Raw genomic sequence first — 57671 nt, 5'->3', positions numbered from 1 at the left:
CCAGGCCGCCATCCATCGGCTGTTGATCCGCCGAATCGAGCGTTTCGTCTGCTCCCGGCGATTGCGCGCCGGAAGCATTGGCTGTGTTGACGTCGCCGGCGCCGGGGACGACTTCGATGGAGCTTTTCTTCTTGCCCCCCCCTTCCAGTTCCTGGAAGCGGAATTCGTTGTCTTCCTGCGCCTTGCGCAACTGTTCCTGCATCTGCAGCAGTTGGAAGCTCATTTCCTCAACGCGGCCGTTGAGCTGTCGAAGCTGTTCTTCCAGTTGCTGCACCCGCATTTCGGCGTCGCCCGCCTGCGCCAGGACAACGGCGCTTTTTTCCTGCCGCCGCGGCTGGCTGTCATCCGACCCGAACAGACTGAAGGCGCCGGCAGCGGAAACCCCCATCATCGAGACGGCAAGCGCCAGAACGCCGGCCATGACCCTATTTCTCATCGTGTCATCCTGTTTGGTGTGACATTGCGCGAAGCAGCGCAACATCGGGATGTTTTCCAACTTTGCGACCAAAAAGCAACGGAGTCAGGCCAAAGTAAGGAAAACAAAAAGGCGGCCCCGCAGGACCGCCCTTCAATTTTCAGATTTTGAACCGACCAGCGGTTTATCAGCCGCCGTTGAGCGCGGTGACGGCGCGGCGGTTCTGCGACCAGCAGGAAATGTCGTCGCAGACGGCGACCGGCTTTTCCTTGCCGTAGGAGATGGTGCGCAGGCGGCCGCCGTCGACGCCGCGCGAGGCGAGGTAGTCGCGGGTGGCTTCGGCGCGGCGGGCGCCGAGCGCAAGGTTATATTCGCGCGTGCCGCGTTCGTCGGCATGGCCTTCGACGGTGATCCGGTAGTTCGGATACTGGTTCAGCCACTGCGCCTGACGATCGAGCGTCTGGGCGGCGTCCGGGCGGATCGACGAGGAGTCGGTGTCGAAGAAGATGCGGTCGCCGACATTGACCGTGAAGTCCTGCGGCGAGCCCGGGGTGGCGGAATTGGCGCCGTTGAGGCCGAGATCGGAGGCGCTGTCCAGCTTGTTTTTCTTCGAGCAGCCGGCGAGCGCCAGACCGGCGACGAGCGCGATTGCGAAAGGATTGCGCGCGAGCTTCGCCAAGGCTCCCGGCTGGTAAGTTTGAATATGGCTCATCGGCCTGCTCCTGAATTCTTAATTCTTAGGGTTTCCAGACTGTAACCCGATGGGGTTAATCTCACTTCAACGCGTATGGTTAACAAACCGGAAATCGGCGCGGCTCAGAGCGAATTTTTTGCTCGCCCGCGCCGATTTTTCCGTGTTTCGTCACTCCAGAAGCGGCGACCAGGCCGGGTCCGATGCGAAAGCCGGGGTCGGGATCGGCTGTTCGTTGTAGCCGGAAATGTCGATCGAATAGAGCTTCGGGCCGCCCGAACCGGCGGGCTGGCGGAAGAACATGATGACGCGGCCGTTCGGCGCCCAGGTCGGGCCCTCATTGTGGAAGCCCGTGGTCAGGATGCGCTCGCCGGAGCCATCAGGCTTCATCACGCCGATCGAGAACTTGCCGCCGGACTGCTTGGTGAAGGCGATCAGATCGCCCTTGGGCGACCAGACCGGCGTCGAATAGGCGCCGTCGCCGAAGGAGATGCGCTGCTGGCCCGAGCCGTCGGCGCCCATCACGTAGAGCTGCTGGCGTCCGCCGCGGTCGCTTTCGAACACGATGCGCTGGCCGTCGGGCGAATAGGAGGGCGAGGTGTCGATCGCCGCCGTCGAGGTCAGACGCGTGGTCGTGCGCGAACGCAGGTCCATGGTGAAGATGTTGGCGTTGCCCTTTTCCTGCAGGCTCATAATCACCCGCTGGCCGTCAGGCGAAAAGCGCGGCGAGAATGTCATGCCGGGGAAATTGCCGACCACTTCGCGCTGTCCGGTCTCGAGCTGCAGCAGATAGACCCGCGGCTGCTCGCCCTCGAAGGACATATAGGTGATTTCCTGCTGGTTCGGCGAAAAACGCGGCGTCAGCACGATAGCGCGCGACTTGGTGAGGATGCGCATATTGGCGCCGTCCTGGTCCATGATCGCGAGCTGGCGCACGCGCTCGGTCTTCGGGCCGCTTTCGGACACGAACACCACACGGGTGTCGAAATAGCCGGTCTCGCCCGTCAGCTTCTGATAGATCTGGTCGGCGATGATATGGGCGACGCGGCGCCAGTTTTCCGGCTGGGTGAAGAACTGCTGGCCGATCAGCTGCGAGCCGGCATAGACGTCCCAGAGACGGAACTCGGCGCGGAGACGTCCGTCGCCTTCCTGGGTGACGCGGCCGGTCACCAGCGCCTGCGCATTGATCGTCTTCCAGTCGTCGAAGCGGGGAGCGGCGTCCGGATTGGAGATCTGCTGCACGAAGGCGCGCTGGTCGATCGGCGCAAACAGGCCCGAACGCTTGAGATCGGCGGCGATGACCTGGGTCACCTGGGCGCCGAGATCGCCGTTGGATTGCAGATTGGTGATTGCGATCGGCAAGGGTTCGACGTTGCCCTTGCGCAAGTCGATCGTGATTTCAGCCTGTGCGGCGCTCGCCGCAAGACACAGAAATCCGGCCATGATCGCCAGAAACTTGAGGTAAAGGTGTTTCATCGTCCTCTCTCAGCCTTTCAGCCTATTTGTTCTCGTTGGTTGCCGGCCCTTGACGCCCCTGTCCTGCGCGTCTCCGCCCGCCTCACATCATTTCGCTCGGATAGAAATTGACCGTCACCTTGCTCCAGGTGTCGTATTTGTCCTTCGGCAGCTTGTCGAACGGGGCGGACCGCATCACCGCGCGCACCGCGCCGCTTTCGAGCGCCGAGAGCGAGGAGCCGTCTCCCCCCGATCCCTTGACCTCGGGACGTCCGACAACCTCGCCGTTCTCGTCGAGTTCGAAGGTCACCGTGATCATGATGTCGCTCGAACTGACCTGACCCGGCATGATCGACCAGTTCTTCTCGATGATCCCCTTCAGAGCATCCAATTCGCTCTGCGACAGCTTGTTCCCGCCCGTCGCGATCTTCGCGCCCAGGGCCTTTTCGCTGTTCGAGCGCTTGGCGCCGCCGGGATTGTCCTCGGTCTTGTTGAGAAGCGAGGCGATCTCGTCGGCATTGAAGTCGGAGTCCTTCTTGGTCGTCGACTTCTTGGTCTTCTGATCCTTGTCGGACTTCTTGGCCTTCGAGTTCTGGTCCTTCTTCTTTTCGGTGACCTTGGCGTCCTTCTTCTCTTCCTTTTTCTTCTCTTCGGTCTTTTCCGGCTTCTTTTCTTCGGTCTTTTCGACCTTTTTCGGCTCTTCCTTCGGGCGCGTGGTCGGGATCGGCACGCTGTCCGGCAAGGGCTCTTCCTGCGCCGCCTCTTCCACCGGCGTCTCCTTGGCGGGTTCCGGGGTCGGCTCGGTCTTCAGTTCCGGCTTCGGCACTTCGGCGGAGGCCATTTCCTGCATGGCGGGCTCGACGGCCGTGTCCTCGGCAGCCTGACTGTCGGCCTCCTGCACGGTGTTGTCCTGCTGGGGATTGGGATCCTCGGTCTTTTCGGGGGCGCCGGCCTTGGAGAGATTGCTCGGCTTCTCGGTCGGCGTCGGCACCGACTTCAGATCGAAGTCGTTCTCGCCGGCGTTCATGGCGTCGGGCTGTTGGTCCTGCTTTTGCGTTTTGTCGAGCGCAGACTTCTCGGCCTTCGGGGCTTCCTTGTCGCCCTGCTGCAATTGCGCGACATCCTCGATCGGCACGAGATCGACGGGCATGGCCTCGGAAATGGCCATGTCCATCGGCTTGGGCGAAATGCCGATCAGCATCGCGCCCAAGAGAACAACGTGCAAAGCCACCGATGTGATGACGCTACCGCGCATGGATCAGCCTTAACCGCCTGTTTCCGGCTGGGTGACCAGTCCGATATTCTTATAGCCAGAGGCCTGAATGCGGCCCATCACGGCCATGATCTGCCCATATTCCGTGCCGGCGTCGCCGCGCACGAAAATGCGTTCTTCCGCCCCCGCCTTGGCCATGGCCTGCAGTTTCGGCACGACCTCGTCGATCGGTACGGCCACTTCCGTCTCGTCGCCGAAATAGATCTGCCCATCCTTGGCAATCGATACGGTGATCGGCTTGGTGTCCGAGTTCATCTCTTTCGCCTGCGTTTCCGGCAGATCGATCGGCACGCCCGTCGTCATCAACGGCGCCGCCACCATGAAGATGATCAGAAGCACGAGCATGACGTCGACGAGCGGCGTCACGTTGATTTCGCTGACCGGCGCCTTACGCCCGCCGCCGCGACGGCCGCCGCGGCGTCCGCCCGATCCTCCGGCCTGGGGCCCTGCTGACATACCCATCCTGGCGTCCCCCTGATGTTACTGCGCCGCCTGGCGCGGCTGCAGTCTCTCATCGATCTGGCGCGAGAGTATGGCGGAGAATTCGTCGGCGAAGCCTTCCATGCGAGCCACAAGCTTGCCGGCGTCGCCGGAGAACTTGTTGTAGGCGATGACGGCGGGAATAGCGGCGACGAGGCCGATAGCGGTCGCCAGCAGCGCTTCGGCGATGCCGGGCGCGACCACCGCAAGGTTGGTCGATTTCGAGGCGGCAATGCCCTGGAACGAGGTCATGATGCCGACCACGGTGCCGAACAGACCGACGAAGGGACCGGCCGAGCCGATGGTGGCGAGCGACGACAACCGCGCTTCCAGCGCTTCGGATTCCCGCGCGAGCGTCACGTCCATGGCGCGGTCAATGCGCATCTGCAGGCCGATCGGCGAACGGGCGCCGCGTTCGAAGCTCTTCTTCCATTCGCGCATGGCGCCGACGAAAATCGCCGCCATCCCCGAGACCTGCCGTTCCGACAGGGTGCGGTAGAGTTCCTCGAGCGACTGGCCTGACCAGAAAACCTGTTCAAAACTGTCGAGCTGGCGCTTGAACTTGTTGTAGCTGATCAGTTTGTCGACCACCATGGCCCATGTCCACACCGATGCGCCGAGCAAGCCGATCATGACGAGCTTGACGACCCATCCCGCCTGCATGAAGAGCGCCCAGAGCGACATGTCCGCATGGGCTGCCGCCAGATTTGCCGTTTCCATATCTTAAGTCCCCGAATCCAAACACCCGGCCTCGATCGCGATCCGAGCCGGGCGGCGTTCAATGTGGTGTCCGTCGCTAATCGGCCGCCGAGCAGCCTTTGGCCTTGACCGTTTACGCTCTGGACCGCCTTTTTTACGCCAAATTTGGTGAAACGAAGGCGTGCGGCGCACAAAACCCGAGCAGTCCGAGTAAGACCTCATTATCGTTAAAAATGGGTTACGACAATCCGGAGGTCGCGCGCTCCTTTCGCAATGCGGCATTCCGGCGATCGCAACAGCGAAGGCGACCTGCACCTTCAGGGATCTCGTCGGCGAGACGACTTTCTCGAAGGACTAAAATATAAATCGATTTTGTAAACCGAAACAACTATAAATTACTATATATCGATAATGATTAAAATCATTTAATACGAAACCAATCCAAAAATGTCAATATTTATTGTAAATAAACTCGCGGCATATACTATTGCGAGCAGGCAATGATTTGCCAGAATAGCGCGGGTCTTCCAGGTGGGACGGAGAGAGGCTGCGCAAAGCACCTTGGAGATCGAGGATGACAAGCGTATCCGCCGCCTCTGGCGGCATGGCGGCGATGCTCGCCAAACAACAGGAAATGTTCAACAAAACCGACACCGATCAAAACGGCGCGCTGAGCCAATCTGAATTCGTGTCCAGCCGACCTTCCAAAATGTCGGAAGACGTCGCGACCAAACTCTACGCCAAACTGGATCAGGAAGGCACAGGCGCGGTCACGTTCGACCAGCTTTCAGCCTCCATGCAGTCGCCGGAGTCCCGAATGGGCGGCGAGGCCATGGGCGCAATGATGGGACTGCGCCAACAGGGCGGCATGCCGCCCATGGCGGGCATGGGCGATCCGAGCAGCCTCTATAGCGATCTCGACGCCGATTCGGACGGAAAGCTGACCGAAACCGAATTCCTCGCCAAGGCTCCCGGCGGAGAAGACGACACGCATGCGCAGGAACTCTTCTCGAAGATCGATTCGGAAGGCCAAGGCTATGTCACCGAGGAGCAGTTCACGACTTTCGTGACCGAGAATGCTCCGAAGGGCCCGATGGGTCAGCCCCCGGGCGGAATGAGCATGCCGTCCGCCACCGAAGACGCCACCGCTTGACCGGGACCCGCGATCGGGCGCTTGTCACCCGATCGCGCTTCTGCCCTTCTTCGCCTTTCGACGACAACGCTCGGCTCTTCACCCCTGCATCAGAATATTGGCGGCCTTCACTGCCGCCGAGGCGCGATTTTCGACGCCGAGCTTCACATAGATCTGCTCGAGATGCTTGTTCACCGTTCGCGCCGACAGGCCCAGGATCTCGCCGATGTCGCGGTTGGACTTGCCCTTGGCGATCCAGGCCAGCACCTCGGCCTCTCGAATGGTCAACTGGAAATGCTGGCGCAGCCGCTCGTCGTCCTGCGCCTGGGTCTGGCTCGTCAGGCGGAACAGGTTTTCGTCCTGGCCGATCGCGCCGATGAAGGTCAGCGACAGCGACGCTTCTCGGCCGGTCTCGATGGTGATCGCCTGGGCGTCGTGACCGGGCGTCAGCCTGCGATCGCGAATCCACGCGCCGATCTTGTCGGCCACGAGATCGAGCCCGTCGTCGCGGCCGGTGGCGGCGTTGACGAGACGGGTCGCCTGCGGCGTCGACCAGAGGATTTTGCCGTCGTCCCGCGCCGCCAGAAGATGCCGACCGGCCGCGTCGAGCGCCACGCGCGCGCTCTGGGCCGAGCGGGCATTGGCGAGATGGACGCGGATGCGCGCGCGCAATTCCTCGACATTGATCGGCTTGGTCAGATAGTCGACCCCGCCCGCGCCCAGCGCGCGCACCACATGTTCCGTCTCGGTCAGCCCGGTCATGAAGATCACCGGCGCCTGCGCCACGCTGCCCATGCCCTTCAGCCGGGCGCAGGTCTCGAACCCGTCCATGCCCGGCATCATCGCATCGAGCAGGATGAGATCCGGCGTGATGCGCTCCGAGATCGACAGGGCCGCGGCGCCCGATGTGGCGATCAGCACCGAATAGCCGGACGCTTCCAGAGCGTCGGTGAGAAAACTGAGAGACTCGGGACTGTCGTCCACCAGAAGGATGATGTCGCGCGGCGCCTGCTGGCTGGTCATGACGAGGCGTCCTCGCGTTCGAGCTTTCGGAGATCGGCGAGCAGGGCGTCCATGTTGAAGGCGCGGATATGAGCGGTCATGACGTCGGTGAAGTGCCTGTTTTCCTCGGTTTTGGCAAGCTCGCTCAGCTTGCTCTCGATTCCCCTGACATAGCCGATCTCGCCGAGCCGGATGAGATCCTGAATATGGTCGGCGCCAGGGCTGCGCAATTCGACGGGCTGCGCCCCTGTCTCGGGAGCGGCGATCGCATAGACCCAGTCGACGCCGAGCCACGAAGCGAGCTTGTCCTGCAACTGGCGGACATTGACGGGCTTCGGCAGCGTGTCGTTGTGATCCCCTGTCGCAGCAGCCGGCGCGCCGTCGCCGATATTGGCAGACAGCATCACGATCGGCGCAGTCTGGCCAACATCGCGAAGTCGGGCGGCGAGCTGCCAGCCGCTCATGCCGGGCATGGAGATATCGACGAGGTAGATGTCGGGATTGGCGCCTTCAATCAGCATCAGGCATTCCGGTCCCGATTCGGCCGTCAGCACCACGAAATCGAGCGGCGCCAGCAGTTCGCGCATCATCTCGCGATGATCTTCGTTGTCGTCGACCACCATGATCGTGCGGCGCGGACCGGTATAGGTGAGAAGCTTCTGGTCGGCCTTGGGCTTCTCCGATCGCGCCAGTCCATAAAGCATCAGCCGGACACGGAAGGTCGTGCCCTCCCCCAGCCGGCTCTCGACGGTGATCTCGCCGCCCAGCGTCTGGGTCAGGAGCCGGGTGATGGTCAGTCCCAGCCCGAGACCGGGCGCGAGTTTCGACTGCGCGCCGGAGCCGCGCTGGAACGGCTCGAACACCACTTTGAGATCGTCCTCCGGCATGCCCGACCCCGTGTCGGTCACCGTGAACGTCGCCACCTGGTTGCGATACTGAACATCGAGCACGACCTTGCCGGCAGCCGTATATTTCACCGCGTTGGACAGGAGATTGACGAGGATCTGCCGGAGCCGCTTTTCGTCGGTGCGGACATATTGCGGCAGGGCCGGATCGCGCCTGAGCGTGAAGTCGAGCCCTTTGGCCTCGGCCTGCGGGGCCATCATGCTGACGATCTGGTCTAGGAAATCAAAGACATTGATTTCGTTCGAATAGACCTGCAATCGTCCCGCCTCGATGCGGGAAATGTCGAGCAGCCCGTCGATCAGCCCGGACAGATGGTCGGCGCTGCGCTTGATCACCCTAAGCGCCGAACGCTTGGCGTCCGGGATCGCCTCGTCGCGCTCCAGAAGTTGCGCATAGCCGAGCACGGCGTTGAGCGGCGTGCGCAATTCATGCGTCAGCCCCACCACATAACGGCTCTTGGCGCGGTTGGCGGCTTCCGCCGTTTCCTTGGCCTGTTGCAGCGCCGCGTCGGTCTTCTTGTGGGCGGAGATTTCCTTGAGCAACAGCGTGGTCTGGCGCGAGCTTTCCTCTTCGGCCACCACCCGGCTGTCATGGGCGAGCACGAAGAACCAGGCGGCGATGCCCGCGAGCATGGAAAACACCACGAAGACCAGCATGGCGGTGGCGTTCACCACCTGGGCGGTCTCCGGCGTTTGCGCTCCTGCATGCTGCGCGATCATCCACAGGGTTGCGCCGATGATGGTGAGCGCCGCAGCCAGGATCATGCCGTAGCGGCCGAGCCGCGTGCCCAGCGCCGCCATGGCTTTTTCCGGCAGGAACGTCGCCGCCACTTCCCGCGCCTGATATTCGAGCCGCGCCTTGGGCTTGCAGAGATCATGGCAGCGGCTGTCGAGCGAACAGCACAGCGAACAGATCGGCGCGGCGTAGGCCGGGCACCAGGCCATGTCCTCGGGCTCGAACGGATGTTCGCAGATGGAGCAGGTAATGGTCGAGAGGTTCTTCCACGACTGGCGCGGCTTGCGGGCGAGGTAATACTTCCCTTTTGTGGCCCAAGCGATCCCGGGCGTGGCGACAAAAGCCACGATCGGCACGAGATAGATCGCCAGCGCCCCGACGAAATCGCCGAACAGGCCGAAATGCGCCGTCAACGCCACCGCCGCCGAGATCAGCATACCGCCCATGCCGACGGGATTGATGTCGTAGAGATGCGCCCGCTTGAATTCGATGCCCGGCGGAGCAAGCCCGAGCGGCTTGTTGATGAAGAGATCCGCCGAAATCGTGCAGAGCCACGCCGCGGCAACGATCGAGAAGACGCCGAACACCTCTTCGAGCAGCTTGTAGATGCCGATCTCCATCAGAAGCAGCGCGATGGCGACGTTGAAGAACAGCCAGACGACGCGGCCCGGATGGCTATGCGTCAGCCGCGAAAAGAAGTTCGACCAGGCGAGCGAGCCGGCATAGGCGTTCATCACATTGATCTTGAGCTGCGACACCACCACGAAAGCGGCCGTCAGGATCAGCGCGGTCGTTTGGTTCGGCACCATATAGCCGAAGGCGGTGACATACATATGCGCGGGATCGGCGGCGAGCTCCGCCGGCACGCCGGAGCTCAGGGCCAGCACCACCAGAAACGACCCGGCGAGCAGCTTCGGCGCGCCCACAACCACCCAGCCCGGACCGGCGAGAAAGCGGGCTATCTTCTGGCTGAGGCTTTGCGGCTTGCCTTCGGCGGGCAGGAAGCGGAGAAAGTCCACCTGTTCGCCGATCTGCGCCATCAGCGCCAGAATCACCGCCGACGCCGCGCCGAACATCGCGAGGTCGAAGGGCGCGATCGTGCCGATCTCGCCGGATTCATGCCCCCGTCCCCCAAAGCCGAGCCACACCTCGAATTTTTGCCAGTCGGCCAGCGCGATGAAGATGAAGGGCAGGATATTGAGCACGATCCAGATCGGCTGGGTGACCAGCTGGAAGCGGGAAATCAGCTTGACGCCATGCGTGACCAGCGGGATCACCGCCACCGCGCTGATGATATAGCCGAGCCAGAGCGGCACGCCGAAGGCGAGCTCCAGCGCCCCGGTCATGATCGAGGCCTCGATGGCGAACAGGATGAAGGTGAAGGTCGCATAGATCAGCGACGTCACGGTCGAGCCGATATAGCCGAAGCCCGCCCCGCGCGTGAGCAGGTCGATATCGACGCCATGCCGGATCGCATAGCGGCTGATCGGAATGCCGATCAGAAGCAGCAGCACCGAAGCGACGATGATCGCGAAGATCGCATTTGTCGTGCCATAGGAGAGCGTGATCGCCCCGCCGACGGCTTCGAGCGCCAGAAACGAGATCGCCCCGATGGCCGTCTGCGAAATCCGGCTCGGCGTATAGCGCCGGGCGCTTTTCGCGGTGAAGCGCAGCGCATAATCTTCGAGCGTCTGGTTGGCCACCCAGCGATTATAATCGCGCCGGACGGGAATGATGCGCTGGCGCGCCGTCATATGCCCCTTGGCGGCCGGCTTGGCGCCCAAATCGACGGCGCCTCCCGATTTTGAGTAAATTTCGCTCATGCGACATCAAAAGCATGGATAGGCTTTTGTCCGCAAGCCCTCGCCGGGCGTCCGCGTCCGTCAAAGCCGGGCGAGCAACTCCGCTTTCTTGGTCGAGAATTCCTCATCCGTGAGAATCCCCTTCGCGTGAAGAGCTGCAAGACGTTCGATCTTGGCGAAGATGTCGTCTTCGCCGGGCTGAGGCGCGGTCGGCGCGCTGATCGGCTGGATCCATTGCGTTTCCACCACGGTCTCTATGGGTTGGACGGGTTCCTGCCGCGCTTCCGGCTGCGGTCCCGGAGACGCGCCGCGCACGACCGGCAGGTCGCCGACGCGGACCAGCCCATATTGCGAGGTGAAGGTCAGCGATTGATCGCCGCCCTGCTGCTGTGAAAAGCCGCCGATCTGGTGATCGCCGGTGTCATAGATGGTCAGCGCGCCGCCCATATCGATCGCCAGGCGTCGCGTTGCGGGGAAGAACGCGTAGCGCAGATTGTTCTGCGACCCGACCGAGGACGGTTGCCCGAGTTCTTCCGGCCATCCGCTCGCCTGTCCGTAGGAGCCCGGCACGAACAGGCTGACGCCACCGCCCTGCTGCTGGCTTTGATAGACCGGCGCCGGAGCAAAAAGCTCCTGCCCGCGCAAAAGACCCGCCAGATCCTGACAAAGCCAGTCGACCTTGGCCTTGAGGCCGTTGTTGAACATGTCGCCGATCATGATCATGCCGCCCTGGGACCACTGCCCCATGCCGCCGAGATCGGGATGGTTGAACTGCGCCTGCGATCCGCCGCTCGCCGCAAGCGCCAGAATGAGGTGCTCGACCGCGTCAAGGCTCACGCCATGCCGCTGCGCCGCGTCGGAGAGAATGCGTCGGCCGTCTTCGCTGATCTGTCGCATGGGTCGTGGTTCCTGATTTTTCCTCTGCGCGGCCTAGCACGGCATCCCCATCCTGTCTGTGTCAGCAGCGGACAAAGGACGGCTCTTGCGTATTTCTTCCCTCTTTTCCCCCTCTCCTTACGTCAAATGACGTATGTCGCATCGCACAATCCGGACGGATAGTCCCCGCAGACAACGGACATTAAGACTTCATTAAACCGTTGCGCCACCAAGCGAGAGGGGAATTCCATGAAACTCAAGTCCATGCTCACCAGCGCATTCGTCGCCGGCATGCTTTCTGCGACCGCCTTCCAGGGCGCGTTTGCCGCCGACGACACGATCAAGATCGGCATCCTGCATTCGCTGTCCGGCACCATGGCCATTTCCGAGACCACGCTCAAGGACGCCATGCTGATGCTCGTCGAAGAGCAGAACAAGAAGGGCGGCGTGCTCGGCAAGAAGCTCGAAGCCGTCGTCGTCGACCCGGCTTCCGATTGGCCGCTGTTTGCCGAAAAGGCCCGCGACCTGATCGAAAAGGACAAGGTTGCGGCCGTGTTCGGTTGCTGGACCTCCTCGTCGCGCAAGTCGGTCCTGCCGGTTTTCGAAGAACTGAACTCTATCCTGTTCTACCCGGTCCAGTATGAAGGCGAAGAGTCCTCGCGCAACATCTTCTACACCGGCGCCGCTCCGAACCAGCAGGCCATCCCGGCCGTTGACTATCTCGCCAACACCGAAGGCGTCGAGCGCTGGGTGCTGGCCGGCACCGACTACGTCTATCCGCAGACGACCAACAAGATCCTGAAGGCCTACCTGATGTCCAAGGGCGTCAAGGAAGAGGACATCATGATCAACTACACGCCGTTCGGTCATTCCGACTGGCAGACGATCGTCTCCGACATCAAGAAGTTCGGCTCGGCCGGCAAGAAGACCGCCGTGGTCTCGACCATCAACGGCGACGCCAACGTGCCCTTCTACAAGGAACTGGCCAACCAAGGCATCAAGGCCGAAGACATCCCGGTCGTCGCCTTCTCGGTGGGTGAAGAAGAACTCGCCGGCCTCGACACCAAGCCGCTCGTCGGCCATCTGGCCGCCTGGAACTACTTCCAGTCCGTCGACGCCCCGGTCAACGCCGAGTTCATCAAGACATGGCACGCCTTCACCAAGAATGACAAGCGCGTCACCAACGACCCGATGGAAGCCGCCTTTATCGGCTTCAACGCCTGGGTGAAGGCCGTCGAAGCTGCCGGCACAACCGAAACCGATCCGGTCCTCGACGCGATCATCGGCGTCTCGGTGCCGAACCTGTCGGGCGGCTATTCCACCGTCATGCCGAACCATCACATCACCAAGCCGGTGCTGATCGGCGAAATCCAGGCCGATGGCCAGTTCGACATCGTCCAGCAGACCGCGGCCGTGGTCGGCGACGAATGGTCCGACTACCTGCCGGACTCCAAGGACCTGATCTCCGATTGGCGCAAGCCCCTGTCTTGCGGCAACTTCAACGTCGCCACCGGCAAGTGCGGCGGCAAGGGTTCCTGATCATCCTTACCCCAAGGATGAGTTCTGGAGCGGGCAGTGACGAGCTGCCCGCTCTCTTTTCCGGACAAGCCCGTCGCCGGAAGACCTTGTCTTCCGCGACCGGATAATCCGATCGGCAAGTTGGAACACTTCTTGCTTTTCAGTTCATCGGGACAAACGGCGACGCCATGTCGGCGGATTTTCCGACACCCGTGCCGGCGGTGGCGAACTGCCCGCACCTCCCTTGGAGAAACAACGGTGGACCCAGCAATGTCGCGCGCATGCAAAACCGTCCTCCTGGCCCTTTCGATGGTGTTTGCCCTTCTGGGCTCCGTCGCTCTTGCCCAGCAGGACCTCAAGACTCAGATCAACGCACTGGCTTCCGCCAAGTTGCCCGAAATTCCCGCGATCGTTCAGTCGCTGGCCGCCACCGGAGATCCCAAGGTTCTCCCGGTGCTCGAAGCGCTCGGCGAAGGCGATCTCTATTTCCGCAAATCCGACAACGCCGTGTTCCTGACCAAGCCGGCTGGCGCGAATCTCGCTCTGGTTGACCCCCTTTCGGGAGAGACAGTCGGCGAAGAGCCCAAAGGCGCGCTGACCAAGATCAGGGTCAACAACAATCTCCGCCGCGCCATCCGCTCGGCGCTCGGCGGACTGACCTTGCTCAGCCCGGACCGCGATGTCCGGCTGCAGGCGGCGGACGCCGTGCTGAAATCTCCAAGCGCCGAAAATCTCGGCCTGCTCGAGGCGGCCATCGCCAAGGAAACCGATGCGGTCGTCAAGGCCCGCATGGAAACCGCCCGTTCGGTCTCGGTGCTCGGCTCCGATCTCGGCGCGGACGAGAAGAAGGCTGCCATCGAAAACATCCGGGACAAGATCGGCGGGCGCGACGCCATCGGCATCCTGATGGCCGCCGCCGACAAATCGGATCCTGCCGTCAAACCGGATATCGACGCCGCGATCGCCTCCATCCAGGGCAATCTCGCGCTGTGGGACGCCGGGCAAAACATCTGGTACGGCGTTTCGCTCGGTTCTGTGCTGCTGCTCGCCGCCATCGGCCTCGCCATCACCTTCGGCGTCATGGGCATCATCAACATGGCTCATGGCGAAATGGTCATGCTGGGCGCCTATTCGACCTTCGTGGTGCAGGACATCATCCGCGACAACTATCCGGGACTGTTCGACTGGTCGCTGGCCATCGCCCTGCCCGTCGCCTTCCTCGTCACCGGCGCTGCTGGCCTGATCATCGAACGCAGCGTGATCCGCTTCCTCTATGGCCGGCCGCTCGAAACGCTCTTGGCGACATGGGGCATTTCGCTGATCCTGCAGCAGCTCGTTCGCACCATTTTCGGCCCGACCAATCAGGAAGTCGGCAATCCCTCCTGGATGGCGGGTTCCTTCCCGCTCGGCGGCATGACGATCACCTGGAACCGCCTCTGGATCGTCGCCTTCTCGCTGTCCGTCTTCTTCGCGCTGCTCGTCGTAATGAAGCGCTCGGCTTACGGCCTGCAGATGCGCGCCGTCACCCAGAACCGCCGGATGGCCTCCTCCATGGGCATCCGCACGCCCTGGGTCGACGCGCTGACCTTTGCGCTAGGCTCCGGCATCGCCGGCATCGCCGGCGTAGCGCTCAGCCAGATCGACAACGTGTCCCCGAACCTCGGCCAGTCCTACATCATCGACAGCTTCATGGTCGTGGTCTTCGGCGGCGTGGGCAATCTCTGGGGCACGCTGGTCGGGGCCCTGTCGCTCGGCATCCTCAACAAGTTCCTCGAGCCCACCGTCGGCGCCGTTCTCGGCAAGATCCTGGTGCTGGTCCTCATCATCCTCTTCATCCAGAAGCGGCCGCGCGGTCTCTTCGCACTCAAGGGAAGGGCGATCGAAGCATGATCACCGGCTTTATCCTTCGCGCGTTGGATCAACGCATCGTCATCGCCATCGCGGTCATTCTCGCAATCGGCATCCTGGTCCCTGCCTCCAACCTGCTGTTGCCCGCCGACAGCGCCTTCCGCATCCCAACCTATGTCATGAGCCTGTTCGGGAAATACCTGACCTATGCGCTGCTGGCGCTGACTCTGGATCTCGTCTGGGGCTATTGCGGCATCCTCTCGCTCGGCCATGCCGCCTTCTTCGCGCTCGGCGGTTATGCGATGGGCATGTATCTCATGCGCCAGATCGGCCCGCGCGGCGTCTATGGCGACCCAGTCCTTCCCGATTTCATGGTCTTCCTGAACTGGAAGGAGCTGCCCTGGTTCTGGCATGGCTTCGACATGTTCTGGTTCGCCATGCTGATGGTGATCGCGGCGCCCGGCATTCTCGCCTTCATCTTCGGTTGGTTCGCCTTCCGCTCGCGCGTCAACGGTGTCTATCTCTCGATCATCACCCAGGCGATGACCTATGCGCTGCTGCTCGCCTTTTTCCGCAATGACATGGGTTTTGGCGGCAATAACGGCCTGACCGATTTCAAGGACATCCTCGGCTATTCGGTTCAATCCGACGGAACCCGCGCGACGCTGTTCTTCATGAGCGCGCTGATGCTGGCGCTGTGCCTGCTCCTGTCCTCGGCCATCGTCCGCTCCAAATACGGCAAGGTGCTGATCGGCGTCCGCGACGCCGAAAGCCGGACCCGCTTCCTCGGCTACCGGGTGGAAAACATCAAGCTGTTCACCTTCGTCGTCTCGGCCATGATGGCGGGCATCGCCGGCGCGTTGTTCGTGCCGCAGGTCGGCATCATCAATCCCGGCGAATTCGAACCCGGCAATTCAATCGAGGTCGTCATCTGGACCGCGGTCGGTGGTCGCGGCACGCTGATCGGGCCGATCATCGGCGCGGTGCTGGTGAATGCGGGCAAGACCTTCTTCACCGGAGCCTTCCCTGAATTCTGGCTCTTCGCGCTCGGCGGCCTGTTCGTTCTGGTGACGCTGTTCCTGCCAAAAGGCATCGTCGGCACGGTGACCCAGTATTTCGCCACCCGTAAATCCTATCAGAAGGCTGCTGACGACGAGAAGGTGCGCGACGCCGCCCTCGCCGCCCGGGCCGAAGCCGCGGAGTAAGACGATGAGCGATATCAAGCCCCGGAGCATCCTCTATCTCGACGGCGTCTCGGTGTCCTTCGACGGGTTCAAGGCGCTCAACTCGCTGTCCTTCGTGGTCGAACCTGGCGAACTGCGCGCCATCATCGGCCCCAACGGCGCCGGCAAGACCACGATGATGGACATCATCACCGGCAAGACCCGGCCCGATACGGGCGAAGTCTTCTTCAATGGCGAAATCGACCTCACCAAGAAGGACGAGGCCGAAATCGCCCAGCTCGGCATCGGCCGCAAATTCCAGAAGCCGACGGTGTTCGAAAGCCATACGGTGTGGGACAATCTCGAACTGGCGCTCAACCGCAAGCGCGGCGTCTTCGCGACGCTCTTCTATTCGCTCTCTGCGACGGACAAGGCCCGCATCGAAGAGATCCTCGAAACGGTCCGCCTCACCGCCCGCAAGGATGATTACGCCGCCAATCTCAGCCATGGCCAGAAGCAGTGGCTGGAGATCGGCATGCTGCTCGCCCAGGAACCGAAACTGCTCCTCGTCGACGAACCCGTGGCCGGCATGACCGACGCCGAGACGGTGGAAACCGCGATCCTGCTGAAGGAGATCGCCAAGACGCGCTCCGTGGTGGTGGTCGAGCACGACATGGGCTTCATCCGCGACCTCGGCGTCAAGGTGACCTGCCTCGCCGAAGGCTCGGTGTTGGCCGAGGGCTCGATCGATTTCGTATCGAACGATCCCAAAGTCATCGAGAACTATCTGGGGCGGTGAAGAAAATAGAAGAGCAGGCTTGAACGTCATTTGAAAACAGGTTTCATGAACCGATTTCAACCAGGGAGTTCAATCCATGCCCTTTGTCGGCCTGATTTTGATGGCGGCGGCGGGAGCCGCAATTTGGTGGTGGCGTCTGAAGATGCTCAATGAAGTGGGCAACGAAGTGATCGACTCGGTGGAGCGCATACGGAGCGCCTATAAGCGGCGCAAACACCGCAAGGCCGCCGAAGCGGCGCCGCTGACCGCGATCAAGGACCCCGCGATCGCCGCCGTCACCTTCTTCCTGATCCTCGCAGAGGACAAGCCGACGCATATGCCGGAAGCCCGTGCATTGGTGAAGTCGCGCATGAACGGCATCATCGCCGAACGCGACCTGGACGAGGTGATGATCTTCGCAGAATGGGCGGGCAATCGCGTCGTCAGTCTCGAGGATCCGGTGAGACGCTTTCGCGATCTCTGGCTCAACGCGCTGGATTTCGACGAGCGTCGGCAACTGATCGGCATCGCTGAAGACGTCGCTCGTGTGGGCGGCGAACCGACCGCCGAACAAAACAATGCTTTGCAGGCCTTGAAGAGAGCCCTGCTGAACTGAGAGGGAAGCCATGCTGACTGTCGAAAAGGCCAATCTTCATTACGGCGCGGCGCAGGCGCTGCGCGGCGTCTCCATCAAGGCGGAGATGGGCAAGATCACCTGCGTTCTCGGCCGCAACGGCGTCGGCAAATCCTCCCTGCTTCGGGCGATCACCGGCCAGCATCCGGTCAGCGGCGGCTCGATTTCCTTCAACGGCGCGGCGCTGAACGGCATGGCCCCCTATGCCCGCGCGAAACTCGGCATCGGTTATGTGCCGCAGGGTCGCGAGATCTTTCCGCTGCTGACGGTGAAGGAAAATCTCGAGACCGGCTACGCGCCCGTCAAGCGGGTCGACCGCACCATTCCCGACGACATTTTCAGCCTGTTCCCTGTGCTGCAATCCATGCTTGGCCGCCGCGGCGGCGATCTTTCGGGCGGCCAGCAACAGCAATTGGCGATCGGCCGGGCTCTGGTGACGCGTCCGAAGATCCTGGTGCTCGACGAGCCGACCGAAGGCATCCAGCCCTCGATCATCAAAGACATCGGCCGCGCCATCAAATATCTCCGCGATTCCACCGGCATGGCGATCCTGCTGGTCGAGCAGTACCTCGATTTCTGCCGCGAACTCGCCGACCACGTCTATATCATGGATCGCGGCGAGATCGTGCATGAAGGCGCCGCCGAAACGCTGGATACGCCCGAGGCGCGCCGGCATCTGACGGTCTGAAAGGACCTGCCTGCTACGTCTGCGATCTTGGCGCTTTTTTCGGCAGTCGGGAAAGCCGCCTAATCGATTGACAGATCCGGTCAGGCTTGAAAAAACACGATGAAAGACAAGGCCGGCGCTCCTGCCGGCCTTTGCATGGTGACCCGTGACAGCACTCGCCCAGATCCGTCCGCAACGCGCCAAGGGCCGCGCCCGCCTCGTGACCAAAGCGCTGGCAGGCCGCACCCGGCTCGACGTCTTCTATCAGGAAGGCGCCGCCAAGATCCGCATGCCCGAATCCTTCGACGGGCGCATGGAAGCGGTGCTGATCAACACCTCGGGCGGCTTGACCGGCGGCGACCGCATCGACTGGGCCGTCGAGGCCGGCGCCGACACCCATGTCACCGTCACCACCCAGGCCTGCGAGCGCGTCTATCGCTCCTCGGGCGGCCATGCCGCCGTCGACACCGTGCTCAAGGTCGGCGACAACGCGGCGCTGCATTGGCTGCCACAGGAAACCATCCTGTTCGACGAAGGCGCGCTCCGGCGCAGCCTCGAGGTGGATCTCGCCGCCTCCGCCCGCTTTCTCGGTCTCGAAGCGGTGCTGCTGGGCCGCAAGGCCATGGGCGAAGTCGTGACCTCGGGCCTGTTCCGCGACCGCTGGCGCATCCGCCGCGCCGGCCGCCTGATCCATGCCGAGGAGTTGCGGCTCGATGGCGAGATCGCCGAACTCGCCGCCCGCAAGGCGGTGCTATCAGGCTGCCTCGCTTTTGCGACCCTCCTTTATTGCGGACCGGACGCGGAGGCGAAACTAGGCGCGGTCAGGCCGCTCCTCGATCGCACCGGTTGCGGCGCAAGCCATTGGAACGACAAGCTGATCCTGCGTCTCACCGCCTCGGAGGGCTTCGAGCTCCGAAAAATCCTGATCCCGGCAATTTCGCTCTTGCGAAACGGCGCCGCCCCGCCGAAAGTGTGGCATCTCTAACCGTTCGTCCACCGTCATTTGGCGTATTGCCAGACCGGGTCGACCGGGTTTGATTGCGTCAAGACCAGCATCCATGCGGAGCAGCCGATGAATCTCTCTCCACGCGAAAAAGACAAGCTCCTGATCTCCATGGCGGCCATCGTGGCCCGCCGTCGGCTGGAGCGCGGCGTCAAGCTGAACTATCCCGAAGCGATCGCGCTGATCTCGGATTTCGTGGTCGAGGGCGCGCGAGACGGCCGCTCGGTGGCCGATCTCATGGAAGCCGGCGCCCATGTCATCACCCGCGACCAGGTGATGGAGGGCATCGCCGAAATGATCCATGACGTGCAGGTGGAAGCCACCTTCCCGGACGGCACCAAGCTCGTCACCGTGCACGAACCGATCCGCTGAACAGGAGATATCGATGATCCCAGGCGAACTCATTCCCGCAGCCGGCGAGATCGAACTGAACGCCGGCCTGCCCACCGTCACCCTCGACGTCGCCAACACAGGCGACCGTCCGATCCAGGTCGGCAGCCATTATCATTTCTTCGAGACCAACAAGGGGCTGGATTTCGACCGCGACAAGGCGCGCGGCATGCGCCTCGACATCCCATCCGGCACCGCCGTCCGTTTCGAGCCGGGCCAGAAGCGCACCGTCACGCTGATCCCGCTGTCCGGCAAGCGCGAAGTCTACGGCTTCCGCCAGCAGGTGATGGGTGCGCTGTGAAAGATCGGGCGCGGCGTTTTGCAGAGTTCACGGTATTTGCGGCGAGACAGGGCCCAATGCTTGAATGCCTGCGGACGGCGCTTCGGAAATCCCGCCATGGCGGCGGATATGCGCCGCCGAAAGGTGTAGAATGAAGACGTTCCTCCTCGCGATCCTGACCGCGGGCGCCCTGGCCGCGCCTTTGACCGTTGCGGCCAAGGCGAAAGTGGCCTGCGACGACGTCGTATCGCAAATGGAAGCCAATGAATGCATCGGCGATGAATATGGCAAGGCCGATGCGAGCCTGAACGCCGCCTACAAGAAGGCGTTGGCCTTCACGCAGAAGAACGACATGGAATCGCCGGTCGAGGGCGAGCCCACCGAAACCGAGACGCTGAAGAAAGCCCAGCGCGCCTGGATACAGTTCCGCGACGCCCATTGCGCCGGCATGGGCTTCAAGGCGCGGGGCGGCACGCTCGAACCCTATGAAAATATCCGCTGCCAACTCCTGTTGACGAAGGAGCGCAGCGCCCAACTCAAGGAATTGATCCGCCTTCCCGGTCAATGAGAGGCGCATGGAACAGACATGGTTCGAAAAACACGAATGATCACAAGGATAAACGGGAGGAAGAATAAATGACGCGCACGAAAATCGCGCTGATTTCACTGGCGATGGCGGCCTTCGCACTGCCCGCTCTGGCGCAGGACGCGCCGAATGTGGATTGCGACAACGCCCAGACCCAGATGGAAATGAATTACTGCGCCGAGCAGGACTACGACGATGCCGACGCCGCGCTGAACAAGGCCTATAAGGCGGCCATGGCGTCACAGAAGAAGATGGACGCCGATATCGAGGAATCGATGGGCGCGGACTCGACCGGCGCGGCCGCGGCATTGAAGAAGGCGCAGCGCGCCTGGATCGATTATCGCGACGGCCAGTGTGAAGGCGTCGGTTTCCAGGCGCGTGGCGGCACGATGGAACCCATGCTGATGATGGGCTGCAAGGCCGAACTGTCCCGCGCTCGCGCCAAGGAGCTCAACGAGCTGGCCAAGGGCATGGAGAACTGAGATGGGGCGGCGGGTGATGATCGTCGGCAATGCCGATCTCGGCGAGGGCGAAAAGGCCCTCACTGAGACCGCCGACATCGTCATCCGCTTCAACGACTGCCGCTCGGCCGGCCCTGGTGGCGGGCGCACCGACATCGTCGCCGTGTGCAATACAGGCCGGCCCGGCAAGAAGATGCTCGAAGACGCCGGCTGGCGCGCCAATCCTTGCGTGGCCGCCGCCTCCGAGATCTGGAGCATCCGCAACCCTGAGAAATTCGCCGCCCTTCGGGCGCCGCTGGCGATCAGCCATCCGGAGCTCGACGATTTCTGCGATGATTATTCTCCCGGCTTCGCCGCGTTCTGCGCCGAAACCGGCAAGACCCATTATGTGCTGCCCGCCGCCACCCATGACCGGCTGGACGCCGAGCTCTCCGCCTATGACCCGGAACCCTATGTGACGCCCTCGACCGGCCTGATCGTCATCGCCGAATTTCTGGCGAGCCGCGCCCGCGCAGACGACGCGATCCTTCTCGCGGGCTTCGGTCACAAGGGCTGGGAATGGCATCCCTGGGAGGCGGAGCGTCGCTGGATCGACGCCCGCATTCGCGGAGGCCGCCTCGCCCGCTATTTCTACACTTCCACCCTCCGCATCGCCTCAGGAGCTTGACGCCATGTCCTATAAAATGTCCCGCGCGGCTTACGCCTCCATGTTCGGCCCCACCACCGGCGACAAATTGCGCCTGGCCGACACCGAACTCTTCGTGGAGGTGGAGAAGGATTACACCACCTATGGCGAGGAGGTGAAATTCGGCGGCGGCAAGGTCATCCGCGACGGCATGGGCCAGAGCCAGGTCACTCGCGCCAACGGCGCCATCGACACCGTCATCACCAATGTGCTGATCATTGACCACTGGGGCATCGTCAAGGCTGACGTCGGGCTGAAGGACGGCCGCATCGCGGCCATCGGCAAGGCCGGCAATCCCGACACCCAACCGGGCGTCAACATCATCGTCGGCCCCGGCACCGAAGCCATCGCCGGCGAGGGCAAGATCCTCACCGCCGGCGGCATGGACGCCCATATCCACTTCATCTGCCCGCAGCAGATCGAGGACGCGCTGATGAGCGGGCTGACCACCATGCTCGGCGGCGGCACCGGCCCGGCGCATGGCACGCTCGCCACCACCTGCACCCCCGGCCCCTGGCACATCCAGCGCATGATCGAGGCCGCCGACGCCTTCCCGATGAATCTGGCTTTCGCCGGCAAGGGCAACGCCTCGCTGCCCGCAGCCCTTGAGGAAATGATCCTCGCCGGCGCCTCAGCGCTGAAGCTGCATGAGGACTGGGGCACAACCCCCGGCGCGATCGATTGCTGCCTCTCCGTCGCCGACGAATACGACGTGCAGGTGATGATCCACACCGACACGCTGAACGAATCCGGCTTCGTCGAGGATTCGCTCGCCGCCATGAAGGGCCGCACCATTCACGCCTTCCACACCGAAGGCGCCGGCGGCGGTCACGCGCCTGACATCATCAAGGTCTGCGGCTCGCTGAACGTCATCCCATCGTCGACCAATCCGACCCGGCCCTATACGATCAACACGCTGGCGGAACATCTGGACATGCTGATGGTCTGCCACCATCTCAGCCCGTCGATCCCGGAAGACATCGCATTCGCGGAAAGCCGCATCCGCAAAGAGACCATCGCGGCCGAAGACATTCTCCACGACATGGGCGCCTTCTCGATCATCTCGTCCGACAGCCAGGCCATGGGCCGCGTCGGCGAAGTGGCGATCCGCACCTGGCAGACCGCCGACAAGATGAAGCGCCAGCGCGGCGCCCTGCCCGAGGAAAAGGGCGACAACGACAATGTCCGCGTCAAGCGCTACATCGCCAAATACACGATTAACCCGGCCATCGCCCACGGCCTCAGCCATGAGATCGGCTCGATCGAAGTCGGCAAGCGCGCCGACCTCGTGCTCTGGTCGCCGGCCTTCTTCGGCGTCAAGCCTGACATGGTGTTGCTCGGCGGCATGATCGCAGCGGCGCCGATGGGCGATCCGAACGCCTCGATCCCGACGCCGCAGCCGGTGCATTACCGCCATATGTTCGGCGCCTATGGCAAGGCCCGCACCAATTCCTCCGTGACCTTCGTCAGCCAGGCCGCGCTGGACGCCGGCCTCGCCCAGAAGATTGGCGTCTCCAAGCAATTGCTGGCGGTGAAGAACACCCGCGGCGGCATTTCCAAGAAGTCGATGATCCACAACGACCTGACCCCGCATGTCGAAGTCGATCCCGAAACCTACGAAGTCCGCGCCGACGGCGTGCTCCTGACCTGCGAGCCCGCGACCGTGCTGCCGATGGCGCAGCGCTATTTCCTGTTCTGACATGTTTTGGCGTGCAAAGCCGACTGTAGCCATCGAAGATTTTGAATGGCAGATGGAAGCATGGGGCTGGCTTCTCGAAAACCTGGGCGGCCAGGCCGGTCTCAAACTTTTTCCTACTCGTTATCCGCGTCGAAGCGACTTTCCCGCAATCGCCTCCAGCGGCCACGAGTTGGCTCAGGCTGTTTTTGAAACAGTCTGCTCATACATGAAGGTTATTCCTTCTGATTACGATCTACAGCCGCAAGCCCCGTCCATTGATCCCAAGTTGGGGCCTCTAGCCCTCGTAAAGAACGCGCCGCGCGACCCAGCAGGCGTGTATCAACGCCGCAATGGTCGACACCTGATCACCTATGCCCCCACGTCGAAACCAAACTTAGAGAGGCTAATCGCCGTTTTTGCCCACGAGATCTGTCACTCAATTTTGTTTTCCTTTCCAACATTTCCACCGGGCGGTAGTGAAATGGAGGAATTCGCGACCGATCTGGCGGTCGTCTTCTTCGGGTTTGGAGTGTTTGGCGGCAACCCGTCATTTCAGTTCAATCAGACCCGAGACGACGGTCAAGGCACACAAGGCTGGTCGATAGACCGCATCGGCTACCTGACGCAAAACGAGTGGGGGTTGGCGCTGGCGATCCGGGCCGCGTTAACAGAAGACGACATGGCCCCGCTTGCAGATCATGGCTCCATTGGCCTTTTGACGCACTTTAAAAATAATATGAAGTACTTGCGCAAAAATCGGAAGGAAATCAGCCACCTCCTCAAACAACACTGAAATTCTTGATGGTTGGAAATAATGATAAATAGACCATCATTGACGGCGGGCCTTAAATTTTTAGGCGTATTCTGCATTGTGGTTGCAGCGGCGCTTTTCTTTGGAGCCATCGTCCCCCGCCCACTATTCTTCTCCGTGAAGAGCGGCCCGCCTCACACCACGATCCTCGTTCTTTCCAATCCGATCCACACCGACATCGCCATCCCGCTCGACGCCGCGAGCCGCGCCCGCTTCGCCTTTGTCGAGGCCGCAGGCGCGCCGATCTCCCATCCCGACGCCGCCTGGCTGATCCTCGGCTGGGGCGGTCGCGCCTTCTACCTCGAAACGCCTGCCTGGGCCGACCTCAAGCCCCTGCCGGTCTTCAAGGCGCTGACCGTGGACAGCGCCGTGATGCATGTCGCCCTCGCCCGGGCGGCGCTTACTGAGGCCCCGGATGCCAGAGCCGTCGCGCTCGATGCGGAAGGATATGCGCGGCTGCTCGATTACATCGAGCGAAGCTTCACGAGGAAGGACGGCCAGCCGCTCCCCATCCCGGGCGCAGGCTATGGCGAAAGCGACGCCTTCTTCGAGGCAGAAGGCTGGTTCAACGCGCTCATTGGCTGCAACACCTGGACGGCGGCGGCGCTGCGCGAGGCCGGCGTGACCACCGGCTGGTGGACGCCGCTGCCGCAGTTGCTCGCTCTCTCGCTCGACCTTCACGATCGGGAGCGATAGTCGAGGGACATCATACGGTGTCCGTCGTCAGGTCTTCGCCCGTCGCAAACCCGCTTTCGCCTCATGCGGCGTCTTGGCCCAGAAGAATGGGCGGTCGCGCAATTCCCTGAGCGCCTTCCACGCCGCCCAGGACATCATCAGCCAGTAGACCGGCACGAAGAACCGCGCTGTTCCGAGCCGCCTGCGCTCCTCGCGCGGCATCGCGCCCCAGCCCATCAGCGTGAACACCGTATAGGAGCCGAAAAGATTGGCGAGGTCGATCGCAAACAGCGCCTGCTGCAATGGCGAATAGGGTTCCGACGTCAGCATATGCGCGATGGACGAGGCGACCAGCAGCAGCGTCAACGGATGGGCGAGCGCCGAGAGAAGCTGCCCCGTCACCACCAGATGAAAGGCGAGAAATCCCCTGAAGCCCAGATCGCGGTAGAGCCTGAGAGGGTCGCGCATATGCGCGAGCCAGGTCTGCATCCATCCCTTCTGCCAGCGGCTGCGCTGGTTGATCCAGACGCGCGGTCGCGTCGGCGCATCCTCCACCGTCGGACGCGTCAACATCTCCGTCCCATGGCCGGCTCGATGCAGGCGCATGCCGAGATCGGCGTCCTCCGTCACGTTGTAGGGATCCCAGCCGCCAACGCTTTTCAGGACATCGGTTCGAAAATGATTGGAAGTCCCCCCGAGCGGCAGGGGCAGGCCGCGAGCGGCGAGGAAGGGCAGAAGCCTTCGAAACAGCGCAGAATATTCGAGCGCGAAGAGCGCCGGCAGCGCGCCCGCTCCGCCATTGCCGATCACCAGCGGCGATTGAAAACAGGCGGTCTCCGGCGCGGCGCGAAAATGGTGCCAGGCCTCCAGCAACTGGTCTGGATGCGGCCGGTCCTCGGCGTCATAGATCACCAGAAATTCGCCGCGCGCCTCGATCAGGCCATAGTTCAGCGCCTTCGGCTTGGTGCGCGGGCCGATGTCGGGAACGACGACCACTTCATATTCGGGTCCGAGATCGATCGCCCTCAGCGCCGCGATCGTCGCTTCGTCGCGCTCTTCGCAGAGAAGCTTGATGTCGAGCCGCGACCGCGGCCAGTTCAATCCGTCCAGCCTTTCGATCAACTGGCCGACGACGTCCGCCTCGTCATAAAGCGCGGCGAGAACGGTGTAGACCGGCGTCGGTCCGAGATCGGCGGGAAAGCTTTGCCGGCGATTAAGCGGCGATCCAGCCTTGAGCGCCGCCAGCCGCAGCACCAGCATGATGCAGAACAGGATCGAAAACACGAAATGCAGCCCCGTAACAGCTGCCGGGTGAACCGCAATCACCGCGAAGCCGGCGATCAGCACCCCCGTCGCGGTGATCTTCTGGCCTCTCGACAGCACCTGATGGGCGCTGAAGTCCGGATGCGTCCGCGCCAATCCATGCGCCGCCTCATCCGCCCGCCGCAATCTGCCGGCCTCGCGCACCGCGGCGCGCAGTGCGCCGGGCGTGGTGACGGCGAATTGCTCCCTCAGCCTCGGCGCGCGCTCGAATTGCGCCCTCTCTTCGAACAGGCGCAACAGTTCGGGCACGATCACGGTCAGCGGCGACCCGTCGGGTTTGCGGCAGCGGATGATCCGCGGCCGCACCAGTTGCGTGTCGATCTCCGCGCAATCGGCCAGCAAGGCGGGCGGAACATTGTCCATGAACGGAAGGCCGAGTCCCCGCGCCAGCGCGCCGTAATAGGCGTCTTCCCGCACCCGCCCATCCGAAAGAAGTTCCTGCTCCAGCGTCGCGCCGCTCAGCCCTGCCCGCCGCTCCAGCTCATCCAGCCACGGCTTCGACAGTCCCAGCCTGGCGAGAACGGCTCTTTCCCCGTCGAGCCGAGCCTTGTGCAGATGATCGGGGCGCTGCGGATCCGGCTTCTTGCCCGCGTCTCTGTGTCGTCGCCAATGCTCGAAATGAAAGCGTTCCCCGTCCAGCATGACTCTGATACATCCGGTAAAAGAGAAAATTCGATGAAAAACGGATCCATCATAATGAAGCCTGGAGTTGTGTCACGTTGTTTTTTTCTCCTGGCGATTCTGGCCGCCGCCGTAAATCCAGCGCCGGCCGCGCCCACCGCCGATCACGGCATGCTCTACCCCTTCGATCCCCGCGAGAAAGTGGCCAAACCCGATCTCCGCGCCATACCCCGCCTGCGTTTTCTGACCACGCTGGATTTCCCGCCGTTCAACTTCATCGATCAGTCCGGCAAACTTTCGGGCTTTCATGTCGATCTCGCCCGCGAGATCTGCGGCGAACTGGAGATGATGGAGCGCTGCCAGATCGAAGCGGTTCCCTATGCGGATCTGGTCGGCCGGCTCGACAAGGGCGAAGGCGAGGTCGCCATTGCCGGCGCTCGGATCACGTCGGATCTGCGCGGCAGCCATGATTTCAGCAGGGTCTATCTGCGCCTGCCGGCTCGCTTCGCCGCCCGGCGCGGCGATGCCGGTCCCGATCGCGCCCCGAGCGGTCTCGGCGACGGTCGCGTGGGCGTGCTGACCGGGTCGGCGCATGAAGCCATGGCCAAGACGTTCTTCCCCCAACTGTCGCTGGTCGGATTCGCGGATCGTGCGGCCATGCTGGCGGCCCTGCGCAAGGGAGAGGTCAAGGCCGTGTTCGGCGACGCCCTTCAGCTCTCCTTCTGGCTGGAATCCAAAGACGCGGATAATTGCTGCGATTTCCTCGGAGGCCCCTATTACTCGTCGCATTTTCTCGGCGAGGGCATGGCGATGATGACGGGCGCCGGCAATCCGGCGATTGCCCAGGCGCTCGATCACGCGCTGATCGCCATTGCCCGCAACGGCCGTCTTGCCGATCTCTATCTCCGGTATTTTCCGAAAGGTTTATAATTCAGCCATGCGCTGGGTGCAAAGCAGGCATGCAGCCCGCTGCGGTGCCGCATTTTGTGCTGCATCGCGGCATGTTTTTGCTTAGTATAAAAAATACAAGAATTGGGCGACGGAGACCCCGTCGCGACTAGCCTGACGGAGACATCAGATGATCGCCAAGAAAGTTCCCAACGTCACCTTCCGCACCCGCGTCCGGGACGAATCCATCGGTGGGCCGAACCCGTTCCGCTGGGAAGACAAGACCAGCGACGACTATTTCAAGGGCAAGCGCGTGGTGCTGTTTTCGCTGCCGGGCGCGTTTACGCCCACCTGCTCCACCTACCAGCTGCCGGATTTCGAAAAGCTCTATCCGGAGTTCCAGGCCGAAGGCATCGACGAAATCTACTGCATCTCGGTCAACGACGCTTTCGTCATGAATGCCTGGGGCAAAAGCCAGGGCGTCGCCAACATCAAGCTCATTCCGGATGGCTCGGGCGAATTCACCCGCAAGATGGGCATGCTGGTCGCCAAGGACAATCTCGGCTTCGGCATGCGCTCCTGGCGCTACGGCGCCGTCATCAATGACGGCGTGGTCGAGCAGTGGTTCGAGGAAGAAGGCTTCTCCGACAATTGCGATTCCGACCCCTATGGCGTCTCCTCCCCGCAGAACATTCTCGAAAGCCTGCGTGGCCTCAAAAAGGCCGCCTGATCGGCCTTTGCTTGCCGAAGATCCAGCACGTCGCCCCGGAGATCGCTATGATTTCCGGGGCGTTTTTGTTGGGGCAAAGCCCGTGAAAAACATTGCGCGACATCGGAAAATGGCCTCAGATACGGCCATGCAGGAGAGTTGAAATGATCTATGTCATCGCCGTTCTGGAGACGGAGCCATCCGAAACCGCCCGTGTGATCGCCGCCGCAGACCCTTTGATATCAGCCACCCAGGCCGAGGCCGGCTGCATTTCCTATGAGCTTCACGCCGATGTCCGCCAACCGAATCGGCTGGTTTTCGTCGAAACCTGGGAGAGCCGCGAACATCTCGAAGCCCATTTCAAGACGCCGCATATCGCCGCCTTCGGCGCCGCGATCTCCGGCGCGGTCCTGAAGCAGCGGCTCGAGATCGTCGACGCCGCCGATGTGGAGGTCAACTGACATGCCCTATCGCTCCATCCGTATTTCCAAGAGCGCCGAAGCCGGCGATCCCGTCGGCGCCGTCGTTCTGACCCATGACGAGCGTCATCTCCGCCGCAAGCTCCTCCATCTCACCAATGGCGACGTGATCATGCTCGATCTCAAGGAGCCCGTCGTGCTGGATCACGGCGATCTCCTGATGATCGACGGCGCGGACGGCTATGTCGAAGTCGTCGCCGCCGAGGAGCAACTTCTCGAAATCAAGGCGCGCGACGCCGTTCACCAGATGCAGCTCGCCTGGCATCTCGGCAACCGCCACCTCGCCGCCCAGATCGATCCCGACCGCATCCTGATCGAGCGCGACCATGTGATCAAGGCGATGCTGGAGGGTTTGGGTGCGGCGGTGCGCGAAACTGTAGAGCCGTTCAGCCCTGTCCACGGCGCCTATCACGGCCATGGCGGACATGACCATCATCATGGCCACTGACGCCTCCACCCGTGCGCTCATCCGCCTGATGGCCTGGCTGTCGCCAGCCTTTCCGGTCGGCGGTTTCGCCTATTCGGGCGGGCTCGAAAGCGCGGTTCAGGACGGCCTGGCGAACGACGCCGAAACACTGCGCCAATGGTTCGACACGCTGCTGATCCGCGGCGCATGGCGCAATGACGGCGTGCTGCTCGCGGAGGCATGGCGGAGCCTCGAAGATCCGGACAGGCTCGCCGATGTCGCGGCACTCGCCGAAGCGCTGGCCGGTTCCGCCGAACGTCATCTCGAAATAATGACGGTGGGCGAAGCCTTCGCCGCCGCCGCTGCGGAATGGTCGCACCCCGCCCTCGCCAGCCTGGGGCCGCGCCCGCCCTACAGCGTCGCCGTCGGCGTCGCGGCGGCGGCGCAGTCGGTTCCTCTCCAGGATTGTCTCGCCGCCTTCTACCACGCGCTTCTGTCTCAGGGCGTCTCGGCCGCTATCCGGCTCGGCGTCATCGGTCAGCGGCAGGGCGTGACGCTTCTGGCGGGCTTCGAGGAAACGATCGTAACTGTCGCGCGGGAGACGGTCGACACGACCCTCGAAGATCTCGGCTCCGCAACGATCGGCGCCGATATCGCCGCACTCCGACATGAGACCCAGCATACGAGATTGTTCCGCTCATAAACGAAATTCGCGGCTTTCCGCCCATGGCGGCAGGCCGGCGCGACTGAAGAAGGATTGTTGATCATGACGTCGAGAAACGGACCCTTGCGCATCGGCATCGGCGGACCCGTCGGGTCCGGCAAGACGGCGCTCACCGAAAAGCTCTGCAAGGCGATGCGGGAGGAATTTTCCGTCGCTGTCGTCACCAACGACATCTATACGCGCGAAGACGCCGATGCGCTGGTGCGCATGCAGGCGCTGACATCGGACAGGATCGTCGGCGTGGAGACGGGCGGCTGCCCGCACACCGCCATCCGCGAAGACGCCTCGATCAATCTCGCCGCCATCGCCGATCTCAACCGCCGCTTTCCCGACCTCGACATCGTCTTCATCGAGTCCGGCGGCGACAACCTCGCCGCGACCTTCTCGCCCGATCTCGCCGATCTCACGATCTATGTGATTTCCGTCTGTCAGGGCGAGGAAATTCCCCGCAAGGGCGGCCCGGGCATTACGAAGTCCGATCTTCTGCTGATCAACAAGAAAGACTTGGCGCCCTATGTCGGGGCGGACCTCGATGTGATGGAGCGCGACGCGACGCGCATGCGAGCCGGCAAACCATTCGTCTTTTCTGATCTCAAGCGTGGAGACGGTCTCGAAGAGATTGTCGGCTATGTGAAAAGATATGGTGGATTGGCGGCCTGAAAGGCGGCCTTCGGATTAGCCGCCCAGCAGCAGGCAGGCCATGATGGCGGCGTCACTCGAACCAATCGTCGTGACGAATGCTCTCGACAAGTTCCTGGCGCTCTTTCTTATCAAGCCTGCGGATCTGGCGCTTCTTCTTGCCGCGTCCCTTGGCGAACATCGGTGATTTGGTCTTGTCAACGCAGCGCATGGGTTCCGCGCCAAATTGCACCGCGAGGCCGGACAAAAAATTCCAACTGGCGTTCAACGTAGACATGATGGCCTCCTTGGCCAACAACGCGTTCGTACTTCCCTCCTACACGACCGCGGTTAATAAATCGGGCTTTTGTTGGGTTTAATGTTAGAAATGGGGCAAAGTTCCGACACTTCAAGCAGCATTTGCCTCTTTTTAGCTCGTCACTTTGCCGCAGAATCCTCAAATGAGGCCGAACAGGATTAAGCCCACAAAGGCAAAGGCGGCCAGGGTCGCCGCTGCCATTGCCGTTTTTTCAAGCGCTGTGGCGGGAGAAAACACCCGGACGGGCCGCTGGGCGGATTTGCTTGCAATCGTCATGATTGGCTCCTGAGATATGCGGGCGCGGCTTGCGACGAAGCCGCGGCAAAGGATTGGGCGAACAAGCGCCGGTCGGCGTTTTCGAGACGCTGCGCCAAGCGATAGCCTGCCGGCCAACGGCCATGGCCGCTGCTGATATTGATATGACCGGCGCGACCGAGATCGACGAAACCGCCGTTCAACCCGTCTGCCATTGAACGCGCATCCTCGATGGACATGTAGGGATCATTGCGGCTGGCGACTACGGTGACAGGAAAGGACGCCCGAGCGCAGGGCAGCATGGCTGTCCCGACTGCGCCGGGATGAAGGCTGCGCACGCGGTCTGGATCGCAGGGCGCGACCAGCAGGGCCGCGCCGACCAGCGCTGCGGCCGGACGCCCCGCGAGATTGGCGGCAACCAGCGCCCCGAAACTATGCGCCACCAGCGTGGCGCCGGGATGGTCACGAAGAGCATCTTCCAGACGGACCAACCATTCGCCAAGGTCCGGCCGCGCCCAATCCCGCTGCTGGACGAGAACAGCGTCGGGATCATCGGCAAGCCAGTCATGCTGCCAATGTCCGGGACCGGAGCCGTTCAAGCCGGGAATGATCAATCGGGTCGCCATCGTTTATTTGCCTCGCCGCACCATGCGACGATAACCACGATGTCATAGCGCGCCGCGCCAGCGAAGAAAAGTTTTTCTATAATATCTGTAGGAAATAAAAAACGAAAACCGGCGGCGCGGAAAATCGCGCCGCCGCCGGGGTTTGTACAGTTATTTCAGCGCTGCAATCAGCGCCTTGAGATCGGCCTCGACCAGCGGGCGGATATCGTCGCGCGACAGGGCAAAAGCGACATTGGCCATGATGAAGCCATCCTTGGCGCCCGTGTCGTAAGTCGCGCCCCTGTAGTGGTAGCCTGTAAAGGGCTGCTGCTTTACAAGCTTGAGCATGCCGTCGGTCAGCTGGATTTCATTGCCGGCGCCCCGCTCCTGAGTCTCGAGAATTTCGAAAATCTCCGGCTGCAGAATGTAACGACCGTTGATGAAAAAGTTGGACGGCTGGGTGCCGGGAGCGGGTTTCTCCACCATATCAGTGATCCGGAAACCCTCTCCGACGGCCTCGCCGGTTGCGACGATGCCATATCGGTGAGCGAGTTCGGGGGCGCATTCCTCCACCGCGATCACATTTCCGCCGGCAACCTCATAGAGTTCCATCATGCCCTTCAGGCAGCCCTTGTCGGACTTCATGATCATGTCGGGAAGCAGAAGCGCGAACGGCTCGTGGCCGACGATGTCACGGGCGCACCATACGGCGTGGCCGAGCCCGAGCGGCTCTTGCTGGCGCGTGAAGCTGGCGGTGCCGGCCTTTGGCAGGATGGATTCGAGCAGCGTCAGCTCGGTCTTCTTGTTGCGCGCCTTCAGCGTCGCCTCCAGTTCATACTGGATATCGAAATAGTCTTCGATGACGCCTTTGCCGCGGCCGGTGACAAAAACGAAATGTTCGACGCCCGCCTCGATTGCCTCATCCACCACATATTGGATAACCGGCTTGTCGACGACCGTCATCATTTCCTTCGGAACAGCCTTGGTGGCCGGAAGAAAGCGCGTGCCAAGGCCCGCGACCGGAAAAACAGCCTTCTTTACTCTGGCGTGACCCACCACTGATCTCCATCTCTCGAATCTGGATTGTGTGCGATATCTGAACGTATTTGCCCCTGAGATACTACTTTTTTTTAAAGAAGTGACCGCAGGCGCAGGGGATGGTAAAGAATTTGTTGACCACGGCTCTGTATTTTGTCGCATTAACCGGCGGTGTCGGTGTCCAGGAACATGAATGAACCGGATGATTGCCATGAAGCCCACAGAGATCCTCACCCGAATTCGCGCTTTTGCTCCCGCGCTCGCCATCATGGGCGCGCTTGTTGCCGGCCCCGCCCATGCCGACAAAGGTTTCGTCAACTGGATCAACAACTTCTATCCGGTGGCCGCCCAGGCCGGCATCAGCCGCGACACCTATGTGCGCGCCTTTCGCGGCGTGAGCGAACCGGATCCCACAGTCATTGAGAAAGCCAATTTCCAGCCCGAATTCAAGCACCGAATCTGGGAGTATCTCGACAGCCGGGTGAATCCCTATACGGCGGGCATCGGACGCGACATGCTGAGAAAGCATGGCCGCACGCTCGCGGCGGTCGAGAAGCATTTCGGGGTGGATCGTCATATTTTGTTGGCGATCTGGTCCATGGAGAGCAATTACGGCGCGGTTCTCGAAAAACCCGACAGGCTGCATAATGTTCCGCGCGCATTGGCGAGCCTTGCCTATATCGACAAGAAGCGGGCGAAATTCGCACGCACGCAGCTGATCGCGGCCCTGAAGATTCTCCAGCGCGGCGACGTCACCGCCGAGGGCCTGACCGGCTCATGGGCGGGCGCCATGGGTCACACCCAGTTCATTCCGACGAGCTACCTGCTCTATGGTTATGACGCCGACGGCAATGGCCGCCGCGACATCTGGAACTCCATTCCCGATGCGCTCGCAACCTCGGCAAACCTGCTCGCCAAGAATGGTTGGCAGGAGGGCAAGACCTGGGGTTACGAAGTGGTCGCGCCCGGCGGCGCAAGCGATTATGTCGGCCGCACCAAGACGCTCGGCGAATGGCAGAAGCTGGGCTTCCTGCGTCCGAACGGCAAGGGCTTCAAATATGGCAAGGACCGCGCCACGCTGAAGATGCCGGCCGGCGCCAATGGTCCCGCTTTCCTGATGACCCGCAATTTCTTCGTCATCAAGAAATACAACGCCGCCGATTCCTACGCCCTCGCCGTGGGCATGCTGGCCGACGAGATCGCCGGCTATGGCGGCCTGCAGCAGAACTGGCCGCGTCCGGCCGGAACCCTGGACGTCAAGGAAAAGTTCGAATTGCAGGAGCGCATGAAGGCGCTCGGCTATTATGACGGCGCGATCGACGGCAATTTCGGCTCCGGCTCCAAGACCGCCATCGCCGCCATCCAGGCGCAGCTCGGCATGCAGCCGGACGGCAAACCCTCCGAGGCGCTCCTGAACGCCTTGCGTCGCTGAAGAGGCTCGCCTACATCTGACTGAGGAGGCCGGGCGCTGCCCGGCTTTCGCATTCCTGCCGGCAAGGGAGACGCCGATGGCCGATCGCAGCCACTCTCAATCCAGACTGTCGGGCGCCCGGCGACTGATCGTTCTGCTTCTCGCGCTCCTTCTCCCCTTCTGCGATTTCGCGATGTCCGTCGCCCAGGCGCAGGAGTTCCGCCAGCGGCGCTCGATCCTCGACGTCATTCTCGGTCGCCCTCAGGTGCGCCAGCGGGAAATCGAACGCCCACAGCGGGCGCGCCCGCGCCGCAGCACCGCCAAAAAACGCGACGTGCAATCCGTCAAGGCCGCGCCCGCGGCGCAACTCGCCAAGAAGGTCGATGCGCGCAAGATCATGGTGATCGGCGATTTCATGGCGTCCGGCCTCGCTGACGGCCTCGCCGCCGCTTTCGTCCAGGATCCGACGATCAGCGTCGTCAAGGAGACCGACGGCGCATCCGGCCTGGTTCGCAACGACCATCTCGACTGGCCAAAGACGCTCGTCCAGAAGATCGACAAGCATAAGCCGTCGCTGATCGTCATCATGCTGGGGTCGAACGATCGCCAGGAAATCGATATGGGCAATGTCTCGGAAAAGTTCCGGTCCGAGGCCTGGGACCGCGAGTATCAACGCCGCGTCGACGAACTCGCCGAGACCGCGACCCGCGCCAAAATACCGTTCATCTGGACCGGGCTACCCGCTTTCCAGTCGCCGTCCTTGAGCGCCGACGCCGCAACGCTCAACAATATCTATCGGACCCGAATGGAGTCCGTGGGGGGAACGTTCATCGACATATGGGATGGTTTCGCCGACGAGAGCGGCAAGTTCATCGCCACCGGTTCCGACATCAACGGCCAGCCGGTCCGCCTGCGCGGCTCGGACGGCGTGAGCCTTACCAAGGCCGGCAAACGCAAGATGGCCTTCTATCTCGAAAAAGATATCGCACGGCTGCTGGGCGGCGACGCCGTCTCCGACCTCGTCCGCCTCGACGCCACCGGCCTGCCGCTCGACGCCGCGCCGAAAGACGAACTCCACGAAATGACCGCCCTGCCGCCGATCAGCCTGTCGGATCCCGACCTCGACGGCTCGAAAGAGCTTCTCGACCAGACTCTTATGCCTCAGACAGCCGGCAAGACCCCGCGCGATCTGCTGATCGAAAAGGGCGAGACCGCGCCGGCCCCGGCCGGTCGCGTCGACGATTTCCGCTGGCCTGAAAACACGAAGCCCGCAGGCTGACCTGCGGGCTCGGGGATCTCGAATGTCTTCGGCGGATCAGCGCGGCAGCGTGGTCGCGCCCATCAGCGCTTCGTCGATGGCGCGAGCCGCCTGACGGCCTTCGCGGATCGCCCAGACCACCAGCGACTGGCCGCGGCGCACGTCGCCCGCCGTCCAGAACTTGTCGACCGAGGTCCGGTAGTCCTTGTCGTCGGCCACGACATTGGTCGAGCCGCGACGGTCGGTGTTCAGCGTCAGCTTGTCGCCGAGTTCGGCGATGACGCCGCCCATGAACGGTCCGCGGAAACCGATGGCGATGAAAGCGAGATCGGCCTTGATCACGAATTCCGTGCCGGGGACCGGCTTGCGGCGTTCGTCGACCTGGCAGCACTTCACGCCGGTCAGCACACCGTCTTCGCCGACAAATTCCAGCGTCGCGACCTGGAATTCGCGGATCGCGCCTTCGGCCTGCGAGGAGGAGGTGCGCATCTTGGTCGCCCAATAGGGCCAGACCGCGAGCTTGTCTTCCTTTTCGGGCGGCATGGGGCGAATGTCGAGCTGGGACACCTTCACCGCACCCTGACGGAACGCGGTGCCGACGCAGTCCGACGCCGTGTCGCCGCCGCCGACGACCACGACATGCTTGCCGCCGGCCAGGATCGGCGCCGACGGCCAGCCGACGCTGTCGATGTTTTCGCGACCGACGCGGCGGTTCTGCTGCACGAGATAGGGCATCGCATCATGCACGCCGTGCAGATCGACGCCCGGAATGCCGGCGTCGCGCGGCGTTTCCGAGCCGCCGCAATAGAGCACGGCGTCATATTTGGCGAGCAGGTCCTCGACCTTCACGTCGACGCCGACATTGACGCCGCACTGGAAGGTGACGCCCTCGCCCTTCATCTGCTCGACGCGGCGATCGATGAAGTTCTTTTCCATCTTGAAGTCGGGAATGCCGTAGCGCAGCAGGCCGCCGGGCTTGGATTCGCGCTCGTAGACGGTCACGTCATGTCCGGCGCGCGCGAGCTGCTGCGCCGCGGCCATGCCGGCGGGGCCGGAGCCGATGATCGCCACGCTCTTGTTGGTCTTGGTGGTGGCGGGCTTCGGCACGATGAAGCCCATTTCATAGGCCTTGTCGGCGATCGCCTGTTCCACCGTCTTGATCGCCACCGGCGCGTCTTCGAGGTTCAGCGTGCAGGCTTCCTCGCAAGGCGCGGGGCAGACGCGGCCGGTGAATTCCGGAAAGTTGTTGGTGGAATGGAGGTTGCGGATCGCCTCTTCCCACTTGTTGTTGAACACAAGATCGTTCCAGTCGGGAATCTGGTTATGCACCGGACAGCCGGTCGGACCATGGCAGAAGGGAATGCCGCAATCCATGCAGCGGGCGGCCTGTTTCTCCACTTCCTGATCCGACATCGGAATGGTGAATTCGCGGAAATGGCGAATGCGATCCGAAGCCGGCTGATACTTGCCGACCTGTCTGTCGATCTCGAGAAAACCCGTTACCTTGCCCATCGTCCCTTGCCTGCCCTCTTCTCGCCGTTCTCCGGCTTGTTACCTGACCCAATTCTCTAGTTTCAATCCCGGCACCCGGGAAAATTCTCTGTCATTGTCCGTCACCAGAACCGCATCCAGCGCCAGCGCATGCGCCGCGATCCAGAGATCGTTCGGCCCGATGTTTTGCCCCTGGCGAAGGGCGAGCCGGACATCGGCGTATCGAGCGTCTCCCGGCATCTGGAAGGGAGCGACGTAAAGCTTTTCGGTGACACGACGAACCTTGGCTGCAAGTTCCGCCGATCCCTTCTTCTTCACCCCGTACCAGACTTCCGCATGTACGAAGATGCTCGTGAACACGTTCGCCTCGCCCACCTCCATCATCCTCGTCAACACCGGCCCTTGCGGATTGGAAACGATGGACGAGATGGCGTTCGTGTCCAGCATGTATTTCATCAGAGCTCCACCTCATCCAGCGGCGCAATCTCCTCGTCGTCGCGGTCCAGAAAATCTCCGCCCAGCCATGGTTCCGCTGTCTTGAGATAATCGATCAGACCTGCAGTCTCCGCCGTGCGCAGCAAAAGGGACCCGTCCGGTTGCTTGATCATGATGACCTTCTTTCCCGGAAACTCGAACTCCTTCGGAATGCGAACCGCGCGGCTTCGTCCATTGGTGAAGACGCTGAGTTCGATTTCACCTTCTGCACTTTTGGGCGATGCATGCTCGTTCATCGCAGCCTCCATAGCCGTCATATGCCAATGTCATATCACGGCCATGGTCGGCCGCCAACTTACTCCGCGGCCTCCTGCGTCTGCATGCGTTCCATGTCCTCGAGCGCCCGGCGATATTCGACCGGCATCACCTTGCGGAATTTCGGACGGTAGTCGGCCCAGTTGTCGAGGATGGCCTTGGCGCGGGTCGAGCCGGTGTAATGCGCATGGTTGGAAATCAGCTGGAACAGCCGCTCCTCGTCATGCCGCGTCATGTCGCCGGAGACGTCGACCATACCCTTGTGCGCGATGTCGCCGCCGTGGTGATGCAGCTTTTCGAGCAGTTCGTCCTCTTCCGGCACCGGCTGCAATTCGACCATGGCCATGTTGCAACGACGAGCGAAATCGCCGCTCTCGTCGAGCACATAGGCCACGCCGCCGGACATGCCGGCCGCGAAGTTGCGGCCGGTCTCGCCGATGACCACGACCACGCCGCCGGTCATATACTCGCAGCCGTGATCGCCCACGCCTTCGACGACGGCGATGGCGCCCGAGTTGCGGACGGCGAAACGCTCGCCGGCCACGCCGCGGAAATAGCTTTCGCCCGAGATCGCGCCATACATCACGGTGTTGCCGACGATGATGGAATCCTCGGCCACGATCTTCGAATTGTGCGGCGGCTTGACGATGATGCGGCCGCCCGACAAGCCCTTGCCGACATAGTCGTTGCCATCGCCTTCGAGCTCGAAGGTCACGCCGCGGGCGAGGAAGGCGCCGAAGCTCTGACCGGCCGTGCCCTTGAGCTTGACCACGATCGTGTCGTCCTTGAGGCCCTTGTGACCGTAGCGCTTTGCGACTTCGCCCGAAAGCATGGCGCCGGCCGAACGGTCGACATTCTTGATTTCGGTTTCGATCACCACCGGCTGGCGGCTTTCGAGCGCAGGCTTCGCCGCCTCGATCAGCTTGCGGTCGAGAATGTCGTCGATCGGATGCTTCTGACGCGAGGTCCAGCGCGTCTCTTCTTCGGACGCTTCGACCTTGTGGAAGATCTTGGAGAAGTCGAGACCCTCGGCCTTCCAATGGCTGATCGCAGCGTCCTTGGTCAGATATTCGCTATGGCCGATGATCTCGCTGAGGCTGCGGAAGCCCATCGAGGCCAGGATCTGGCGAACATCGTTGGCGATGAAGAAGAAGTAGTTGATCACATGCTCGGGCGCGCCCTTGAAACGCTTGCGCAGCACCGGATCCTGGGTGGCGACGCCCACCGGACAGGTGTTGAGATGGCACTTGCGCATCATGATGCAGCCGGCGGCAATCAGCGGCGCGGTCGAGAAGCCGAATTCGTCGGCGCCGAGTAGCGCGCCGATGATCACGTCGCGACCTGTCTTGAGGCCGCCGTCGACCTGCAGCGCCACGCGCGAGCGGAGCCCGTTCAGCACCAGCGTCTGCTGAGTCTCGGCCAAGCCGATTTCCCAGGGGCTGCCGGCATGCTTGAGCGAGGTGAGCGGAGAAGCGCCCGTGCCGCCGTCATAGCCGGAGACGGTGATATGGTCGGCGCGCGCCTTGGCGACGCCGGCCGCAACAGTGCCCACGCCCACTTCCGACACCAGCTTGACCGAGATGTCGGAGGTCGGGTTGACGTTCTTCAGGTCGTAGATCAGCTGCGCCAGATCTTCGATCGAGTAGATGTCGTGATGCGGCGGCGGCGAGATCAGGCCGACGCCCGGCGTCGAGTGGCGGGTCTTGGCGATGGTGGCGTCGACCTTGTGGCCGGGCAGCTGACCGCCTTCGCCGGGCTTGGCGCCCTGAGCGACCTTGATCTGCAGCATGTCGGCGTTGACGAGATATTCCGTCGTCACCCCGAAGCGGCCCGAGGCGATCTGCTTGATCGCCGAGCGCTCGAGCGGCAGCGTGCCGTCGGCCTTGCGCAGATAGCGCTCGGCTTCCTCGCCGCCCTCGCCGGTGTTGGACTTGCCGCCGATCTTGTTCATGGCGATCGCCAGCGTCGTATGCGCCTCGCGGCTGATCGAGCCGAAGGACATAGCGCCGGTGGCGAAGCGCTTGACGATGTCGGTCGCCGGCTCCACTTCGGAAATGTCGATCGGCTGGCGGCCGAGTTCCGCCGCAGACTTGATCGAGAACAATCCACGAATGGCGTTCATCCGCACCGAGGATTCGTTCACGAGGCGGGCGAATTCCTGATAGCGGTCTTCGGCGTTGCCGCGAACGGCGTGCTGAAGCTCGGCCACCACGTCGGGCGTCCAGGCATGGCTTTCGCCGCGCATGCGATAGGCGTATTCGCCGCCGACATCGAGCGAGGCGGCGAGAACGGGATCGCGGCCGAAGGCGGACAAATGGCGGTTGAAGGTTTCGCGCGCCACTTCCTTGAGGCCGACGCCTTCGATGGTGGTGGCGGTGCCGAAGAAGAACTTTTCGACGAAATCCGAGGCAAGACCGACCGCGTCGAAGATCTGCGCGCCGCAATAGGACTGGTAGGTCGAAATGCCCATCTTGGACATGACCTTGAGGATGCCCTTACCCACGGCCTTGATATAGCGATAGACGACTTCGTCCTCGGAGACTTCCTTGGGGAATTCGCCGCGCTTGTGCATGTCGATCAGCGTGTCGAAGGCGAGATAGGGGTTGATGGCTTCGGCGCCATAGCCCGCAAGGCAGCAGAAGTGATGCACTTCGCGCGGCTCGCCCGATTCCACCACGATGCCCACCGAGGTGCGCAGGCCCTTGCGGATCAGATGGTTGTGCACGGCCGCAGTCGCCAGCAGCGCCGGGATCGCCACGCGATCGGGACCGACCTGACGGTCCGACAGCACGATGATGTTGTAGCCACTCTTGACCGCCGTTTCGGCCCGCTCGCAAAGGCGCTCGAGCATGTCCGGCATAGCTTCGGCGCCGAGATCGACATCATAGGTGAAGTCGAGCGTCTTGGTGTCGAAACGATCCTCGGTATGGCCGATCGAGCGGATCTTTTCGAGATCGGCGTTGGTCAGGATCGGCTGGCGTACTTCCAGCCGCTTGGCGCGCGAAGCGCCGGCGTGATCGAGAATGTTGGGGCGCGGACCGATGAACGACACCAGGCTCATCACCAGCTCTTCGCGGATCGGGTCGATCGGCGGGTTGGTGACCTGGGCGAAGTTCTGCTTGAAATAGGTGTAGAGCAGCTTGGCCTTGTCGGACATGGCCGAGATCGGCGTGTCCGTGCCCATCGAGCCCACGGCTTCCTGGCCGGTGGTCGCCATCGGCGACATCAGGAGCTTGGTGTCTTCGATCGTATAGCCGAAGGCCTGCTGGCGATCGAGCAGCGACACGTCGCGGCGCAGCGCGCGCGGCTCGACCGGATCGAGATCTTCGAGGATCAGCTGGCTGCGGTCGAGCCAGTCCTTGTAGGGATGCGCGCCGGCGATGCCCGCCTTCACATCCTCGTCGGAAATGATGCGGCCCTGCTCCATGTCGATCAAGAGCATCTTACCCGGCTGCAGGCGCCACTTCTTGACGATCAGCTCTTCGTCGACGGGCAGCACGCCGGCTTCCGACGCCATGATCACCCGGTCATCGGAGGTGACGACATAGCGGGCCGGACGCAGACCGTTGCGGTCGAGCGTCGCGCCGATCTGGCGGCCGTCGGTGAAGGCGACTGCGGCTGGGCCGTCCCACGGCTCCATGAGAGCGGCGTGATACTCGTAGAAAGCCTTGCGCTCGGGGCTCATCAACTGGTTGCCTGCCCAGGCTTCCGGGATCAGCATCATCACGGCATGCGCGAGCGAATAGCCGCCGCGCACGAGGAATTCGAGCGCGTTGTCGAAGCAGGCGGTGTCTGACTGCCCCTCGTAGGAGATCGGCCAGAGCTTGGAGATGTCGTCGCCATAGAGCGGCGAAGACACCGACGCCTGGCGCGCCGCCATCCAGTTCACATTGCCGCGCAGCGTGTTGATTTCGCCGTTGTGAGCGACCATGCGATAGGGATGCGCGAGCTTCCAGGACGGGAAGGTGTTGGTCGAGAAGCGCTGGTGAACGAGCGCGACCGCCGATTCGAAGCGCGGATCGGCGAGGTCCTTGTAATAGGCGCCGACCTGATAGGCCAGGAACATGCCCTTATAGACCACGGTCGTCGTCGACAGGGACACGATGTAGAAACCGTTGTCCTCGCCCTTGGTCTCGGCATAGATGCGGTTGGAGATCACCTTGCGCAGCGTGAACAGGCGGCGTTCGAATTCGGCGTTGTCGGCCACGCCGTCGCCGGCGCCGATGAACACCTGCAGATGAAAGGGTTCGGTGGCGGCGATCGCCGGGGCCTTGGAGAGCGAGGAATTGTCGACCGGCACTTCGCGATAGCCGATCAGCGCCTGGCCCTCGGCGGCGACCACCTCGTTGATGACGCCCTTGATGTGCTCGCGGACTTCAGCGTCCTGCGGCATGAACAGGAAGCCGACGGCATACTGGCCGGCGGGCGGCAGAGTGACGCCCTGAGCGGCCATGTCCTCGCGGAAGAAGCGGTCCGGGATCTGCACGAGAATGCCCGCGCCGTCGCCCATCAGGGGATCCGCGCCCACTGCGCCGCGATGCGTCAGGTTTTCGAGCATGAACAGGCCGTCGCGCACGATCTGGTGCGACTTGACGCCCTTGAGATGACAGGTGAAGCCCACGCCGCAGGCGTCGTGCTCGTTACGCGGATCGTAAAGGCCCTGTTTTTTCGGCAGACCCACAGCGTGAGAGGGTGTTTTCAGCGCAGTATCAGCCGAAAGACCGGTGAACTGTCCGAATGCATGCGATGGCGTATGGTCCGTCATCTTATTTCCTCCTGCCATGGGGGCCGTCCCGGCGCCCGCGTGAACTCGCGAAAGGCGCACATGACGGCGCCGCTCGCGAACGATGAATGTCTTCGCATTTTCCTGTACAAGCTGCAATTCCCGGGCCAGTTCGACCCCGCGTCCACGCAGCTGCCGGCTTCTGCCCCTGCCCGCTTTCCCCGGCGGATCAGGAGGCTGGACCGCTTCTTTAAAGACCGTGTGACGGGCCTTCAGGATCCATGCAGCAAAATAGGACAGCATGACTGTCCTAATTCTCTTATCCTATGGCAGAAAGGCGTATTCACCGCAAGGGGCGAGCCCCGAAAATTGGTTCGATTTTAGGCATACGCCTCTTGCAAAATCAAATTCGTCACACTCAACTCCGCAACTCAACAAATCCGAACAAACGCAAAAGGTGATTTTCTTGATTTTCGCTTCTGACAACTGGGCCGGGGCGCATCCCACCGTGGTCGCCAGTCTATCCACAGCCGCCAGCGCTTATCATGCGCCCTATGGTGCGAGCGATGTCGATGAGCGGGCGGCTGCGGCGCTGTCGGAACTGTTCGAACGCGACGTCGCGGTGTTTTTCGTCGCAACCGGCACGGCGGCCAATTCGCTGGCGCTGGCTTCCGTCGCCCGCCCCGCAAGCGTGATGTTTTGTCACAGCGAGGCCCATGTCATTCACCACGAAGGCGGAGCCGTCGAGCTTCAAACCGGTGGCGGCAAGCTGGTTCCGGTGGCGAGCGCCCCGGGCGCGCATGGCAAGATCGATCCGGATTCGCTGCGCCGGGCCATGGCGCTGTTTCCGGACGACGACGTGCATGTGGGTGAAAAGACCGCGCTTTCCCTCACCCAGGCCACCGAGGCCGGCACCGTCTACAGCCTCGACGAAATCAGCGCCTTGAGCGCCATCGCCAGGGAGGCGGGCCTGAAAACCCATATGGATGGCGCGCGCTTTTCCAATGCGGTGGCCGCGCTGGGCTGCACCCCGGCCGAGATGACCTGGAAGGCGGGGGTCGACATCCTGTCGCTCGGCGGCACCAAGAATGGCTGCTGGTGCGCCGAAGCCGTGATCTTCTTCAATCCAGAGGACGCCCGCGCCATGCCCCGGCTGCGCAAACGCGGCGCGAACCTCTTTTCGAAATCCGCCTTCGTCGCCGCCCAGTTCGAAGCCTGGCTCAAGGACGGCCTGTGGATAGAACTCGCCCGGCACGCCAACGCCATGGCCAGAAAACTGACCGAAGCCGCCCAAATGTCCGCACAAACGCGAATCGCTTGGCCGACTCAGGGCAACCAGATCTTCCTGATCATGACCGACGACAAGGCCGAGGCGCTGCGCCAGGCCGGCGCTCGCTTCTATGATTGGGAAACGCCGCGCGGAATGGAAGGCCAACTCGCCGCCGATGAAAAGATCCGTCGCTTCATTCCCAGCTTCGCCACGCGGGAAGAGGATGTCGCGGCCATCGGCGCGCTGCTCTGATCGGCAATGAAATGCCCCGCCGCGATGATCGCGGCGGGGCCTGAATGCCAGGCGCGTTGATGCGCCTCACCTATGTGCAGCCAAAGCTCAGCCGTTGATCACCTGGGCTTCAATCGCCTTCGGCGCTTCGGCGGCGCTTGGCGCGGCGATCTCGATGCGGCGCGGCTTCATGGCTTCCGGAATCTCGCGCACGAGATCGATATGCAGAAGGCCGTTCTTCAGATGCGCGGCGCGCACCTCCACATGATCGGCCAGCTGGAAGCGGCGCTCAAAGGCGCGCTTGGCGATGCCGCGATAAAGGAGTTCGGAGCCTTCGGGCTTGTCGTCGGACTTTTCGCCCTTCACCGAGAGAAGATGCTGATTGAGTTCGATCGACAATTCGCTCTCGTCGAAGCCGGCCACCGCCATCGAGATGCGATAGGCGTTTTCGCCGGTCTTCTCGATATTATAGGGCGGGTAAGTCGGCTGCTCGGGCTGAGACAGACTGTCGAGCATCGTGAAGACGCGGTCGAAGCCGACGGTGGAGCGATAGAGCGGGGAGAAATCGAAGTGACGCATGGTGTCCTCCTTGAGAGCAACGTTTGCGATTTTAATCTCAGACGCCCGGTCCGTTCTTCGGCCCCGCGCGCCCGGTTCAGGGACCCGTCATCGGCGTCCCGCAGAGCTTAGGTGGGAGAGAATTTTGCCGCTTTCAAGACCCGGACCAGCGGTTGAAGAATATGAATGAAGAATGAACGGCGAGTTCGGCGAGCATTCACAGCCGACGCCGTAGAAACAGCCGCATGGGAGCGCCCCTCCCGTGACCGGAGCGATAACGTCCCTTTCGCGCCGGTCAACTTTCAGCCGGAGCCGCACCTGTCCCCATCCAGCGGTCTCCGGCTTTTTTGTTTGCCGCAGGAGGCGGGCGAATCGTGCTAGCCTTCCTCTAAAATCGCATATCCGGACGCCATGCCCTCAATACTCCGCGCCACGCCAGACAATCTTCCGCCCGACAATCACGTCGCAGGCTTCTTCGACAGTTTCGACGGCGCGAAGCTCCGCTATGCGATCTTCCGCGCCGCCCAGTCGCCCGCCGCCGGAACGGTGATCCTTCTGCATGGCCGCAACGAAGCGATCGAGAAATATTACGAGACGATCCGCGATCTCACTGAGGCCGGCCTCTGGGTCGCCACCTTCGACTGGCGCGGTCAGGGCGGCTCGCCCCGGCTGCATCAGCAAGCCCGCAAGGGGCATCTGCGCCGTTTCGGAGATCTCGAACGCGATCTCGACGCCTTCATCGAGAAGGTCGTGCTCCCCGACGCCAAGATGCCCTTCTTCATTGTCGCGCATTCCATGGGCGCGCTCGTGGCGCTGAGAGCCGCGCCCTGGCTGTCCAATCGCATCGACCGCATGGCGCTCTGCGCACCGTTTGTGGGGTCCGCCGGCATCGGCATTCCCAATGGCCTGTTGAAGCTTCTCGCCAATGCCAGCCACTTGACCGGGCTCGGCGCTGTGCAATTTTCGAAGGATGTGCTGGAGCGCCCGTTCGAGGGAAATCCCCTAACGTCCGACATTATCCGCTTTCGCCGCAACCGCGGAATCCAGCGCGCGCATCCCGACCTCTTCATCGGGCCGCCGACGGCAAGCTGGATCGCCTCGATGATCCGCGCCATCGAAACGGTCAGCCGCATGGACCATCTCCACCGCATCGAGATCCCGACGCTGGTGATTGCGCCGAGCGCGGACAAGATCGTGCCCTATCCCTATTTCGAGGCGCTGTCCCAACGCTTCCGGGCCGGCAAACTGATCACCATCGCCGGCGCCGAACATGAATTGCTGCAGGAACGCGACATTTTCCGCGACCAGACGCTCGCCGCCATCAAGGCTTTCATACCCGGCTCGGATTCCGATCCGCTGATCTATTCGGGGGAGTGAACGCCTCAGGCGTTCAGCATCTCCAGCGCCTCGCGATGCAGCGCTTCGGTCGCCGCCGCCACGATATAGCCGCCCATTTCCGGACGGCCGCCCTGCCAGTCGGTCATCACGCCGCCGGCCTGTTCGACGACAGGGATGATGCCGCCGACGTCATAGGGCTTCAGCGAGCACTCGACGACGAGATCGACATGGCCCGAGGCCAGCAGGGCGTAGGCGTAGCAATCGACGCCGTAACGGAAGAGCCGCGCCTTCTTCTCGATCGCCCGATAGACGGTCTCGTCGCGGCCTTCGAACAGATGCGGCGAGGTGGTGAACAGCTTGGCGTCCTCAACGCGGGCGCAGCCGCTGGTGCGGATCACCCGCTCGCCGTCCGGGCCGCGATAGATGGATTTCTCGCCATCGGCGAAATAGCGCTCGCCGGTGAAGGGCTGGTCGATCAGGCCCATCACGGCGCGGCCCTTGTGATAAAGGCCGACCAGCGTGCCCCAGACGGGAACACCCGAAATGAACGCGCGCGTGCCGTCGATCGGGTCGATCACCCAGACATAGTCGCGATCGAGGCCCACGGAGCCGTGCTCCTCGCCCAAAATGCCATGATCCGGGAACTCCGCTTCAATCAGGGAGCGGATCGCCGCTTCAGCCGCCTGGTCGCCTTCGGTGACCGGATCGTAATGCTGCCCGCCCTTGTCCACCACCGACAGTCCGGACCGGAATCGCGGCAGGGTTTCCGCTCGCGCTGCGTCGGCGAGTCGGTCGAAAAAGGCGCGATCGGGCGTCATCACTCTCTCCTGTCGGGAAGCTCTTGGAAATTCCTGCGCGGGCATGTGCGCGACAAAGGGTTGAAAAATCAAGCGCCTCGATTTCCGAGGCAAGAAAATTTCCGCTAATGCAAATTATGTCATTTTTCGTTCATCATTTCTGTTGACTTTTTTGCGCTGCAGCAGTTATCTTTTTCTTACAGTCCTTACCGGCTGTAAATGCCCTCCTTGGGTGTTTCCTCCCTAGACTTGACCGCGCTCACAGCGCGGTTTTTTTTGAGCCCTGCATGTGATGAAACGATGTCACTCCGCCGCGTATGCGGTGGAAACCTGGGGAACGCTGACTTCAGTCGCCAGATTTTCGAGAAATTGCCGCATGGCGCCAGCCACTTTGGCGAAGTCGGGACGCTTCTCAAGCGTCGTCTCATCTATGTAAAGTGAGCGGTTGATTTCGATCTGCAGAGCATGCAGACCGCGCGCCGGCCGGCCGTAATGTTCGGTAATGAAGCCGCCGGCATAGGGTTTGTTCCGCACTGCGGCAAAGCCGAGATCCTCGAGCAGTTTCAGCGCCAGACGCGACAGGTCCGACGAGGCGGAGGTGCCGTAGCGATCGCCGATGATCACATCGGGTCGCATGCCGCTGCCGGTGATGCGAATATTGCCCGGCATCGAATGGCAATCGATGAGAATGGCGCGGCCGAAACGGGCATGCGTTCGCGCGATCAGGCGGCGTAGCGCGGCGTGATAGGGCTTGTAGATATGCTCGACACGTTCGAGCGCCATGTCCACGGGCAGCTTGCGGCCGTAGATTTCCATATTCTCGGCGACGATCTTCGGCACGGTGCCCAGTCCCCCGGCGACGCGCACAGACGCCGTATTGGCGTAAGGCGGCAGGGGTCCGTCGAACATGCGAGGATCGAGCTCATAGGGCTCGCGGTTCACATCGACATAGGCGCGGGGAAAATGCGCCTTCAGCATCGGCGCGCCGAGCGATATGCCGCCCGAAAACAATTCGTCGACGAAATGATCCTCCGAGCGGCGCAGGCTCAGGTAATCCAGGCGCGATCCCTCTACAAAAGCGCGGGGATAGATGCGGCCGCTGTGAGGAGAATTCAGAACGAGCGGAATCTGATGGTCGTCAGGCTCCCGGATCTCGAATAATTCTCCCTCCCGAAAATCCCATACCATGCGAAAAATCGGCCCTCGACCCAAATCATCTTTCTGTCATGTTGCCAGCGCCCGCGGGACAAGTCCAGCCGCAGCGCCGTCAGGCCGTCGATAGCAAAGCAAATTCGCGTCATCCACAGGCTTGTCGCACCGATTTGACAAAGGCCGGTGAAACGCGAAACATTCACGGGATTTTTACTCCGGCGCCCCTAGAGTCCGGGTACAAAAGCGTTCGAGTTGAGTGACAACGGGTACACAAAAATATGAGCCAGAAAATCCTTCTCGCCGAAGACGACAACGACATGCGCCGTTTTCTGGTGAAGGCGCTGGAGAAAGCCGGATACAAGGTGATCTCCTATGACAACGGCGCCAGCGCCTATGATCGTCTCCGGGAAGAACCCTTCTCCCTGCTGCTGACCGACATCGTCATGCCGGAAATGGACGGCATCGAATTGGCGCGCCGCGCCACCGAACTCGACCCCGATCTGAAGGTCATGTTCATCACCGGTTTCGCCGCCGTGGCGCTCAATCCGGACTCCAACGCCCCCAAGGACGCCAAGGTCCTGTCCAAGCCCTTCCACCTCCGTGACCTCGTCGACGAGGTCAACAAGATGCTGATGGCCGCCTGAGGGTCGCGGCGCAAAGAATTCACAGGACCCGAAAAAAAGCTATTGACCACCAAAGGGTTCTGTGGTCTATGCGCCGACATCGGATGGGCGTGTAGCTCAGCGGGAGAGCACTACGTTGACATCGTAGGGGTCACAAGTTCGATCCTTGTCACGCCCACCATCCTTATTACTGAAAACGTTGAGAAGCCTGCCTCGTGCGGGCTTCTCCGTTTCTGGGTTCATGTTCGAAAAAGCCAAGCCCCTGAGCATCAGCACTTCCAGGTTTTCAGGCGTTTCACTGTGCTCCACCAATCTCTCCTGCGCCGATCAATCCGAGACGAACCGAATCACCGCATCGGCGTGATTCGCTCCATCAGTGATTCGATGTCGGCGCGTCGGCATAAATCCGTGCCCGAGGTCATGGCGGTGGCCGCGCCTGCGGCGATCGCCCAGCGAAACGCCTCCGCCGCCTCCCTGTTTTTCGACAGCGCCCAGACGAAGGCGCCGACGAAGGAATCGCCTGATCCGACCGCAGAACGCACCTCGACCTTGGGACTGGCAAGTCGGACCGCGCCCTCGGGTCCCGCCAGGATCGCGCCGTCTGCCCCGAGCGTCACCGCCACATAACGGGCCCGGCCTTTGCCCACGAGTTCGAGAGCCGCGGCCTCGGCGTCGGCTTTTTCCAGTTTGGCGCCGATCAGCGTCTCCATCTCGCTGAGACTCGGCTTGACGAAAAACACCGACTCGCCGGAAAGACCTGCGGCAAGCGCGGGACCCGACGTGTCGAGCACGAACCGGCTGTTGTTCTTGCGGGCGATCGCGGCCATGCGCGCATAGGTGTCGACCGGCGCGCCGGGCGGCAGGCTGCCGCTCGCCACGATGAAGCCGTCGGAGACCGTTTCAAGCCTTTGCAAGGCCGACAACGCTTCGCGTTCCGTAATCGGATCGCCTTCGGGCACGAAGCGATATTCGAGCCCGGTCTCCTCCTCGCGCACCATGGTGGCGATGCGGGTCGGGCTTTTGACATGGACGATGTCGAGACGGACCGCGAGACGTCCCAACGCATCTTCGAGCAGCGCGCCGGTCGCCCCGCCGGACAGGATCATCAGTTCGGGCGTACCGCCGAGCTCGAGCACGACGCGGGCGACATTCACGCCGCCTCCGCCGGGATGCAGCCGCTGGTTCCGCGTCCGAACCTTATGCGTCGGCACGACGCGAACCGCGTCGCTGGAAACGTCGAGGGTGGGATTGAGGGCGATGGCGAAAATGCGCATTCAAAGCTCCTGAAGAGACCTGGAGAAGAAAGAGAGCGAACAACAATCCCTGCCGGCCCAATCTGCCCGCCAGCGGACATCTGTTTCCTTGATTTTGGTCAAGACAACCGAGAGAACTGTTTCAGAAGAATTATTTTTGGGTGGGCCGGCGAATATATTAGAACCGCCGGACGTTTGTGTTACGAAAGATCGGAAACTGTCGACGAGGGGGACGACGACGATCTGCCGGTCGAAGACATGCCGCTGCGCGCATGCTCACGACATTCTCACCGGCCCGTCACGCTTCTTCCCGCTTCCGGCTCGACACGCCTGACCGCTTCGAAAGATTTGCGCCCGCCAAGGGCTGTTGATGGGAGAATAGACCGTGACCCGCGCGCTACTCTGGACGTCCCTTCTCTTTTCATCGCTGCTGTTTGCGCCTGCGCCGTCCATGGCGGCGGAAACGCGCGAGGTGGTCACCGTCAAGGACGCCGATTACTTCGGCTTCGACCTGCGCACGGTGCAAAATGTCTCGCTCGACGAGTGCAAGCAGGTGTGCATCGACGACGGCGAATGCAAGGCATTCACCTACAACACCAAGGCGCAATGGTGCTTCCTGAAGTCCGATTTCAAGAAGATGAACGCCTTCCCGGGCGCGGTCGCCGGCAAGGTCGTCGTGACCCAGGTTGAAAGCGAACCCGATCTCGGCGCCGCGCCGAAATTGCCCTTCATCAGCGCCCAGCAGGAGAATGACGCCGCCCGCCAGAAGGAGCAGCTCGCCACCGCCGACGGACAGTCCGGCCTGAGCGTCGAGGCGCTGCTCGTCATTGCACGCCAGGATGCGACGAACGGCGTCTATCCCCACGCCATGGCCACCTTCAAGAGCGCGCTGGTGCAGGACCCCGGCAATATCGACCTCTGGCTGGAAATGGCCGGGGTCGCCGGCCGCTCCAATCAGGACTGGTCGGTCAATGCCGACGGCCTATCGGCCTCGGTCAACGCCTATCAGCTGAGCCGCACGCGCACCCAGCGCGCCCAGGCGCTCGCCGCGCTCGCCAAGGCCTATGAAAACAATCAGCTTTTCCGCGACGGCATCAATGCGCTGAAGGCGAGCCTCGCGCTCGTCGAAGACCCGGCCGTCAAGCTGGCGCTGAACGACTATATCGAGCGTTACGGCTTCCGCGTCACCGGCAACACCATCGACGCCGACAGCGCCGATCCGCGCGCCTGCGTGCAATTCTCCGAACCGCTGGTGAAGGCGGGCGCGGATTATACGTCCTTCGTCACCCTCAATGGCGCAGCACCCAAATCGGTCGACGCCAAGGGCTCGGAAATCTGCGTCGGCGGGCTCAAGCATGGCGAGCGCTACAAGCTGGCGCTCCGCGAAGGCCTGCCGTCCTCGGTGGAAGAAGCTCTGCGCCAGCAGGTCGATCTCGACATCTATGTCCGCGACCGCGCGCCCACCGTCCGCTTCACCGGCGACAGTTTCGTGCTGCCCTCCACCGCCCGCCGCGGCATTCCGCTCGTCTCGATCAACACCGACAGCGCCCATTTGAAGCTCTACCGCATCGGCGACCGCAACATCGCCTCGATCCTCTACAATTCGCAATTTCTGACACAGGTCGACGGCTATCGCGCCTCCCAGATCGAGAGCGACCAGGGCCAGTTGGTCTGGAGCGGCGACATCGTCATCGCCCCCGAGCTCAACAAGGAAGTCGTCACCTCCTTCCCCGTCGACGAAGCGATCCCCGAGCGCAAGCCGGGCGTCTATGTGCTGACCGCGACCGCCAGCCAGGCGCAGACCAATGATTGGGACAGCAAGGCCACCCAATGGTTCGTCGTCTCCGACACCGGCCTCACCACCTATGCCGGAACCGACGGACTGCATGTCTTCGCCCGCTCGCTCGCCTCCGCCAAGCCGCTCGCCGGCGTGACCCTCAATCTGCTCGCCCGCAACAATGAAGTGCTGGGAACCGCCACCACCGACGCGCAGGGGCAAGCCGTATTCTCCGCCGGACTGATGCGCGGCTCGGCCGCCATGGCCCCGGCGATCCTCACCGCCCAGAACGGCGCCGGCGACTATGTCTTCCTCGACATGACCCGCGCCGGCTTCGACCTTTCCGACCGCGGCGTCACCGGCCGCACCGCGCCCGGCGCCGTCGATGTGCTGACCTGGACCGAACGCGGCATCTACCGCGCCGGCGAAACCGTGCATCTCGCCTCGCTGGCCCGCGACATCGAAGGCAACGCGATCGAGAAACTGCCGCTGACCTTCATCGTCACCCGCCCTGACGGCGTCGAGGACCGGCGTCTGGTCGAAACCGGCGGCGCGCTCGGCGGCTACGCCGTCGACCTGCCGATGCTGGAGACCGCGATGCGCGGGGCCTGGACGGTCCGCGTCCATACCGACCCTAGCCAGCCGTCGATCCGCGAACAGACCTTCCTGGTCGAGGATTTCAGGCCCGACCGGATCGAATTCGACATGACCACCGCCGACAAGGCGATCGAGCCCGGCAAGCCCGTCACCGTCGATATCGACGGCCGCTATCTCTATGGCGCCCCCGGCGCCGGCCTGGAGCTCGAAGGCGAGATTTCGCTGAAGCCGACCCGCACCAGCGAAGCCTTCCCGAAATACCAGTTCGGCCTCGCAGACGAGGAAGCGATCGAGGAAAGCCGCAACAGCCTCGAAGGCCTGCCCATTCTCGACGAACAGGGCAAGGCGGCGATCCCCGTCGATCTTCCCGCGCTGCCTTCGACCACCCAGTTCCTCGAAGCCAAGATCAGCATTCGCATGCGCGAAGCCGGCGGTCGCGCCGTCGAGCGCAATCTGACGCTGCCGGTCAAGACCGGCGACGAGATGATCGGCGTGAAGCCGGAATTTGACGGCGAAGTGCCGGAAAATTCGCTCGCCAAATTCCATGTCATCTCGCTCGACCGCGATGGCCAGAAGCAGGCTGCCACCGGCCTGATCTGGAAGCTCGTGCAGATCGAGCGCAATTATCAATGGTATCGCGACGGATCGGGTTGGCGTTATGAGCCGGTGACCAACACCAAGCAGGTCGCCAACGGCGCGCTCGACCTGACCGCCGACGGCGGCGAGATCGGCGTGCCCGTGGCCTGGGGCCGCTATCGCCTCGAAATCGAAAGCGCCGCCGCCGAAGGTCCCGCGAGCTCTGTCGAGTTCGACGCCGGCTGGTTCGTGACGGCGAGTTCGACCGAGACGCCCGACGGCCTCGAGATCGCGCTCGACAAGGAGAACTACAAGATCGGCGACACCGCCAAGCTGCGCGTCTCCTCGCGCTTTGCCGGCGAAGCGCTGGTCAATGTCGGCACAGAGAGCCTGGTGACCTCGCTCACCGCCACGGTCGGCAAGGATGGCGGCGAGATCGACATTCCCGTCACCGCAGAGATGGGCGCCGGCGCCTATGTGACCGCCACCCTCTTCCGCCCCGGCGATAGCAGCGAAAGCCGTATGCCCATGCGCGCCATCGGCGTCAAATGGCTGGCGGTGGACCCCGCCGACCGCAAGCTCGCCATGACCATCGACGCCCCCGAAAAGACGCTGCCGCGCCAGCCGCTCGACATTTCCGTCGCCGTTCAGGGCGCCGGTATCGGCGAGGAAGCCTATGTCACGGTCGCCGCCGTCGACGTCGGCATTCTCAATCTCACCGGCTACGAGCCGCCAAACCCCGAAGACTGGTATTTCGGCCAGCGCCGACTGGGCGTCGAAATCCGCGACCTCTATGGCCGGCTGATCGACGGTTCGCTCGGCGCGACCGGACGCTTGCGCACCGGCGGCGACGGCGCGGAAACCGCCCTTCAGGGCAAGCCGCCGACCGAAAAGCTGGTCGCCTTCTTCGCCGGCCCCGTGACGCTAGACGCCGAGGGCAAGGCCAAGGTCAGCTTCGACATTCCACAGTTCAACGGCACGGCCCGTGTGATGGCGGTGGCCTGGACCAAGACCGGCCTCGGTCACGCCAGCCGCGACGTGATCATCCGCGACCCCGTCGTGGTGACCGCCGCCATGCCGAAATTCCTCGCCCCCGGCGACCAGGCCGAGCTGCGCCTCGACATCGCCAACACCGATGCTCCAGCCGGCGATTATACGCTCGACGTCAATGGCGGCGCGCTGGTCTCCGTCCTGTCCAAGGCGAACAGGGCGCCGATCACGCTGGCGGCCGGCGGCAAGGCTGATGTCACGCTGCCGATCACCGGCGGCGAGCCGGGAACCGGCCAGATCGAGATCGCGCTTTCCGGTCCCAATGGCGAACGCTTCACTCAGTCCCTCGACGTCACCGTCCGACCCTCGACGCCGCCAATGACCGAACGGCGCATGGTGCGGATCGAGCCCGGCCGGCAATTGCTGGTCGACGACCAGTTGCTCGCCAATTCGATCATGCAGGGCGCCTCCGTCTCGGTGAACCTGACCCGCAACCCGAGTTTCGACATCGCCTCGCTGCTGATGACGCTTGACCGCTACCCCTATGGCTGCGCCGAGCAGACCACCAGCCGGGCGCTGCCGCTGCTCTATCTCAGCGAACTCTCCTCCGCCGCCGGCATCGCCGACGACGGCGAGGTCAAGAAGCGGGTGCAGGACGCCATCCAGCGCGTTCTGTCCTACCAGTCGTCCTCGGGCAGCTTCGGCCTGTGGTCGCCCGGCTCCGGCGATTTCTGGCTCGATTCCTATATGACCGACTTCCTGACCCGGGCCCGCGAACAGAAATTCGACGTGCCGGAACAGGCGCTGGCCACCGCGCTCGACAATCTCGAAAACCAGCTGGCCTATGACACCAATGTCGCCGACCGCGGCAACGAGATGGCCTATGCGCTCTATGTGCTGGCCCGCAACCGCAAGGCCGCGATCAGCGATCTGCGCTATTACGCTGATACGATGCTGGATCAGTTCCCGACCCAGCTCGCCAAGGCCCATATCGCCGCAGCGCTCGCGCTCTATGGCGATCACCAGCGCTCCGAGCGGATCTTCGCCGAAGTCGCCAATCTCTCGGCGGGGCTGACCACCGTCAACTGGGCCCGCTCCGACTATGGCTCCAACCTCCGCGACAGCGCCGCCATTCTGGCGCTCGCAGCCGAAAGCCGGCCGCAAAGCGCCATCGTCCCGGCCATGACCGATCTTGTCGGCCGCGAATGGGGCCAGACCCGCTACACCTCCACCCAGGAGGAATCCTGGATGGTGCTGGCGGCCCGTGCGCTCAAGGATCAGGACCAGTCGATCCGCGTCAGCGTCAACGGCGCCTTGAAGACCGGCGGCTGGCGCGACCGGCTGACCGGCGACGCGGTGACCGCAGAGCCGATCACGCTGCGCAACGAGGCCAATGAGCCGGTGACGGCGATGATCACCACCGTCGCCTCGCCCAAGGAGCCGCTGCCGGCGGGCGGCGACGGCTTCGAGATCTCCCGCGCCTATTACACGCTGGAGGGCGAGGAGGCCAATCCGAGCGAGGTCAAGCAGAACGAGCGCTATGTCGTGGTGCTCACGGTGAAGCAGGCCAATGACTGGACGAGCCGCATCATGGTCTCCGACATGCTGCCGGCCGGTTTCGAGATCGACAACCCCGGTCTCGTCAATTCCGCCTCGCTTTCCAATTTCGACTGGCTGCCCGAGACCCAGGCCGCTCATCTCGAATTCCGCTACGACCGCTTCCTGGCCGCGCTCGACCATGCCCCGGGCGACAGCAACGAGTTCACGCTCGCCTATGTCGTCCGCGCCACCAATCCGGGCGTCTATGACCACCCGGCGGCGACGGTGGAGGACATGTATCGTCCGCAGCTTTCCGCCCGCACCGCCGCGGGCCGGATGCAGGTTGCGAAGGACTGAGCCTTGTCCCGGACGGCAAAACTCTTCGGCGCGCTCGTCGCCATCCAGGCTGCCCTGTCAGCCGGGATGGCCTACGGGCTCGCCGAGGCCGACCGGGCTTTTCCTCCGCCGCTCGAGGCGGCGATGGAGCGTTCCCGCCAGGTGCTCGACCGCGACGGCCAATTGCTGCGCGCATTCACCACCAGCGGCGGCAAATGGCGGCTGCCGGTGACAGCGGCCGATGTTGATCCGCATTATCTTCGCATGCTGGTGGCCTATGAGGACCAGCGGTTCGAAAAACATCGCGGCGTCGACCTCTGGGCGCTCGGCCGCGCCGCCGGCCAGCTGGCCGCCCATGGCCGCATCGTCTCGGGCGGCTCGACCCTGTCGATGCAGGTCGCCCGGCTGATCGAGCCGCGCAAGGACCGCTCGATCGCCGCCAAGCTGATCCAGATCGCCCGCGCCGCCCAGATCGAGAAGCGACTGAGCAAGACCGAGATCCTCGATCTCTATCTCAACCTCGCGCCTTTCGGCGGCAATCTCGAAGGCGTGCGCGCCGCAAGCCTCGCTTATTTCGGCAAGGAGCCGAAACGGCTGACGGTGGCGCAATCCGCCCTTCTCGTCGCGCTGCCGCAATTGCCGGAGCGCCGGCGCCCCGACCGCTTTCCCGCCAATGCCGAAGCGGCCCGCGAACGGGTGCTGACCCGGCTCGCCGTCGCCGCCGTGATCGGCGAAGGCGAAGCCGGCCGCGCCCGGCTGGCGCCAGTTCCGAACAAGCGTCGGCAATTGCCGGCTTACGCCGCCCATCTCGCCGAAGTCGCCATCCGCAAGGATCCCCGCGCGCTCAGCCACCAGACGACGCTGAAGCGCGACGCGCAGGCGGCGCTGGAAATCGTGGCCCGCGACGCCGCCGAGCGGCTGGGGCCGAAGATCTCGGTGGCGCTTCTGCTGGCCGAAAGCCGCACCGGCGCCATCCTCGCCGAAGTCGGCTCGGCCGACTATTTCGAAGGCGCCCGCTCCGGCTGGATCGACATGACCCGGACACTGCGCTCGCCGGGCTCGACGCTGAAGCCGTTCATCTATGGCCTCGCCTTCGAGCAGGGCATGATCGCCCAGCAGACGATCATCGAGGACCGGCCCGCCGATTTCTTCGGTTACCGGCCGAAGAATTTCGACATGAGCTATCAGGGCGACGTGACCATCCGCCAGGCGCTGCAGATGAGCCTCAACGTGCCCGCCGTGAAGCTTCTCGAAGCGGTCGGCCCGCCCCGGCTGACCAGCCGCTTCCGTCGCGCCGGCGTCAATCCTAAGCTGCCGCAGGGCGAAGCGCCGGGGCTGGCGATTGCGCTTGGCGGCGCGGGTGTCAGCCTGCGCGATCTCGTCCAGCTCTATGCCGCCCTCGCCAATCGCGGCTTTCCGGTGCGGCTCGGCGACGGCGTCCGCGACGAGCCGGGCGTGATCGAGGCCGAACCGATCATGGACCCGATCGCCGCCTGGCAGGTGTCGGACGTGCTCTCGGGCATGCGGCCGCCGCTCGGCGCCATTCCGCGCGGCCTCGCCTATAAGACCGGCACCTCCTATGGCTATCGCGACGCCTGGACCGTCGGCTATGACGGCAAATATGTGCTCGGCGTCTGGGTGGGCCGCGCCGACAACGCCGCCATTCCCGGCATTTCAGGCTTCCAGACCGCCGCCCCCATTCTCTTCGAGGCCTTCGCCAAGGCCAAACTCGCCCAGACCGCGCTGCCGCCGGCCCCGGCCGGCGCCTTCCGGCTGAGCGAGGCCGAATTGCCCGCGAGCCTCAAGCGCTTCGCGCTGACCGGCAATGGCCTCGTCTCCTTCTCGGCCCGCGAGCCGGCGCCCAAAATCGTCTATCCGCCCGAGGGCGCGGAAGTCGACCTGGCGCTCGGCGGCGACGGCGCCATGCCGCTGCAGCTCAAGCTGCAAGGCGGCCGCCCGCCCTTCCGCTGGCTCGCCAATGGCCGGCCGATGGACGGCTCCAGCCGCAAGCGCAATTACGAATGGCGCCCCGATGGGGCCGGCTATTCGACGCTGACGGTGATCGACGCTGTGGGCCGCGCCTCGACGGTGCGCGTCTTCGTGCGTTGACGCGCCAAATCTCTCCGCCGCGTGCTCCCGCCCGGAGTTGTCCGTAATTCTCTCGCTTCGCCCATGAGGGCTCGGCCGGGGCGCGAAGAACGCCTCGTTAAATTAGTTTAATATGACGCTCATCGCGCCCCGCATTCGGCGGTTTGTGCCTCGAACTTGACGCTCGTCGCCGCAGATCGAGCCTGCGGGTAATCCGCCTCTAAAGCGGGCCTTACTGTAACGTCCCTTGCGAGACGCCACCCTGGGGGACGCTTTCACGTCCAT

At 62.9% G+C, this 57671-nt stretch carries 51 protein-coding genes and 1 tRNA gene (1 of these 52 only partly in view); 30 read left to right on the top strand and 22 right to left on the bottom strand.

Going from position 1 to position 57671, the window contains the following annotated elements; translation table 11 throughout:
- The 6 genes from ybgF to tolQ all read right to left on the bottom strand — a co-directional run.
- On the bottom strand, positions 1–436 hold the 5' portion of the coding sequence (gene ybgF / locus E8Q41_RS06560; protein WP_137154716.1) for a tol-pal system protein YbgF. The gene continues 551 nt to the left of window position 1, outside the view; 436 of the gene's 987 nt are visible here — the first part of the coding sequence; its start codon is at positions 434–436; its stop codon lies beyond the left edge, outside the window.
- Positions 437–602: 166 nt separating this feature from the next.
- Positions 603–1127 carry a peptidoglycan-associated lipoprotein Pal gene (gene pal, locus E8Q41_RS06555; RefSeq protein WP_137154715.1) on the bottom strand — a complete coding sequence of 175 codons (525 nt, stop codon included), beginning with the start codon at positions 1125–1127 and terminating at the stop codon, positions 603–605.
- Positions 1128–1277: 150 nt separating this feature from the next.
- The gene (tolB, locus tag E8Q41_RS06550; RefSeq protein WP_137154714.1) at positions 1278–2582 is read right to left on the bottom strand and encodes a Tol-Pal system beta propeller repeat protein TolB; all 1305 of its coding nucleotides are present in this window, start codon (positions 2580–2582) and stop codon (positions 1278–1280) included.
- Positions 2583–2664: 82 nt separating this feature from the next.
- Positions 2665–3816 carry a cell envelope integrity protein TolA gene (gene tolA, locus E8Q41_RS06545; protein ID WP_137154713.1) on the bottom strand — a complete coding sequence of 384 codons (1152 nt, stop codon included), beginning with the start codon at positions 3814–3816 and terminating at the stop codon, positions 2665–2667.
- 9 nt (positions 3817–3825) lie between these two features.
- A complete protein-coding gene (gene tolR / locus E8Q41_RS06540; RefSeq protein ID WP_137154712.1) occupies positions 3826–4296 on the bottom strand; it encodes a protein TolR in 471 nt (156 codons plus the stop codon).
- 18 nt (positions 4297–4314) lie between these two features.
- Positions 4315–5034: a protein TolQ gene (tolQ, locus tag E8Q41_RS06535; RefSeq protein ID WP_137154711.1), complete on the bottom strand. Its 720-nt coding sequence runs from the start codon at positions 5032–5034 to the stop codon at positions 4315–4317.
- A 553-nt stretch (positions 5035–5587) separates the two neighbouring features.
- Between tolQ and E8Q41_RS06530 the strand changes: the two genes are divergently transcribed.
- Positions 5588–6166 (top strand): EF-hand domain-containing protein, encoded by a 579-nt coding sequence (locus tag E8Q41_RS06530; RefSeq protein WP_137154710.1) that lies wholly within the window; start codon positions 5588–5590, stop codon positions 6164–6166.
- Positions 6167–6244: 78 nt separating this feature from the next.
- Here the strand turns inward: E8Q41_RS06530 and E8Q41_RS06525 are convergent, their stop codons facing one another.
- The 3 genes from E8Q41_RS06525 to E8Q41_RS06515 all read right to left on the bottom strand — a co-directional run bounded on the left by E8Q41_RS06525 (position 6245) and on the right by E8Q41_RS06515 (position 11487).
- On the bottom strand, positions 6245–7168 hold the full coding sequence (locus tag E8Q41_RS06525; RefSeq protein ID WP_137154709.1) for a response regulator transcription factor: 924 nt from the start codon (positions 7166–7168) through the stop codon (positions 6245–6247).
- Positions 7165–10542 (bottom strand): ATP-binding protein, encoded by a 3378-nt coding sequence (locus tag E8Q41_RS06520; protein ID WP_137154918.1) that lies wholly within the window; start codon positions 10540–10542, stop codon positions 7165–7167. Before E8Q41_RS06520 ends, E8Q41_RS06525 begins: the two co-directional genes overlap by 4 nt.
- 129 nt (positions 10543–10671) lie before the next feature.
- Positions 10672–11487 carry an SHOCT domain-containing protein gene (locus tag E8Q41_RS06515; RefSeq protein WP_137154708.1) on the bottom strand — a complete coding sequence of 272 codons (816 nt, stop codon included), beginning with the start codon at positions 11485–11487 and terminating at the stop codon, positions 10672–10674.
- A 228-nt stretch (positions 11488–11715) separates the two neighbouring features.
- On the opposite strand from E8Q41_RS06515, the gene urtA reads away from it, so the two are divergent.
- The 15 genes from urtA to E8Q41_RS06440 all read left to right on the top strand — a co-directional run bounded on the left by urtA (position 11716) and on the right by E8Q41_RS06440 (position 24664).
- Complete coding sequence (gene urtA / locus E8Q41_RS06510) at positions 11716–13005, top strand: urea ABC transporter substrate-binding protein (RefSeq protein WP_137154707.1); 1290 nt, start codon at positions 11716–11718, stop codon at positions 13003–13005.
- Positions 13006–13293: 288 nt separating this feature from the next.
- Entirely contained in the window at positions 13294–14874 is a 1581-nt protein-coding gene (urtB, locus tag E8Q41_RS06505) for an urea ABC transporter permease subunit UrtB (RefSeq protein WP_137154917.1), read from the top strand.
- Entirely contained in the window at positions 14871–16037 is a 1167-nt protein-coding gene (gene urtC, locus E8Q41_RS06500) for an urea ABC transporter permease subunit UrtC (protein ID WP_137154706.1), read from the top strand. Before urtB ends, urtC begins: the two co-directional genes overlap by 4 nt.
- A gap of 4 nt (positions 16038–16041) precedes the next feature.
- On the top strand, positions 16042–16794 hold the full coding sequence (urtD, locus tag E8Q41_RS06495) for an urea ABC transporter ATP-binding protein UrtD (protein WP_137154705.1): 753 nt from the start codon (positions 16042–16044) through the stop codon (positions 16792–16794).
- A 76-nt stretch (positions 16795–16870) separates the two neighbouring features.
- Positions 16871–17389 (top strand): hypothetical protein, encoded by a 519-nt coding sequence (locus E8Q41_RS06490; protein WP_137154704.1) that lies wholly within the window; start codon positions 16871–16873, stop codon positions 17387–17389.
- Between the two features lie 10 nt (positions 17390–17399).
- Positions 17400–18095: an urea ABC transporter ATP-binding subunit UrtE gene (gene urtE, locus E8Q41_RS06485; protein WP_137154703.1), complete on the top strand. Its 696-nt coding sequence runs from the start codon at positions 17400–17402 to the stop codon at positions 18093–18095.
- A gap of 145 nt (positions 18096–18240) precedes the next feature.
- Complete coding sequence (locus tag E8Q41_RS06480) at positions 18241–19059, top strand: urease accessory protein UreD (protein WP_137154702.1); 819 nt, start codon at positions 18241–18243, stop codon at positions 19057–19059.
- 87 nt (positions 19060–19146) lie between these two features.
- Complete coding sequence (locus tag E8Q41_RS06475) at positions 19147–19449, top strand: urease subunit gamma (RefSeq protein ID WP_137154701.1); 303 nt, start codon at positions 19147–19149, stop codon at positions 19447–19449.
- A gap of 13 nt (positions 19450–19462) precedes the next feature.
- Positions 19463–19768 (top strand): urease subunit beta, encoded by a 306-nt coding sequence (locus E8Q41_RS06470; RefSeq protein WP_137154700.1) that lies wholly within the window; start codon positions 19463–19465, stop codon positions 19766–19768.
- A gap of 130 nt (positions 19769–19898) precedes the next feature.
- Entirely contained in the window at positions 19899–20315 is a 417-nt protein-coding gene (locus E8Q41_RS06465; protein WP_170976385.1) for a lysozyme inhibitor LprI family protein, read from the top strand.
- 68 nt (positions 20316–20383) lie between these two features.
- On the top strand, positions 20384–20815 hold the full coding sequence (locus tag E8Q41_RS06460) for a lysozyme inhibitor LprI family protein (protein WP_137154698.1): 432 nt from the start codon (positions 20384–20386) through the stop codon (positions 20813–20815).
- Between the two features lie 16 nt (positions 20816–20831).
- Entirely contained in the window at positions 20832–21461 is a 630-nt protein-coding gene (locus E8Q41_RS06455) for a Urease operon accessory protein (protein WP_170976400.1), read from the top strand.
- A 4-nt stretch (positions 21462–21465) separates the two neighbouring features.
- The gene (ureC, locus tag E8Q41_RS06450; RefSeq protein WP_137154696.1) at positions 21466–23178 is read left to right on the top strand and encodes an urease subunit alpha; all 1713 of its coding nucleotides are present in this window, start codon (positions 21466–21468) and stop codon (positions 23176–23178) included.
- Between the two features lies 1 nt (position 23179).
- Positions 23180–23950 (top strand): hypothetical protein, encoded by a 771-nt coding sequence (locus E8Q41_RS06445; protein ID WP_137154695.1) that lies wholly within the window; start codon positions 23180–23182, stop codon positions 23948–23950.
- A gap of 39 nt (positions 23951–23989) precedes the next feature.
- Positions 23990–24664 (top strand): TIGR02117 family protein, encoded by a 675-nt coding sequence (locus tag E8Q41_RS06440; protein ID WP_137154694.1) that lies wholly within the window; start codon positions 23990–23992, stop codon positions 24662–24664.
- A gap of 27 nt (positions 24665–24691) precedes the next feature.
- Here E8Q41_RS06440 and E8Q41_RS06435 read toward each other — a convergent pair whose 3' ends face one another.
- Positions 24692–26608 (bottom strand): glycosyltransferase, encoded by a 1917-nt coding sequence (locus tag E8Q41_RS06435; protein WP_137154693.1) that lies wholly within the window; start codon positions 26606–26608, stop codon positions 24692–24694.
- Positions 26609–26677: 69 nt separating this feature from the next.
- Between E8Q41_RS06435 and E8Q41_RS06430 the strand changes: the two genes are divergently transcribed.
- The 6 genes from E8Q41_RS06430 (at position 26678) to ureG (ending at position 30453) form a co-directional block, all read left to right on the top strand.
- Complete coding sequence (locus tag E8Q41_RS06430; protein WP_246660102.1) at positions 26678–27517, top strand: transporter substrate-binding domain-containing protein; 840 nt, start codon at positions 26678–26680, stop codon at positions 27515–27517.
- A 148-nt stretch (positions 27518–27665) separates the two neighbouring features.
- Positions 27666–28205 (top strand): peroxiredoxin, encoded by a 540-nt coding sequence (locus E8Q41_RS06425; protein WP_137154691.1) that lies wholly within the window; start codon positions 27666–27668, stop codon positions 28203–28205.
- A 143-nt stretch (positions 28206–28348) separates the two neighbouring features.
- The gene (locus tag E8Q41_RS06420; RefSeq protein ID WP_137154690.1) at positions 28349–28645 is read left to right on the top strand and encodes a putative quinol monooxygenase; all 297 of its coding nucleotides are present in this window, start codon (positions 28349–28351) and stop codon (positions 28643–28645) included.
- Position 28646: 1 nt separating this feature from the next.
- The gene (gene ureE / locus E8Q41_RS06415; protein WP_137154689.1) at positions 28647–29111 is read left to right on the top strand and encodes an urease accessory protein UreE; all 465 of its coding nucleotides are present in this window, start codon (positions 28647–28649) and stop codon (positions 29109–29111) included.
- Positions 29089–29772: an urease accessory protein UreF gene (locus tag E8Q41_RS06410; protein WP_246660101.1), complete on the top strand. Its 684-nt coding sequence runs from the start codon at positions 29089–29091 to the stop codon at positions 29770–29772. The genes ureE and E8Q41_RS06410 overlap by 23 nt, the downstream gene beginning before the upstream one ends.
- Before the next feature lie 63 nt (positions 29773–29835).
- Positions 29836–30453, top strand: coding sequence for an urease accessory protein UreG (gene ureG / locus E8Q41_RS06405; RefSeq protein ID WP_137154688.1), 618 nt, complete (start codon positions 29836–29838; stop codon positions 30451–30453).
- A 52-nt stretch (positions 30454–30505) separates the two neighbouring features.
- On the opposite strand, the gene E8Q41_RS06400 is transcribed toward ureG, so the two are convergent.
- The 4 genes from E8Q41_RS06400 to galU all read right to left on the bottom strand — a co-directional run bounded on the left by E8Q41_RS06400 (position 30506) and on the right by galU (position 32649).
- Positions 30506–30727: a hypothetical protein gene (locus E8Q41_RS06400; protein ID WP_137154687.1), complete on the bottom strand. Its 222-nt coding sequence runs from the start codon at positions 30725–30727 to the stop codon at positions 30506–30508.
- A gap of 141 nt (positions 30728–30868) precedes the next feature.
- The gene (locus tag E8Q41_RS25490) at positions 30869–31006 is read right to left on the bottom strand and encodes a hypothetical protein (protein WP_170976384.1); all 138 of its coding nucleotides are present in this window, start codon (positions 31004–31006) and stop codon (positions 30869–30871) included.
- Positions 31003–31611, bottom strand: coding sequence for an alpha/beta hydrolase (locus tag E8Q41_RS06395; RefSeq protein WP_137154686.1), 609 nt, complete (start codon positions 31609–31611; stop codon positions 31003–31005). The genes E8Q41_RS25490 and E8Q41_RS06395 overlap by 4 nt, the downstream gene beginning before the upstream one ends.
- A 150-nt stretch (positions 31612–31761) precedes the next feature.
- The gene (gene galU, locus E8Q41_RS06390; protein WP_170976383.1) at positions 31762–32649 is read right to left on the bottom strand and encodes a UTP--glucose-1-phosphate uridylyltransferase GalU; all 888 of its coding nucleotides are present in this window, start codon (positions 32647–32649) and stop codon (positions 31762–31764) included.
- Between the two features lie 247 nt (positions 32650–32896).
- Here galU and E8Q41_RS06385 point away from each other — a divergent pair, with 247 nt between their 5' ends.
- Both E8Q41_RS06385 and E8Q41_RS06380 read left to right on the top strand, forming a co-directional pair.
- Positions 32897–34060 carry a lytic murein transglycosylase gene (locus E8Q41_RS06385; protein WP_246660114.1) on the top strand — a complete coding sequence of 388 codons (1164 nt, stop codon included), beginning with the start codon at positions 32897–32899 and terminating at the stop codon, positions 34058–34060.
- A 76-nt stretch (positions 34061–34136) separates the two neighbouring features.
- Positions 34137–35318 (top strand): DUF459 domain-containing protein, encoded by a 1182-nt coding sequence (locus tag E8Q41_RS06380; protein ID WP_137154685.1) that lies wholly within the window; start codon positions 34137–34139, stop codon positions 35316–35318.
- Between the two features lie 36 nt (positions 35319–35354).
- Here the strand turns inward: E8Q41_RS06380 and E8Q41_RS06375 are convergent, their stop codons facing one another.
- From E8Q41_RS06375 to gltB, 4 genes are read right to left on the bottom strand one after another with little or no spacing between them, the layout of a single operon-like run.
- The gene (locus E8Q41_RS06375; RefSeq protein ID WP_137154684.1) at positions 35355–36809 is read right to left on the bottom strand and encodes a glutamate synthase subunit beta; all 1455 of its coding nucleotides are present in this window, start codon (positions 36807–36809) and stop codon (positions 35355–35357) included.
- A 39-nt stretch (positions 36810–36848) separates the two neighbouring features.
- Positions 36849–37247 (bottom strand): type II toxin-antitoxin system VapC family toxin, encoded by a 399-nt coding sequence (locus tag E8Q41_RS06370; protein ID WP_137154683.1) that lies wholly within the window; start codon positions 37245–37247, stop codon positions 36849–36851.
- Positions 37244–37519, bottom strand: a complete 276-nt coding sequence (locus tag E8Q41_RS06365; protein ID WP_170976382.1) for an AbrB/MazE/SpoVT family DNA-binding domain-containing protein — start codon at positions 37517–37519, stop codon at positions 37244–37246. The genes E8Q41_RS06370 and E8Q41_RS06365 overlap by 4 nt, the downstream gene beginning before the upstream one ends.
- A gap of 59 nt (positions 37520–37578) precedes the next feature.
- On the bottom strand, positions 37579–42303 hold the full coding sequence (gene gltB, locus E8Q41_RS06360) for a glutamate synthase large subunit (RefSeq protein WP_137154681.1): 4725 nt from the start codon (positions 42301–42303) through the stop codon (positions 37579–37581).
- Positions 42304–42727: 424 nt separating this feature from the next.
- Here gltB and E8Q41_RS06355 point away from each other — a divergent pair, with 424 nt between their 5' ends.
- Positions 42728–43783 carry a low specificity L-threonine aldolase gene (locus tag E8Q41_RS06355; RefSeq protein WP_137154680.1) on the top strand — a complete coding sequence of 352 codons (1056 nt, stop codon included), beginning with the start codon at positions 42728–42730 and terminating at the stop codon, positions 43781–43783.
- Positions 43784–43870: 87 nt separating this feature from the next.
- On the opposite strand, the gene E8Q41_RS06350 is transcribed toward E8Q41_RS06355, so the two are convergent.
- Positions 43871–44341: an Hsp20 family protein gene (locus tag E8Q41_RS06350; protein ID WP_137154679.1), complete on the bottom strand. Its 471-nt coding sequence runs from the start codon at positions 44339–44341 to the stop codon at positions 43871–43873.
- Positions 44342–44731: 390 nt separating this feature from the next.
- Here E8Q41_RS06350 and E8Q41_RS06345 point away from each other — a divergent pair, with 390 nt between their 5' ends.
- A complete protein-coding gene (locus E8Q41_RS06345) occupies positions 44732–45697 on the top strand; it encodes an alpha/beta hydrolase (RefSeq protein ID WP_137154678.1) in 966 nt (321 codons plus the stop codon).
- A 5-nt stretch (positions 45698–45702) separates the two neighbouring features.
- Here the strand turns inward: E8Q41_RS06345 and hisN are convergent, their stop codons facing one another.
- A complete protein-coding gene (gene hisN, locus E8Q41_RS06340) occupies positions 45703–46476 on the bottom strand; it encodes a histidinol-phosphatase (protein ID WP_137154677.1) in 774 nt (257 codons plus the stop codon).
- 282 nt (positions 46477–46758) lie between these two features.
- On the bottom strand, positions 46759–47643 hold the full coding sequence (locus E8Q41_RS06335) for an N-formylglutamate amidohydrolase (protein ID WP_137154676.1): 885 nt from the start codon (positions 47641–47643) through the stop codon (positions 46759–46761).
- 242 nt (positions 47644–47885) lie between these two features.
- Here E8Q41_RS06335 and cpdR1 point away from each other — a divergent pair, with 242 nt between their 5' ends.
- Positions 47886–48251, top strand: coding sequence for a response regulator CpdR1 (gene cpdR1, locus E8Q41_RS06330; RefSeq protein ID WP_137154675.1), 366 nt, complete (start codon positions 47886–47888; stop codon positions 48249–48251).
- 85 nt (positions 48252–48336) lie between these two features.
- Positions 48337–48411 (top strand) — tRNA-Val (locus tag E8Q41_RS06325).
- Between the two features lie 166 nt (positions 48412–48577).
- Here E8Q41_RS06325 and E8Q41_RS06320 read toward each other — a convergent pair.
- Positions 48578–49504, bottom strand: a complete 927-nt coding sequence (locus E8Q41_RS06320; RefSeq protein WP_137154674.1) for a hexose kinase — start codon at positions 49502–49504, stop codon at positions 48578–48580.
- A gap of 430 nt (positions 49505–49934) precedes the next feature.
- Between E8Q41_RS06320 and E8Q41_RS06315 the strand changes: the two genes are divergently transcribed.
- Positions 49935–55319 (top strand): alpha-2-macroglobulin family protein, encoded by a 5385-nt coding sequence (locus tag E8Q41_RS06315; RefSeq protein ID WP_137154913.1) that lies wholly within the window; start codon positions 49935–49937, stop codon positions 55317–55319.
- Between the two features lie 66 nt (positions 55320–55385).
- The gene (gene pbpC, locus E8Q41_RS06310; RefSeq protein WP_137154912.1) at positions 55386–57407 is read left to right on the top strand and encodes a penicillin-binding protein 1C; all 2022 of its coding nucleotides are present in this window, start codon (positions 55386–55388) and stop codon (positions 57405–57407) included.
- Positions 57408–57671: the final 264 nt, after the last annotated feature.

The organism is Rhizobium sp. FKL33 (assembly GCF_005222915.1).
Lineage (GTDB): Bacteria > Pseudomonadota > Alphaproteobacteria > Rhizobiales > Rhizobiaceae > Rhizobium_E.
This window is presented reverse-complemented; position numbering and strand designations above follow the sequence as displayed.

Coding starts and splice junctions, on each gene's coding strand:
- pbpC (WP_137154912.1), top strand. CDS start 55,386: ATGGCCTACGGGCTCGCCGAGGCCGACCGGGCTTTTCCTCCGCCGCTC.
- E8Q41_RS06320 (WP_137154674.1), bottom strand. CDS start 49,504: ATGCGCATTTTCGCCATCGCCCTCAATCCCACCCTCGACGTTTCCAGC.
- E8Q41_RS06525 (WP_137154709.1), bottom strand. CDS start 7,168: ATGACCAGCCAGCAGGCGCCGCGCGACATCATCCTTCTGGTGGACGAC.
- urtC (WP_137154706.1), top strand. CDS start 14,871: ATGATCACCGGCTTTATCCTTCGCGCGTTGGATCAACGCATCGTCATC.
- E8Q41_RS06425 (WP_137154691.1), top strand. CDS start 27,666: ATGATCGCCAAGAAAGTTCCCAACGTCACCTTCCGCACCCGCGTCCGG.
- hisN (WP_137154677.1), bottom strand. CDS start 46,476: ATGACGCCCGATCGCGCCTTTTTCGACCGACTCGCCGACGCAGCGCGA.
- E8Q41_RS06335 (WP_137154676.1), bottom strand. CDS start 47,643: ATGGTATGGGATTTTCGGGAGGGAGAATTATTCGAGATCCGGGAGCCT.
- tolA (WP_137154713.1), bottom strand. CDS start 3,816: ATGCGCGGTAGCGTCATCACATCGGTGGCTTTGCACGTTGTTCTCTTG.
- E8Q41_RS06475 (WP_137154701.1), top strand. CDS start 19,147: ATGAATCTCTCTCCACGCGAAAAAGACAAGCTCCTGATCTCCATGGCG.
- pal (WP_137154715.1), bottom strand. CDS start 1,127: ATGAGCCATATTCAAACTTACCAGCCGGGAGCCTTGGCGAAGCTCGCG.
- ureG (WP_137154688.1), top strand. CDS start 29,836: ATGACGTCGAGAAACGGACCCTTGCGCATCGGCATCGGCGGACCCGTC.
- E8Q41_RS06460 (WP_137154698.1), top strand. CDS start 20,384: ATGACGCGCACGAAAATCGCGCTGATTTCACTGGCGATGGCGGCCTTC.
- E8Q41_RS06515 (WP_137154708.1), bottom strand. CDS start 11,487: ATGCGACAGATCAGCGAAGACGGCCGACGCATTCTCTCCGACGCGGCG.
- urtA (WP_137154707.1), top strand. CDS start 11,716: ATGAAACTCAAGTCCATGCTCACCAGCGCATTCGTCGCCGGCATGCTT.
- E8Q41_RS06350 (WP_137154679.1), bottom strand. CDS start 44,341: ATGCGTCACTTCGATTTCTCCCCGCTCTATCGCTCCACCGTCGGCTTC.
- urtD (WP_137154705.1), top strand. CDS start 16,042: ATGAGCGATATCAAGCCCCGGAGCATCCTCTATCTCGACGGCGTCTCG.
- tolB (WP_137154714.1), bottom strand. CDS start 2,582: ATGAAACACCTTTACCTCAAGTTTCTGGCGATCATGGCCGGATTTCTG.
- E8Q41_RS25490 (WP_170976384.1), bottom strand. CDS start 31,006: ATGACGATTGCAAGCAAATCCGCCCAGCGGCCCGTCCGGGTGTTTTCT.
- E8Q41_RS06315 (WP_137154913.1), top strand. CDS start 49,935: ATGGCGGCGGAAACGCGCGAGGTGGTCACCGTCAAGGACGCCGATTAC.
- E8Q41_RS06465 (WP_170976385.1), top strand. CDS start 19,899: ATGAAGACGTTCCTCCTCGCGATCCTGACCGCGGGCGCCCTGGCCGCG.
- E8Q41_RS06420 (WP_137154690.1), top strand. CDS start 28,349: ATGATCTATGTCATCGCCGTTCTGGAGACGGAGCCATCCGAAACCGCC.
- E8Q41_RS06380 (WP_137154685.1), top strand. CDS start 34,137: ATGGCCGATCGCAGCCACTCTCAATCCAGACTGTCGGGCGCCCGGCGA.
- E8Q41_RS06470 (WP_137154700.1), top strand. CDS start 19,463: ATGATCCCAGGCGAACTCATTCCCGCAGCCGGCGAGATCGAACTGAAC.
- E8Q41_RS06345 (WP_137154678.1), top strand. CDS start 44,732: ATGCCCTCAATACTCCGCGCCACGCCAGACAATCTTCCGCCCGACAAT.
- cpdR1 (WP_137154675.1), top strand. CDS start 47,886: ATGAGCCAGAAAATCCTTCTCGCCGAAGACGACAACGACATGCGCCGT.
- E8Q41_RS06375 (WP_137154684.1), bottom strand. CDS start 36,809: ATGGGCAAGGTAACGGGTTTTCTCGAGATCGACAGACAGGTCGGCAAG.
- tolQ (WP_137154711.1), bottom strand. CDS start 5,034: ATGGAAACGGCAAATCTGGCGGCAGCCCATGCGGACATGTCGCTCTGG.
- E8Q41_RS06410 (WP_246660101.1), top strand. CDS start 29,089: ATGACCATCATCATGGCCACTGACGCCTCCACCCGTGCGCTCATCCGC.
- E8Q41_RS06385 (WP_246660114.1), top strand. CDS start 32,897: ATGGGCGCGCTTGTTGCCGGCCCCGCCCATGCCGACAAAGGTTTCGTC.
- ureC (WP_137154696.1), top strand. CDS start 21,466: ATGTCCTATAAAATGTCCCGCGCGGCTTACGCCTCCATGTTCGGCCCC.
- ureE (WP_137154689.1), top strand. CDS start 28,647: ATGCCCTATCGCTCCATCCGTATTTCCAAGAGCGCCGAAGCCGGCGAT.
- E8Q41_RS06520 (WP_137154918.1), bottom strand. CDS start 10,542: ATGACGGCGCGCCAGCGCATCATTCCCGTCCGGCGCGATTATAATCGC.
- urtE (WP_137154703.1), top strand. CDS start 17,400: ATGCTGACTGTCGAAAAGGCCAATCTTCATTACGGCGCGGCGCAGGCG.
- gltB (WP_137154681.1), bottom strand. CDS start 42,303: ATGACGGACCATACGCCATCGCATGCATTCGGACAGTTCACCGGTCTT.
- tolR (WP_137154712.1), bottom strand. CDS start 4,296: ATGGGTATGTCAGCAGGGCCCCAGGCCGGAGGATCGGGCGGACGCCGC.
- E8Q41_RS06395 (WP_137154686.1), bottom strand. CDS start 31,611: ATGGCGACCCGATTGATCATTCCCGGCTTGAACGGCTCCGGTCCCGGA.
- E8Q41_RS06455 (WP_170976400.1), top strand. CDS start 20,832: ATGATCGTCGGCAATGCCGATCTCGGCGAGGGCGAAAAGGCCCTCACT.
- E8Q41_RS06365 (WP_170976382.1), bottom strand. CDS start 37,519: ATGAACGAGCATGCATCGCCCAAAAGTGCAGAAGGTGAAATCGAACTC.
- E8Q41_RS06490 (WP_137154704.1), top strand. CDS start 16,871: ATGCCCTTTGTCGGCCTGATTTTGATGGCGGCGGCGGGAGCCGCAATT.
- urtB (WP_137154917.1), top strand. CDS start 13,294: ATGGTGTTTGCCCTTCTGGGCTCCGTCGCTCTTGCCCAGCAGGACCTC.
- E8Q41_RS06445 (WP_137154695.1), top strand. CDS start 23,180: ATGTTTTGGCGTGCAAAGCCGACTGTAGCCATCGAAGATTTTGAATGG.
- E8Q41_RS06530 (WP_137154710.1), top strand. CDS start 5,588: ATGACAAGCGTATCCGCCGCCTCTGGCGGCATGGCGGCGATGCTCGCC.
- E8Q41_RS06435 (WP_137154693.1), bottom strand. CDS start 26,608: ATGCTGGACGGGGAACGCTTTCATTTCGAGCATTGGCGACGACACAGA.